The sequence below is a fragment of the Methylobacterium sp. V23 genome (genome assembly GCF_002917135.1).
Taxonomy (GTDB): domain Bacteria; phylum Pseudomonadota; class Alphaproteobacteria; order Rhizobiales; family Beijerinckiaceae; genus Methylobacterium.
In genome coordinates, this window is the sequence record NZ_PDHT01000023.1 from 1 (window position 1) to 56,773 (window position 56,773).

General features: G+C 71.0%; 48 protein-coding genes, 2 tRNA genes and 2 pseudogenes. 23 read left to right on the plus strand and 29 right to left on the minus strand.

All coding sequences use genetic code 11. The annotated features are described in order from the left end of the window. Positions 1-906 (minus strand): annotated as a pseudogene (locus CRT23_RS19495) (IS3 family transposase); the annotation flags it as partial. A gap of 218 nt (positions 907-1,124) precedes the next feature. On the opposite strand from CRT23_RS19495, the pseudogene CRT23_RS19500 reads away from it, so the two are divergent. Beyond that, a pseudogene (locus CRT23_RS19500) lies at positions 1,125-1,361 on the plus strand (IS3 family transposase); the annotation flags it as partial. Positions 1,362-1,369: 8 nt separating this feature from the next. Here the strand turns inward: CRT23_RS19500 and CRT23_RS19505 are convergent. From CRT23_RS19505 to CRT23_RS19530, 6 genes are all read right to left on the minus strand, one after another. Then, positions 1,370-2,251 (minus strand): hypothetical protein, encoded by an 882-nt coding sequence (locus tag CRT23_RS19505; RefSeq protein ID WP_103711280.1) that lies wholly within the window; start codon positions 2,249-2,251, stop codon positions 1,370-1,372. Between the two features lie 240 nt (positions 2,252-2,491). Next, the gene (locus CRT23_RS28540) at positions 2,492-2,647 is read right to left on the minus strand and encodes a hypothetical protein (RefSeq protein WP_181017390.1); all 156 of its coding nucleotides are present in this window, start codon (positions 2,645-2,647) and stop codon (positions 2,492-2,494) included. A 696-nt stretch (positions 2,648-3,343) separates the two neighbouring features. Continuing rightward, positions 3,344-3,418: transfer RNA gene (locus CRT23_RS19515), tRNA-Thr, on the minus strand. Between the two features lie 159 nt (positions 3,419-3,577). Next, complete coding sequence (locus CRT23_RS19520; protein WP_055957640.1) at positions 3,578-4,036, minus strand: NUDIX hydrolase; 459 nt, start codon at positions 4,034-4,036, stop codon at positions 3,578-3,580. Positions 4,037-4,362: 326 nt separating this feature from the next. After that, positions 4,363-4,827, minus strand: coding sequence for a MarR family transcriptional regulator (locus tag CRT23_RS19525; protein ID WP_181017394.1), 465 nt, complete (start codon positions 4,825-4,827; stop codon positions 4,363-4,365). A 211-nt stretch (positions 4,828-5,038) separates the two neighbouring features. Then, complete coding sequence (locus CRT23_RS19530) at positions 5,039-6,106, minus strand: HD domain-containing phosphohydrolase (protein WP_103711284.1); 1,068 nt, start codon at positions 6,104-6,106, stop codon at positions 5,039-5,041. Positions 6,107-6,350: 244 nt separating this feature from the next. Here CRT23_RS19530 and CRT23_RS19535 point away from each other — a divergent pair. After that, positions 6,351-6,440, plus strand: a tRNA-Ser gene (locus CRT23_RS19535). Between the two features lie 510 nt (positions 6,441-6,950). Beyond that, a complete protein-coding gene (locus CRT23_RS19540; RefSeq protein ID WP_103711286.1) occupies positions 6,951-10,961 on the plus strand; it encodes an SdrD B-like domain-containing protein in 4,011 nt (1,336 codons plus the stop codon). Positions 10,962-11,138: 177 nt separating this feature from the next. On the opposite strand, the gene CRT23_RS19545 is transcribed toward CRT23_RS19540, so the two are convergent. After that, a complete protein-coding gene (locus tag CRT23_RS19545) occupies positions 11,139-12,869 on the minus strand; it encodes a chloride channel protein (RefSeq protein WP_245436403.1) in 1,731 nt (576 codons plus the stop codon). A 209-nt stretch (positions 12,870-13,078) separates the two neighbouring features. On the opposite strand from CRT23_RS19545, the gene CRT23_RS19550 reads away from it, so the two are divergent. Then, complete coding sequence (locus tag CRT23_RS19550) at positions 13,079-13,522, plus strand: MarR family winged helix-turn-helix transcriptional regulator (protein ID WP_055957630.1); 444 nt, start codon at positions 13,079-13,081, stop codon at positions 13,520-13,522. Between the two features lie 122 nt (positions 13,523-13,644). Here CRT23_RS19550 and CRT23_RS19555 read toward each other — a convergent pair whose 3' ends face one another. The 6 genes from CRT23_RS19555 to CRT23_RS19580 are packed head-to-tail and all read right to left on the minus strand — an operon-like array spanning position 13,645 to position 20,536. After that, positions 13,645-14,328, minus strand: a complete 684-nt coding sequence (locus CRT23_RS19555; protein ID WP_103711290.1) for a class I SAM-dependent methyltransferase — start codon at positions 14,326-14,328, stop codon at positions 13,645-13,647. Positions 14,329-14,385: 57 nt separating this feature from the next. Beyond that, positions 14,386-15,462: a glycosyltransferase gene (locus CRT23_RS19560; protein ID WP_103711292.1), complete on the minus strand. Its 1,077-nt coding sequence runs from the start codon at positions 15,460-15,462 to the stop codon at positions 14,386-14,388. Then, complete coding sequence (locus CRT23_RS19565; protein WP_103711294.1) at positions 15,459-16,376, minus strand: galactosyltransferase-related protein; 918 nt, start codon at positions 16,374-16,376, stop codon at positions 15,459-15,461. The genes CRT23_RS19560 and CRT23_RS19565 overlap by 4 nt, the downstream gene beginning before the upstream one ends. A gap of 46 nt (positions 16,377-16,422) precedes the next feature. Then, positions 16,423-17,559, minus strand: coding sequence for a glycosyltransferase (locus tag CRT23_RS19570; protein WP_103711296.1), 1,137 nt, complete (start codon positions 17,557-17,559; stop codon positions 16,423-16,425). A 21-nt stretch (positions 17,560-17,580) separates the two neighbouring features. After that, positions 17,581-18,492, minus strand: a complete 912-nt coding sequence (locus CRT23_RS19575) for a galactosyltransferase-related protein (protein WP_181017391.1) — start codon at positions 18,490-18,492, stop codon at positions 17,581-17,583. Then, a complete protein-coding gene (locus tag CRT23_RS19580) occupies positions 18,482-20,536 on the minus strand; it encodes an HAD-IIB family hydrolase (protein ID WP_103711298.1) in 2,055 nt (684 codons plus the stop codon). Before CRT23_RS19580 ends, CRT23_RS19575 begins: the two co-directional genes overlap by 11 nt. Positions 20,537-20,611: 75 nt before the next feature. Between CRT23_RS19580 and CRT23_RS19585 the strand changes: the two genes are divergently transcribed. Together CRT23_RS19585 and CRT23_RS19590 are read left to right on the plus strand one after the other, a co-directional pair. Beyond that, positions 20,612-21,652: a glycosyltransferase family 4 protein gene (locus CRT23_RS19585; protein WP_103711300.1), complete on the plus strand. Its 1,041-nt coding sequence runs from the start codon at positions 20,612-20,614 to the stop codon at positions 21,650-21,652. Continuing rightward, the gene (locus CRT23_RS19590) at positions 21,652-22,869 is read left to right on the plus strand and encodes a glycosyltransferase family 4 protein (protein WP_103711302.1); all 1,218 of its coding nucleotides are present in this window, start codon (positions 21,652-21,654) and stop codon (positions 22,867-22,869) included. Before CRT23_RS19585 ends, CRT23_RS19590 begins: the two co-directional genes overlap by 1 nt. Here the strand turns inward: CRT23_RS19590 and CRT23_RS19595 are convergent. Beyond that, a complete protein-coding gene (locus CRT23_RS19595; protein WP_103711381.1) occupies positions 22,857-23,840 on the minus strand; it encodes a hypothetical protein in 984 nt (327 codons plus the stop codon). The genes CRT23_RS19590 and CRT23_RS19595 overlap by 13 nt on opposite strands. 190 nt (positions 23,841-24,030) lie before the next feature. Here CRT23_RS19595 and CRT23_RS19600 point away from each other — a divergent pair, with 190 nt between their 5' ends. From CRT23_RS19600 to CRT23_RS19615, 4 genes are all read left to right on the plus strand, one after another. Further along, a complete protein-coding gene (locus CRT23_RS19600) occupies positions 24,031-24,678 on the plus strand; it encodes a hypothetical protein (RefSeq protein WP_181017395.1) in 648 nt (215 codons plus the stop codon). Between the two features lie 60 nt (positions 24,679-24,738). Further along, positions 24,739-25,431, plus strand: a complete 693-nt coding sequence (locus CRT23_RS19605; RefSeq protein WP_103711304.1) for a hypothetical protein — start codon at positions 24,739-24,741, stop codon at positions 25,429-25,431. A gap of 190 nt (positions 25,432-25,621) precedes the next feature. Next, positions 25,622-27,982 (plus strand): EAL domain-containing protein, encoded by a 2,361-nt coding sequence (locus CRT23_RS19610; RefSeq protein ID WP_103711306.1) that lies wholly within the window; start codon positions 25,622-25,624, stop codon positions 27,980-27,982. Positions 27,983-28,265: 283 nt separating this feature from the next. Further along, positions 28,266-29,942 carry a cache domain-containing protein gene (locus CRT23_RS19615; RefSeq protein WP_055957602.1) on the plus strand — a complete coding sequence of 559 codons (1,677 nt, stop codon included), beginning with the start codon at positions 28,266-28,268 and terminating at the stop codon, positions 29,940-29,942. Between the two features lie 103 nt (positions 29,943-30,045). Here CRT23_RS19615 and CRT23_RS19620 read toward each other — a convergent pair whose 3' ends face one another. From CRT23_RS19620 to CRT23_RS19630, 3 genes are read right to left on the minus strand one after another with little or no spacing between them, the layout of a single operon-like run. Beyond that, the gene (locus CRT23_RS19620; RefSeq protein WP_103711308.1) at positions 30,046-30,939 is read right to left on the minus strand and encodes an NAD(+)/NADH kinase; all 894 of its coding nucleotides are present in this window, start codon (positions 30,937-30,939) and stop codon (positions 30,046-30,048) included. A gap of 9 nt (positions 30,940-30,948) precedes the next feature. Continuing rightward, positions 30,949-31,944, minus strand: a complete 996-nt coding sequence (locus CRT23_RS19625) for an SPFH domain-containing protein (RefSeq protein WP_103711310.1) — start codon at positions 31,942-31,944, stop codon at positions 30,949-30,951. A gap of 29 nt (positions 31,945-31,973) precedes the next feature. Next, positions 31,974-32,726, minus strand: coding sequence for an NUDIX domain-containing protein (locus tag CRT23_RS19630; RefSeq protein ID WP_103711312.1), 753 nt, complete (start codon positions 32,724-32,726; stop codon positions 31,974-31,976). A gap of 414 nt (positions 32,727-33,140) precedes the next feature. On the opposite strand from CRT23_RS19630, the gene CRT23_RS19635 reads away from it, so the two are divergent. Together CRT23_RS19635 and CRT23_RS28545 are read left to right on the plus strand one after the other, a co-directional pair. After that, complete coding sequence (locus CRT23_RS19635; RefSeq protein WP_103711385.1) at positions 33,141-34,157, plus strand: NAD(P)H-binding protein; 1,017 nt, start codon at positions 33,141-33,143, stop codon at positions 34,155-34,157. Positions 34,158-34,387: 230 nt separating this feature from the next. Beyond that, the gene (locus CRT23_RS28545; protein ID WP_181017392.1) at positions 34,388-34,552 is read left to right on the plus strand and encodes a hypothetical protein; all 165 of its coding nucleotides are present in this window, start codon (positions 34,388-34,390) and stop codon (positions 34,550-34,552) included. 63 nt (positions 34,553-34,615) lie between these two features. Here the strand turns inward: CRT23_RS28545 and CRT23_RS19640 are convergent, their stop codons facing one another. Then, positions 34,616-35,416 carry a TerC family protein gene (locus CRT23_RS19640; RefSeq protein ID WP_103711314.1) on the minus strand — a complete coding sequence of 267 codons (801 nt, stop codon included), beginning with the start codon at positions 35,414-35,416 and terminating at the stop codon, positions 34,616-34,618. A 232-nt stretch (positions 35,417-35,648) separates the two neighbouring features. Next, positions 35,649-35,798, minus strand: coding sequence for a hypothetical protein (locus tag CRT23_RS29235; protein ID WP_245436393.1), 150 nt, complete (start codon positions 35,796-35,798; stop codon positions 35,649-35,651). Between the two features lie 524 nt (positions 35,799-36,322). On the opposite strand from CRT23_RS29235, the gene CRT23_RS19645 reads away from it, so the two are divergent. Together CRT23_RS19645 and CRT23_RS19650 are read left to right on the plus strand one after the other, a co-directional pair. Then, entirely contained in the window at positions 36,323-37,117 is a 795-nt protein-coding gene (locus CRT23_RS19645) for an ABC transporter ATP-binding protein (RefSeq protein ID WP_103711316.1), read from the plus strand. Next, positions 37,110-38,009 carry an ABC transporter permease gene (locus CRT23_RS19650; RefSeq protein WP_103711318.1) on the plus strand — a complete coding sequence of 300 codons (900 nt, stop codon included), beginning with the start codon at positions 37,110-37,112 and terminating at the stop codon, positions 38,007-38,009. The genes CRT23_RS19645 and CRT23_RS19650 overlap by 8 nt, the downstream gene beginning before the upstream one ends. Before the next feature lie 188 nt (positions 38,010-38,197). Here the strand turns inward: CRT23_RS19650 and CRT23_RS19655 are convergent, their stop codons facing one another. Further along, a complete protein-coding gene (locus CRT23_RS19655; RefSeq protein ID WP_103711320.1) occupies positions 38,198-39,094 on the minus strand; it encodes a GntR family transcriptional regulator in 897 nt (298 codons plus the stop codon). 105 nt (positions 39,095-39,199) lie between these two features. On the opposite strand from CRT23_RS19655, the gene CRT23_RS19660 reads away from it, so the two are divergent. From CRT23_RS19660 to CRT23_RS19700, 9 genes are all read left to right on the plus strand, one after another. Next, positions 39,200-40,261 (plus strand): ABC transporter substrate-binding protein, encoded by a 1,062-nt coding sequence (locus tag CRT23_RS19660; RefSeq protein WP_103711322.1) that lies wholly within the window; start codon positions 39,200-39,202, stop codon positions 40,259-40,261. A gap of 3 nt (positions 40,262-40,264) precedes the next feature. Continuing rightward, entirely contained in the window at positions 40,265-41,050 is a 786-nt protein-coding gene (locus CRT23_RS19665; protein ID WP_103711324.1) for a succinate dehydrogenase/fumarate reductase iron-sulfur subunit, read from the plus strand. Then, the gene (locus CRT23_RS19670; protein WP_055957578.1) at positions 41,047-41,376 is read left to right on the plus strand and encodes a succinate dehydrogenase; all 330 of its coding nucleotides are present in this window, start codon (positions 41,047-41,049) and stop codon (positions 41,374-41,376) included. Before CRT23_RS19665 ends, CRT23_RS19670 begins: the two co-directional genes overlap by 4 nt. Beyond that, entirely contained in the window at positions 41,373-41,753 is a 381-nt protein-coding gene (gene sdhC, locus CRT23_RS19675; RefSeq protein WP_103711326.1) for a succinate dehydrogenase, cytochrome b556 subunit, read from the plus strand. The genes CRT23_RS19670 and sdhC overlap by 4 nt, the downstream gene beginning before the upstream one ends. Positions 41,754-41,778: 25 nt before the next feature. Next, the gene (locus CRT23_RS19680; protein WP_103711328.1) at positions 41,779-42,651 is read left to right on the plus strand and encodes a fumarate hydratase; all 873 of its coding nucleotides are present in this window, start codon (positions 41,779-41,781) and stop codon (positions 42,649-42,651) included. A gap of 56 nt (positions 42,652-42,707) precedes the next feature. After that, the gene (locus CRT23_RS19685; RefSeq protein WP_103711329.1) at positions 42,708-43,313 is read left to right on the plus strand and encodes a fumarate hydratase C-terminal domain-containing protein; all 606 of its coding nucleotides are present in this window, start codon (positions 42,708-42,710) and stop codon (positions 43,311-43,313) included. Next, positions 43,313-45,043 (plus strand): FAD-binding protein, encoded by a 1,731-nt coding sequence (locus CRT23_RS19690; RefSeq protein ID WP_103711331.1) that lies wholly within the window; start codon positions 43,313-43,315, stop codon positions 45,041-45,043. Before CRT23_RS19685 ends, CRT23_RS19690 begins: the two co-directional genes overlap by 1 nt. Before the next feature lie 39 nt (positions 45,044-45,082). Next, on the plus strand, positions 45,083-46,813 hold the full coding sequence (locus tag CRT23_RS19695) for a thiamine pyrophosphate-binding protein (protein WP_103711333.1): 1,731 nt from the start codon (positions 45,083-45,085) through the stop codon (positions 46,811-46,813). A gap of 132 nt (positions 46,814-46,945) precedes the next feature. Continuing rightward, positions 46,946-47,878 carry an ABC transporter substrate-binding protein gene (locus CRT23_RS19700; protein ID WP_245436395.1) on the plus strand — a complete coding sequence of 311 codons (933 nt, stop codon included), beginning with the start codon at positions 46,946-46,948 and terminating at the stop codon, positions 47,876-47,878. Positions 47,879-47,977: 99 nt separating this feature from the next. Here the strand turns inward: CRT23_RS19700 and CRT23_RS19705 are convergent, their stop codons facing one another. The 8 genes from CRT23_RS19705 to CRT23_RS19740 all read right to left on the minus strand — a co-directional run bounded on the left by CRT23_RS19705 (position 47,978) and on the right by CRT23_RS19740 (position 56,750). Beyond that, positions 47,978-48,535, minus strand: a complete 558-nt coding sequence (locus CRT23_RS19705; protein WP_210202093.1) for a cytochrome c — start codon at positions 48,533-48,535, stop codon at positions 47,978-47,980. A 16-nt stretch (positions 48,536-48,551) separates the two neighbouring features. After that, positions 48,552-49,946, minus strand: a complete 1,395-nt coding sequence (soxC, locus tag CRT23_RS19710) for a sulfite dehydrogenase (protein WP_103711337.1) — start codon at positions 49,944-49,946, stop codon at positions 48,552-48,554. 744 nt (positions 49,947-50,690) lie between these two features. Next, positions 50,691-51,032 (minus strand): monovalent cation/H(+) antiporter subunit G, encoded by a 342-nt coding sequence (gene mnhG / locus CRT23_RS19715; protein WP_055957558.1) that lies wholly within the window; start codon positions 51,030-51,032, stop codon positions 50,691-50,693. Continuing rightward, positions 51,029-51,313, minus strand: coding sequence for a K+/H+ antiporter subunit F (locus CRT23_RS19720; protein WP_055957555.1), 285 nt, complete (start codon positions 51,311-51,313; stop codon positions 51,029-51,031). Before CRT23_RS19720 ends, mnhG begins: the two co-directional genes overlap by 4 nt. Continuing rightward, positions 51,310-51,798: a Na+/H+ antiporter subunit E gene (locus tag CRT23_RS19725; RefSeq protein WP_055957552.1), complete on the minus strand. Its 489-nt coding sequence runs from the start codon at positions 51,796-51,798 to the stop codon at positions 51,310-51,312. The genes CRT23_RS19720 and CRT23_RS19725 overlap by 4 nt, the downstream gene beginning before the upstream one ends. Next, positions 51,795-53,402, minus strand: coding sequence for a monovalent cation/H+ antiporter subunit D (locus CRT23_RS19730; RefSeq protein ID WP_103711387.1), 1,608 nt, complete (start codon positions 53,400-53,402; stop codon positions 51,795-51,797). Before CRT23_RS19730 ends, CRT23_RS19725 begins: the two co-directional genes overlap by 4 nt. 46 nt (positions 53,403-53,448) lie before the next feature. Further along, positions 53,449-53,817 carry a Na+/H+ antiporter subunit C gene (locus CRT23_RS19735; RefSeq protein ID WP_103711339.1) on the minus strand — a complete coding sequence of 123 codons (369 nt, stop codon included), beginning with the start codon at positions 53,815-53,817 and terminating at the stop codon, positions 53,449-53,451. Next, positions 53,817-56,750: a monovalent cation/H+ antiporter subunit A gene (locus CRT23_RS19740; protein WP_103711341.1), complete on the minus strand. Its 2,934-nt coding sequence runs from the start codon at positions 56,748-56,750 to the stop codon at positions 53,817-53,819. The genes CRT23_RS19735 and CRT23_RS19740 overlap by 1 nt, the downstream gene beginning before the upstream one ends. Positions 56,751-56,773 lie beyond the last annotated feature (23 nt).

Genomic DNA, 56,773 nt, shown 5'->3' on the forward strand with positions numbered 1-56,773 from the left:
CGCGGACGGAGACCTGTTGCCTAGCCAGCCGTCCTTCCTCGCTACGTAGGACGTTGTCCGAGCGGATAGGGCCGGGCACCCCGCGCAGGCTGAACAGGTCCGAGAGCACGTCGATCCCATCAAGGGCCTTCAGCTTACGGGCGACCCGGATCGCTAGGCACTCGCGCGTGAACGCATCGATGACGTTCAGCATCCGGTCCTTGCGTCCGTTGTGCGTGCGGTGCTCGACGACGTCGTAGGACCAGACGTGGTCGGGGCGCTCGGGCCGCAGTCGCAGGCAGGAGCCGTCGTCGAGCCAAAGGCGTGCCCGTTTCGGCTGACGAGCGGGAACCTTGAGCCCTTCACGGCACCAGATGCGCTCGACCCGCTTCACGTTCACCGTCCAGCCGTCACGCCGGAGCAAGGCCGCAATCCGACGGCAACTGTCGCGCCCGTACTGGACGGCGAATGCGATGATCGCGGCCGTCAGAGCGGCCTCGTCCTCGACCAGGACGGCGGTCTTGCGTTGCGTCGAACGATGCTGCCCCAAGACGCGGCAGGCGAAACGTTCGGACACGCCGTGCTCGGCAACGACGTCGTCGACACAAGCACGGCGGCGAGCCGGGCTCAGAAGTTTTGCTGGCGCTGCCCTTCGGGTCCCGAAGCTGCCTCCTTCAGGATCAGCTTCTCTAAGGTCAGATCCGAGATCGCCCGACGAAGCCGTTGGTTCTCCGTCTCCAGGGACTTCAGCCGCTTGACCCGGTCACCCGTCAGGCCACCGTACTCGGAGCGCCAGCAGTCATACGTGACCTCAGTCACCTCGATGGAGCGGATTGCTTCGGCAACCTTGCGACCTTGCGAGACCAAGACATCCACCTGACGAAGCTTGGCGACAATCTCTTCAGCCGTGTGCTTCTTCCGCCCCATGATGACATCCTCCACATGGCTCGAAGCCATACCTTAGGGAGGACCACTCTTCAGGAGGCAGGCCAGGTGCCGGGATCGCGGGCGTCATCCGCCCCTCCAGGTAGTGCCGATCGTCCTGCCGATAGAGCGCTACCCAGCGCTGCCGGCCCTCCGCGTGTCCCGCACCGCGCCGGCCAAGGCCGACGAGCCCCGCCCCGGCGAGCGCGAGGCACAGATCAGAGCAGAGTCGAGCCTGTCCGGCGTTGAAGATCGCTCGGCGCATCAACAGCTTGGTGGCGATTGAAGCACGGGCCGACGTGATGTGCCTGCACGCCAGCCCTGAACACAACCGCCGCGATAACGGGCCGGAACTGATCGCGAAGGCGCTGCGCAGGTGGGTTGCCCAAACTGGCTGACAGATCCAGTCCATCGCGTCGGGCTCACCTTCGAAGAATTGCTACCGCGAGAGCTTCAATCCGAGTTGCTATGGCTCGACAGTGAAGCAGTCTGCTGTGACTTGGCACAGAAACCGTTCCGCCATCTCGCAGATTAAGATGTTGGGCTTTATTTTTTTAAAATATTCCCAGTCCACGGCCGGAGACCAAATGAAGTGTACCTCACGGAAGGTCTCCGCTAGCATGATAATGAGACTTGCTGCCGAAAAGTGCGCGTAGGAATCGCCGACGAGCATCAAGGTCCGCGGGTCGGCGTGTGTGCTTTGATTCCGATACACGTGGTGTATGCCTCTGTGCGATGAGGTCTGTTGCGACTCGAACAGCAAGGCCAGCGAATTCGCGTGGGTCCGGGTCGAATCTGACTGGAGATCGTAGAAAGTTCGTCGTTCTGAGCGTTCAGGATTTAATTTCGATCCAAGGTCGCCCGCAGAGACTTCCTCTCTGAAGGCCCTGCGATGAAAGTCATTCACCGGCTTGGCCCCGCATGACCGACAGATCTCCCGATAGGCAATCGTGCACCCGGCTAGCGTCCAATGCGTATCCGTCCGCTGATAAAGATCGCTCTTCGTCCGGTTCGCTCGAAAGTGGGAATAGAGTCGGATGTAGGATCGGCGTAGGAGAGGGTGAAACAAGAGGTTCCGATGCAGGCGCTGGCTTAGTGAAAATTTAGGATCAATTGCAAGCTCGCCGAGCTGATCGTCGTAAATGTAGATCTTTTCCGGAGCGATCATCGTAAAATATCGGCAGTTTGCTTGTTTGGCTGCAAGATATCTTTGAGTGAAGATCTTCTGCCAAGCCTGAAGTTGGATGTCGATTTCGACGCTTCTCCTAGAATGAACCAGGACCTTGTTGCTTCCCCCGACGAGGAAGAGCCATCCGTTGGTTCCTGTATGAACGTCGTGCTCAGACATGGCTCGGGTTTCGCGTTCTCAACGAGGTTGTGCGCATGAGGTTTTTTCGAGCGTTCAATGCCCTACCAGAGCTAAAAATTCCGAGAGGTCTCCAAATTTCATCGCCATAGACACGATCGCTCCACTGCGAGCTGCTCACCCCGGCTGTAAAAAGCGATAGTGAAGCTCGCCGAACGTGATCCAGCCGAATGGCGACGGATTATCTCGGTTCCTTGTTTCTTCGGCTCCTTGTCTCTCCGGCTACTTATCCCGCAAGTGCCAGGGAGCAAAAGCGATTGCCGCGATGCATCCCATCAGGATCAGGATGGCCGGATGGTCGTACTGGATTGCGAACAAGAGCAGGCCGAAAAAGGCGGCCGTGATCCCGGCCATCACAGCGATCGCGGACATATTCATTGGGACTGTCGGCCCTTTCCCGGCTTGACCGGCAGAACCGCGGTGCGCGTGGCTGCGTGCTTCACCTGCTCTGTGACATCCTGGTTCGCGACCGCGAGGGCGGCCCCCTCGTACGAGCCTCCCGCCTCGGCAAGGTGATGAGGCAGGCGTCCCCGAACGGGAATGCCCGGTTGGTTGGAGGGGCCATGTCGGCGTCGACCGCGGCCATGACGGCCGCCTCGAGGATGGCCTTCGCCTTGTCGAGCTTGCCGGTTGTTGGGTTCCTGGCCATGTCGCCGAGATAGGGCGGTGTGACGCGACGTCACCGGCCGAACGTCCGCAGCGGCCAGCGTGTCTCGCTGATAGGTCGAGTTCACGAAGCGCATGCGGGTCTCGTGGACACTGGAAGGCGGCTTGAGGCCGGGCACCATGGCGACGCTGAAGTCGGGTCGAACGGTGCCGGACGCGGAGTGGGCTCCGAATATCTCACGTGTCGTCCGATCGAGGGCGACGGCCCGATCGACCCACGATCCAGGAAGGCGACGCCCAATAGCTTGGACGAGCAGCGAGCGCGAGCCGAGGCGCCGAGATCTGCCCTGTGATCGGTTGCCACAGGTGAGCCGATCGAGGCCCCGGAAACGTGCTGCCCACTATCGTCCGGGGTCAGTCGCCAGTCTGCACCGCCGCCCCTAACTCTCTGTAATCGTCAGGGGAAAGTGGTGCTGCTGGACAGGATTGAACTGTCGACCTCCTCATTACCAATGAGGTGCTCTACCACTGAGCTACAGCAGCTAAACGTCCTGGGTTGCGGCAAGGGCCGTGCGAACCGGACGGACGGGCAATTAGCCGATCATCATCCCCTTGGCAATCGCATCGCAGCGAATTGTGTCGGTTTCTCTCAGGCCGGTGGCCGAATTCCCACGGGCGCAGTGGGCACCTGGCGCGCCTGCCTCAGGCCAGGGCGCCGGTGTCCCGCTTGCAGGCGGCCCGGATGATCGCGGCGAGCCCCGCCTCCGCCACGGCGTCGGCCGCCTCGGACGGCTTGAACCAGCGGTCCTCGCGCTGGTGACGCTCGGGCCAGTGCTTGAGCTGCTTGCGCACCTCCAGGGGGAACACCTTCACCTGGCACAGGACCGCATCGCGGCTCTTCAGGCGCTTCTCGTAGAGGTAGAAGCCGAGGGGACGCTTGCCGACGGTGCCGAGGAGGCCGGCCTCCTCGTACGCTTCCCGGGCGGCGGCGTCGTAGGGCTTGCGCCCCTTCATCGGCCAGCCTTTCGGGATCACCCAGCGTCGGCTTTCCCGCGAGGTGATGAGCATGATCATGAAGCCGCCGTCGGGCATCCGCCGGAACGGCAGAACTCCAACCTGCCGTCGCGGGGCCAGATCCGCTTCGCCCGCATGCGCGCTCATCGGTCGGAAACGCCGGACCGACCAGCAAGTTCGACCCTGATGCGTCCGCGCCCGGGCACGCAACCGATCGACGGCCACGGCACTCCGTTCGCCGGAACCCGGTGCCGGGTCGCGATGGCCTGCTGAACCGGTCGGTGGAGTTCCACGATACGCTCAATCCCGCACAGGTGTGACCGAGGGCTTGTCCGCGGCATCGCGCGCTCGACAGCCCCGCCTTAGCGGCACTGTCCCGTCCGGTTCAAGAAAAACTTATCCGGCAAAGTTCCTGCGCGTCTCCCAACGACGGCGTCTGGAGCCAGGCGCGGCCGGGCCGGCACCCTGCTCCCTCACCCGGCCGCACTGAGGTTCTCGATCAGGGCGTTCAGGTCGGCCCGCATGGCCTGCACCTCCGGCTCCGACATGTTGAGCTGGCACATCACGGATTCCCGCACGGCGGCCGCCTCGGCACGGAGCCCCTGTCCACGCGGCGTGAGCGCGATCTCGACCTCGCGCTCGTCGGAGCGCCGGCGGCTCCGAACAAGGAAGCCCGCCACCTCTAGGCGCTTCAAGACCGGGGTCAGGGTGCCGGAATCGAGACGCAGGCGCCGCCCGATCTCCGAAACCGTGATGCCGTCGGTCTCCCACAGCACCAGGAGGACAAGGTATTGCGGGTAGGTCAGGCCCATCCGCTCCAGCATCGGGCGGTAGGACTTCGTCATCCGGTGGGCGGCCGCGTAGAGGGCGTAGCAGAGCTGGTTGTCGAGGAGCAGCGGATCGGTGAGGGGCGCGGTTGTCTCGCGAGGAGCGTCCATCATGCATGCCATGCCACTGAAATCCCGAAGCCCCCGACGTCCCAGCAAGACGACGGGGAACGCCCCTGCGGACAATCGAGGATAGCGGACGTAGATGGCTCTAGTATATGCCTGTTTCGCCGCAGCGGTAACAGGATCCCGGCCTTCTGTAGCCCAATTGGATCCGGGGATGTTCGCCGGCTGAGCCGGGATCAGTGGTGTCCCGACGGGGTCAGGCCGCCGCGCTCTCCGGCGGATGCTCCGCGATCAGCACGACGATGTCGCTCCAGCGCGAGACGAAGGCGGCGACGCAGTCGGGATCGAAATGCGTCCCGGCATGCGCTTCGATGTGCTGGCGCGCTCGCTCCAGAGACCAGGCCTTCTTGTAGACCCGCTCGGAGATGAGGGCATCGAACACGTCGGCCACCGCGATGATCCGGCCGGCCAGGGGGATCTCGGTGCTTCTCAGGCCCTGGGGGTAGCCCTCGCCGTCCCAGCGCTCATGATGGGTCAGCGCGATGTCGGAGGCGAGCTGCAGCAGGTGGGAGGGGCTGTCGTGAAGCATGCGGTAACCCCGAAGGGCATGCTGCTTCATCTCCTCGCGCTCGGCCTCGGTGAGGGCGCCCGGCTTCATCAGGATATGGTCCGGGATACTGATCTTGCCGATGTCGTGCATCGTCGACGCGAAGGCGATGTCGTTCGCCTCCTGCTCCGAGAGGCCGAGGCCCTCGGCGATCGCGATGGCGCAGCCGGCGACGCGGGTCAGGTGGCCTCCCGCCTGGTCGTCGCGGAACTCCGCAGCCAGCATCAGGCGGCGGATGATCTCCCGCTCCCGGGCAGCGGCCTCGACGACGGCCCGCTCGACGGTGTGGGCCGCCACTCGGCCCTGGTGCTCGGCGGCCCGGCGGGCGAGGGCGAGCTCGATCAAGTTGCCGACCCGGGTCCGCAGAGCGAAGGGATCGACCGGATACGCCATGACATCGGTGGCCCCGGCAGCCGCGGCTTCGCGCCGGACCGGTTCCGCATCCTCGGGTGCGATCAGCAGAAGCGGCGTCCGGGCCAGCACCGCCCGGCTGCGCACCCGTGCGATCAGCGCGAGCACCGCGCGCGGATCCTGGGCACCCGCCTCGACCACGACCAGGTCGCAGGCCGGCAATGGCCCACGATCGGTCGCGAGATCCTGCGGCAGGCCGGTGACCGGACGGATGACGCAGCCGAGGGGGGACAGCACGCGGATGAGATGCAGGGGCGCGGAGCCGGCCAGGATGGCGATCACGGCAGTGGCGGCGTCCAATGCCATCCCTCGGCTTCCCGATCCTGTAAATCCCCGTACGGCGCCCAAGGCGTCGCCGACGGTTTCCCGATTCCGCGTCCCTCAGACCCTCGCACCGGTCCGGTTAAGCAACGCTGAAGGCGCCGGCGTACCTGACCTGCGCGGAGGCCGGCCACCCTGTCCGCTCCCGCCCACGCTTTCCCGCGATCCCCGCTTGTGAAAGCCGGAGCACTCGTGCTAGTGACCGCCCGTCTCATCGAGGCGCCTTCGCGGAGAGGTGGCAGAGCGGTTGAATGCACCGCACTCGAAATGCGGCATGCCTGCAAGGGCATCGGGGGTTCGAATCCCCCCCTCTCCGCCATTTTATTTCGTGGTTCAACGTCAGTCACTTAGCCTGGCACTGGCAAGGCGTTTTGTAGTTTTTTGTGGGTGCCGTGTTGTAGCAGCCGCGCCCTATCGGATCGTGTCGGTCATCGGATTCTCGGTGATCCAGACGATCCGGTCGTCCAGCCCGTAGGGACTGACAGCGCACCGGCCTAGAGCCGGATGCTCGCCCACCGTGATGTCGTGCGGCCCTTCTCCAGGCTCAAGGGCCCTACCAAAGGGCCGACCCCTCCAAAGGGGGGCCGATCACGCTCCATGACGCGACCTGGCCTGCACCATCGCCTGCGGATGCCGTCTGGAGACGGCCCAAGACAAAGCGGCCCGAGCTTGTGCGGGGCGAGACACTTATCCCGGCGCTATAGCGATATTGTTCTGCCAAATAGCCTGTTTTGTCACTATATCGTGTTGCGCCCCGGCGCTATAGAGGCCTAACTGAATTGATAAAGCGCGGTGCGGCGAAGCATCGTCAAACATCAGGGAGGTTCGTATGGCTGCTGCGATGCTGTCCGGGACGGTCTTTGCGGATCTCAACGGCAATGGCGCCCGCGAGGCGACGGAGACCGCCCTCGCCGGCTTCTCGGTCGATCTGCTCGCCGCCGACGGGAGCGGCAGCGTGCTGGCGACGGTCAAGACCGACGTGAACGGCACGTACGCCTTCGCCAGCATCGCGGGTGGCACCTACGCGGTGCGTTTCACGCCGCCGACCGCCGGATATCGGGGCAGTGCCGGGACGACGGGGACGGATGGCCGGACGCTCGTCACCAATCTGAGCGTTCCCGGAAATGCGGCGACGGTCTTCGACGAGGGATTCTCCAAGGCGGGCACGATCGCCGGGATCGTCTTCACCGACGCGAACGGGAACGGCGCCTTCAACGCGGGCGAAGTGCTGACCAACGGCGTCGATGTGAAGCTCTACAATGACATCGGCGTCCTCCTGGCCACCACGACGTCGAGCAACAAGGACGCGTTCCGGCCGGGCACGAGCGGCGTCTACAGCTTCCAGAATCTCGCCCCGGGCACTTACACGGTCAGCGTGACCGCACCGGACGGCAAGGTCACGAGCGGCGCATCCACGCTCACCGAGAGCGTCACCAGCGGTGCGGTTCTCAGTTCGCAGAACTTCGGTGTGAAGAACAATCCGCCGACGGTCAGCCTGTCCGGGACGATCTTCGGCGACGCGGATGGCAACGGACTCCAGTCGGCGAGCGAAGGGGGCATCCGCGGCGCCAGCCTGCTCCTGCGCGACGCGGTCACCGGGGACACGCTGAAGTCCACCGTCACCGACTCCGCCGGGCACTACAGTTTCGGGACGACGGCGGGCAGCTATCTGATCACCGTCGCGACCCCGGCAGGCCTGAAAGGCACCGTGCCGACCACAATCGCGACGGGGAGCGTCGCCGACGGGGCGTCGAACCCGCAGCTCAATGTGGGGTTCGCGGCGGACCCGGTCAGCGACAAGACCGACGCGATACCCGGGACCACCGTGCTCAACGTCGTGCTTCGCGGCCAGTCCAACACCTACTTCCCGACGCTGTACGGCAACCTGCCGAAACTGAAGGCCGCCATCGAGGCGCAGCTGGGATTTGACGGAGTCCAGCAGGTCGTCAACGTCATCGGCACGCATGACAATGCGAATGGGGCTAACACCGAGTGGCCCGGCACCGGGATGCTCACCGACTGGCTGACCCCGGTCAATGGCGACGACCGGAACGGATGGACGGCCAACCAGCAGGAAATCGGCCTTCTGAACACGATCGGGCAGCTTCCGGCTGCCCAGAGGGCCGCGCCAACGGCCATCGTCTGGTTGCACAACGAGAACGACAGCCAGAACACCAACCTCACGACGGCCATGTGGGAGAGCGCGGTGCGCTACGAGGCTGGCCTCGTGCGCGGCGTGCTCGGCCAGGATGCGGCCACCGTCCCCTACCTGTTCGTCAACGCCATCCCGTTCCCCGCGCAGACGGCGGGAGTCACCCGCACGCAGCCGATCCAGAACCAGGCCATCCGGGTCGGGCAGGCCGAGCTCACCGAGGACAAGGCCTTCAATGCCGGCTACGCCACCCACCAGGCGAGCGACGTCAACATGGACGTCGACGGCCACGGCATCACGCGGCAGCCGGGGAGCGTGCATTTCGACCGCGCGGACGCGGATCTGATCTTCAACCGAATCGCGCTGTCGGTGGCGGAGGAGTTCAAGGCCTCGGCCCGCCCCGGCTCGCCCATGGCGCTGGCCGGCGGCGACATCGACGACGACGGCCCCCACGTGGTGCGCGCCGACCGCGTCGCCGGCGCCGCCAACCAGCTCCTGCTCACCGTCGAGTTCGACCAGGCCACGGCGATCAAAGCCCTCGGAAGCGCCGCCGCCGCCGGGACCGGCTGGAGCCTGCGCCCCGATTGGAGCGTCGGAACCAGCCAGGTGCTCGCCACCCAGGCCGAGATCGTCGACGCCACCCACATCCGGCTGACCTTCGACCGCGACGTCCCCGCCGCCACCGAGCTGTTCTACGGATGGGGCGGCGACCGCATCGCCCTGCCCGGGCAGCCCGGCATCGGCGCCGCGATCTACGACGCCAACAACCTGCCGCTCTGGGTCGATCCCCGCGGCCTGGCGGTCACCAGCCCGAGCGTCGGCCCGGGCCCGATCGCGGTCCAGGCGATCCCAGACAGTGGCACCGGCATCGACGCCGGCGGCGACGGCCTGCTCAAGGCCGGGGCCCCCGTCACCCTGGCCGTCCAGTTCGCCGCCGCCGTCGACGTGACGGGCGCGCCCGTGCTGACCCTGAGCAACGGCGCCACCGCCGCTTACGCGGGCGGGTCCGGAACGACCACGCTGCGCTTTGCCTACGTGGTGGCCCCCGGCCAGGACGTGCCGGACCTGGCCGTCACCGGCATCGGCCTGACGAACGCCGCCCTGGTCGGCCAAGACGGCAGTCCCGTCGCCCTGGCCGGCTTCGTCACGGCGATGCCCGGCACCCTGACCATCGACACCACCGCGCCCGCCCTGACCCTGACGCAGGCCCCGTCGGCGACGATCGAGGCGACCTCCGCCGCGGGCGCGGCCGTGCGCTTCGCCGCCACGGCGACGGATGCCGCGGATGCCCACCCGAGCGTCGCCTTCACGGAAGGCGGCGCCGTGGTGACGTCGGGCCAGGTCTTCGGCCTCGGCAGCCACACGGTGACCGCGACCGCGCGCGACGCGGCCGGGAATCTCGCCGACCCGGTCGCCTTCACCTTCGCGGTGACCACCACGCCGGTTACCCGGGCGGACGCGGTCAACCTCGACGCGCACACGATCGCGAGCGGAAACGTGCTCGCCAACGACGTCGATCCCGGTGGCGGTGCCTTGCAGGTCGCGTCGGTCCAGTCGGATTCCGGAACGACCTACGCTGTTCCGACGAAGGGCAGCGTCACGGTCGCGAGCGCCCATGGCGCCCTGACGATCGAATCCGACGGGCATTACACCTATCTGGGCCGGAGCGCCGGCTCCGACACCTTCACCTACTCCGTCGCAGATGGCCGCGGGGGCAGCGCCTCGGCCGTGCTCACCGCCACCGTGGCATCGGCCGCGCCCGCAACGGACGCGACCTTCGCCTTCGCCTTCGCGCAGGCGAGCCTCACCTATCGAAGCGGCGACGCGCTGCTGACCGGGCCGGATGGCGTGGTGCACGACGTCACCGGCATCGGCCATCTCCACTTCACCGACGGCACGATCGACGAGGCCGACGGATCGCCCCTCGTCGACGACCTGTTCTATTACGCCGCCAACCCCGATGTCTGGGAGATGCAGGTCGATCCCGACCAGCACTATGCCCAGTCCGGCTGGCGCGAAGGGCGCGACCCGAATCCGCTGTTCTCGACCTCCGGCTACCTGGCGGCGAACCCGGACGTCGCCAGGGCCGGCATCGACCCCCTCGCGCATTACGATGAGTTCGGCTGGCGCGAGGGACGCAACCCGTCGCCTTCGTTCGACACGAAAGCCTACCTTGCTGGGAACCCGGATGTGGCTGCGGCGGGCGTCGATCCCCTCGCGCATTATCTCGAGTTCGGGCGGACGGAGGGTCGCACGGAAGCGCCTGTCTCAGCGACGGCACCGATTCCTCCGACCACACCGATCGTCGACCAGCTCAAGGGCGACTTCGATGCCACCTACTATCTGGACCGAAATCCGGACGTGGCCCGTGCGGCCGCCGCATCCGGCGTCGCACCGGACAGCTTCGCCTTCACGCATTACCTGCAGTTCGGGGCTGCCGAGGGGCGCGACCCGGACGCCTATTTCTCGACGAAGGGTTACCTGGCCGCCTACCCGGACGTGGCCGCAGCGGGCCTGAATCCGATGCTTCATTACGAGGATTTCGGATGGCGCGAGGGCCGCAACCCGTCGGCCCTGTTCGACACCCAGGCCTACCTCGCCGCGAACCCGGATGTCGCCGCTGCCGGTATCGATCCGCTGGCCCATTATCTCCGATACGGAATCCTCGAGCATCGCGACCTTGCCTGACGCGCGACGTGCGAGAGCCGCGGCGGTGGCCGTCTGCCCAGGCCGCTGCCGGAGGGGGGCGCCCTGGCGCCGCGATCCGGCCGCCGTCGGGCAGGGTCGGGACTGGTTGGCGGGCGCTCCGGCATCGTGGGCCAAGCTGCGAGAAGAAGCGCCGTGACCTTCGCCGGCAGGGCGCGGTCAGCGCGCGTCCGGGGTCCCGCCGGCCGAGCGGGCCTTCATGTGCTGAAGGGGGCGAGGGCCGAGAAAGGCCCGCCGCTCCCGCTCGCCCCGCACGACCGTGGCGCGAACCTGCAGCAGGTCCTTGCAGGTGAGCAGGCCCACCAGGGCACCGCTCGCCGCATCCGTCACCGGAACCCGCCCCTGGCCGGCAGCCATCATGATGTCGAGGGCGCGGGCGACGACGTCCTCCGGATGAACGACCGCCAGGGCGGCATCGGAGACCCGCGCCCCGAGGCGCTCCCCGCCATGCCCGCCCTCCGCCGTCCAGCGTAGGGCATCGCCACGGGTGACCAGCCCCACCGGGCGTCCCTGCCCGTCGACGACCGGGTAGGCGTGATGCGGCCCGGTCTCGATCGCCCGGATAGTGTCGGCGATCGACCGCTCCGCATCGAACACATCGACCGTGCGGGTCATGACCGCGCCCACGCGCGTCAGCTCGTAGGGATCGAGCCCGTACTCGCGCGTCACGTGCTGCCCGCGCCGGGCGATCTTCTCCGTCAGGATCGAGCGCTTCAGCAGCAGCACGGTCACCGCGTAGGCCGCGACGGTGGCGGCCAGCAACGGGGCCAGGATGTGGACGTCGCCGGTGAGTTCCACCGCGAAGAGCGCCCCGGTCAGGGGCGCGCGCATGGTGCCGCCCAGCATGGCGGCCATGCCCAGCAAGGCCCAGAAGCCGGGGGAACCGGGCAGGGCGAGGCCGACGACCCAGCCGAGGGCACCGCCGAGGATGAGCAGGGGCGCCAGCACGCCCCCGGAGGTGCCGGACGAGAGGGCCACCAGCCAGATCGCCGCCTTGACCACGAGGATCGTCAGGACGGCCCGGGCGGCGAGGTCGCCGGTCAGGAGATCGCCGATCACGTCGTAGCCGACGCCGAGGGCGCGGGGCTCGACCAGACCGCCCAGGCCGACGAAGAGCCCGCCGATGGCCGGCCACCACATCCAATGGATCGGCAGGCGCTCGAAGGCGTCCTCCAGGACGTAGAGGAGTTTCGTCAGGAGGCCCGACTGCAGTCCGGCGAGAATGCCCAGTCCCGCGCAGGCGATCAGGCCCCACCAGGGCAGGGCCGGATCGGCCGAGAACGGGAACAGCGGCCCGGCTCCGAAGAGCAGCGGGCGCCAGCAGGTGGCCGTGATGGCGGCGGCGGCCACCGGGATGAAGCTGCGCGGGCGCCACTCGAACAGCAGCAGCTCGACGGCCAGGAGCACGGCCGCGATCGGTGTCCCGAAGATCGCGGTCATCCCGGCCGCGGCGCCGGCCACGAGGAGCGTCTTGCGCTCCGCCGCACTCAGGTGGAAGAACTGCGCGAACAGGGAGCCGATGGCGCCGCCCGTCATGATGATCGGCCCTTCCGCGCCGAACGGCCCGCCGCTGCCGATCGAGATCGCCGAGGAGATCGGCTTGAGCACGGCGACCTTCGCCGACATGCGGCTCCCGCCGATGAGGATCGCCTCGATGGCTTCCGGGATGCCGTGACCGCGGATCTTCTCCGAGCCGAAGCGCGCCATCGCCCCGATCACGAGCCCGCCCAGGACCGGCACGAGCACCATCCAGGGCGTCCGCGCCGCGGCGGCCATGGAGACCGGCATCGTGTCGAGGCGGCCGAACCAGGCCAGGTTCGTCACGAGCGTGATCAGCTGGACGAGCAGCCAGGCCGCCAGCGCTCCGCCGGTGCCGACGACGAGCGACATCGCCACCAGGATCAGGACGCGCCGATCCGTCGTGAAATCGCCGAGGGGCCGCTTCGCATGAAGCGCGACTCCTTCGCCATCTCCGTCGGCGAGGCCTGCCTCGTCGTTTGCGCGCGTCCTGTCCTGCGGCATGATCGTTCCCCCTGAGGTCGCTGGCGATATATATCGTACCACGATATAATAAAGCCCCTGGAGCAGAGGATTTGGAGATGTCCGCTGACCCCCCGCCGCGGGAGGCCCTGTCGCGTGCCCAATACGCGGCCATCGCGGCCTTCCGCTATCAGCTGCGCCGCTTCCTGGCGTTCAGCGAGGCGGCCGCCCAGCAGGCCGGCCTTCCGCATCAGCAGCACCAGGCCCTGCTGGCCATCGCGGGCCATGTGGGCGCGGAACCCCCGACCGTCGGCCTGCTGGCGGAGCGGCTGCTGATCGCGCCGCATACGGCTGCCGAACTCGTCTCACGCATGGTCGAAGCGTCGCTGCTGACGAAGACGCGGAGCCCCCAGGACGGACGACGGATGGAGCTGGCGCTGACGCCGCGGGCGGAGGTCATCCTGGCCGCCTTGACGGTGGCCCATCTCGAGGAACTCCAGACCATGGAGCCGGCCCTCGTGCGCGCGCTGGGCGGGCTCGATCGGACATCGCGCGACGGGTGAGACGCTCATCGCGATGGGCGCTGCCCGCCGGGGGAGGGCGCTGCGACCGCCGAGCTCCGATCTGCGCACCGCGGAAGCGCCTCTCCCGGAAGCGCCCCTCCCGGGAGCGTCGTCTCAGGGGCTCAGAGCGGCTTGAGAAACTTGCACTTTCCCCCTTGGGCCCAGGGACCCTGCACCCGTGCCTCGGCGCAGAACGCGTCGACCGCGCGGGTCACCCCGGGGAAGCGGCCTCCGAGGCTGTCGTAATCATCGGCGATGAAGAGGCCGCCGGGGCGCAGGACCGGCCACCAGGCCCGGAGATCCGCCGCCACGGAGGCCTCTTCGTGACCGGCGTCGAGATGAATGACATCCGCGGTCACGCCGCGCAGGCGCAGGAGCTCGGCGGCATTCACCGAGTCCAGCGGCAGGGGCAGGACCCGGTCCGCGAGCCCCTCGCGCAGCACGTTGGCCAGGAAGGTGCGGTACAGGCTCGGGTAGCCGTGCTCGGTGGCGAGTTCGGCGAACAGGGCCGCGTCGGCCCAGTGATCGACGGCACCGAGCCAGGTATCGACCGCGATGACGGTTCCGTGGACGCCGTGCGCCGCCAGGGCCTTGGCCAGGTGCAAGGTGCTGGCGCCCTTCCAGGCGCCGATCTCCACGACCACGCCGGGGCGGAACGTCGTCACGGCCTCGTCGAGGAAGGGATGGACGCTGCGCCAGCCCTGGAGGTCGAGGGGGCGCAGATCGTCCGGCGGGTCCGCGAACGGATCGCGGCCGTGCCAGAGGGCATCGAGGAGGGTGCGGCGGGTCGTCGGGGGACGGCTCATGGTGTCGGCTCGCGATGCGGGGCGCGCCCGCCGGGGACTCGGGTGCGTCGGGGGGGATCAGCCGTGGGCGGCGCGGTGCGCACGCGCGTAGAGGTCTTCGCAGCGCGTCAGCCAGCGATCGCGGGTGAACAGGCGCAGGACCCGTGCGTGCGGGACCGTGCGCGGGATCGCGAGGGCGTCGCCGATGGCCTGCGCGAGGGCTTGCGCGAGGGCCGGCCCCGCGTCCGGCGGCACGAGATGGCCGGCCTCGCCGACGACCTCCGCGGCCGCCCCCATGGCCAGGCCCGCCACCGGTACGCCGCAAGCCATCGCCTCGATGGCCACCAGGCCGAAGGGCTCGTCCCAGCAGGGCGTGAACAGGAAGACGGAGGCGCGGCCGATCTCGCCCGCCAGGGCGTCGCCGGAGAGATGGCCGCCGTAGCGGATCGATCCACCGAGCTGCGGGGCGATCTGCGCCTCCCAGTAATCCCGGTTCTCGATCGGACCAAAGAGCGTCAGGGGAAGGCCGGCGCGCCGGGCCGCCGCGACGGCGAGATGCGTGCCCTTGATCGGCGCGATGCGCCCGGACCAGACGGCGCCACCGTCTCCCCGTTCCCGGAAGGGCCAGGCGGCGGGATCGACGCCGTTGTGGAGCACGGACACCTCCGGCGGCGCACCCTCCGGCCACCAAGTCCGGCGCTGAGCCTCCGAGGTTACGGTGATCCGGTGCCCGGGCACGAGGCTGTCCGTCACGAACCAGCGCAGGGCGTCGTAGGGCGGGACGTGCAGCGACGTGACGGTGGCCACCCCCGCGAGACGCCGCCGCTCCAGGGGCAGGCGGCTCAACGCATTGTTGTGGAGCACGTCGAAGCCCCCGGCCGCGATCCGGTCGCAGGCGGCGGCGTATCCGGCATCCACGTGGGCTTTCAGCCCGGCATCGCCCCGATGTTCGAGGTCCGGAAAGCTGCGCTCGTGATGGACCGGGATCACCGGATCGACGGGGAAGCGCGGGTCGCTGTCCCCGGCGGCGAACAGGACCACGTCGTGTCCCCGCGCCATCAACCCGTCGGCCAGCGCCCAGCACTGGGCTTCCATGCCGCCCGCGAAGGGCCGCGCCACCGGATGGCGCAGATGGGCGAGGAGCGCGATCCTCACGCCGTCGCCGCCGCGGCGGCCTGGGCCTCCAGGTGGCGGATGACGGAGGCCGAGTTGCTGTAGGGCTGGTGGCTCTGCTGCCCGGTCAGCGCGAAGTCGCCGGCCTCCGGGCGACGCAGGATGCGGATCGGCCGGTCGGGGGTGTCGTCGATCAACCCCATCACCTTGAAGGCGTAGAGCCAGTGGCCCATCGTGCGGTAGCCCCACTTGGCCTCGAACAGCTCGGCGTTGCGCACGACGCTGTCGAGGTGATGGACCGGCGGCATGTGATGGGGGTGGTACTGGTGATAGGCCAGCCCGCCCTTCATCCAGGCGATGGGGAGGCCGGCCTGGTCGAGGACCTTGCCGAAATCCGTGTCCTCGCCGCCGTAGCCGGTGTAGCGCTCGTCGAAGCCGCCCGTGGCCAGGAAGGTGGCGCGCCGGATGGCGAAGTTCAGGGACCAGAAGCAGCGGTAATCCGGGCAGATCTCGAGACCGGAGGCCGGGGGACCGCGGCGGTCGGAATGGCGCTCGGCGACCGCCGCGAAGCCCTCGCAGGTCCAATCCCCCGCGGTCGCGCGCTCGGGCAGGTGAAGGACCTCGCCCATGAGCAGGCCGTCGAGTTCCGCGAGGCCGCGCGCGTAGTCGGCCACGAGGTCGGGGGCCGGGATGCAGTCGACGTCGAGGAAGACGATTGCGTCGCCGCCGGCCGCCGCCACCCCCTGGTTCCGCGCCGCCGCCAGCGGCAGGTCGGTGCCCGGCACCAGGATCTGGCGGACCGGGAAGGCGACCTCGGGCAGATCGTAGGGCGCGTCCTGCATCACCGCCACGATGAACTCGGCGGGGGCTTGCGTCTGGCGCTCCAGGCCGCGGAGCAGGTTGCGCAGGTGCGCCGGCCGTCCCTTGGCCAGGGTCACGACGGAAACGGTGGACATGGGGCGGTCTGGCTCCGGGAGGTTCGAGCGCGGGGAAAGCGGGCGGTCAGCCGGCGGCAACGACCGTGAGGGCGGCGGGCGCCGCCGCGCCGTGCCAGAGCTCGTCGGTCAGGCCCTCGAGCCAGCCAGCGGCGCGGGCGGCGGCGTCCGGCGCGTACAGGCTGCGCAGCGGGGCGGTGTCGAGGGCGCGGGCCCGGGCGAGGAGGTCGCGCCAGCCCTGGAGATCGCCGGGCCAGACCGGGGCCTGGACGGCGGCGCCGAGGCGGACCAGGGCCTCGGCCTTGCGGGTCTGCTCGCCGAAATAGCGCCACTCCGGCATCACGATCAGGCGTCCGCCGACGCGGGCGACCTCGTGAATGGTGTTGTCGCCGGCGGAGGCCACCACGATGTCGGCGGCGGCGAGGTAGTCGGTCACCGAGGGCACCCAGCCGAGTTCGCGCAGGTTGGCGAAATCGGTCTCGTGGCCCTCGCGATGGGTCGGTCCCAGGGTCAGCCACAGGGCCTCGGGCGCGGCCCGGGCAGCCACCGTCAGGGGGGCGTAGGGCGTGCCGCTGCCCCCACCCCCGGTCACCGCGACGACGATCTCGCGGTCCGGGTCGAGGCCGAGCTTGTCCCGGGCCTCCGCCCGATCCGGCACCCGGTCGACGCTGGTGCAGAGCCCGCCGCTGTAGAAGGTCTTGGCCCGCAGGGCGGCCGGGTAATCGTCCTGCTCCATGCGCGCGTCGAAGGGGGCCAGCATGCCGACACAGGCCTCGTAGGCGCCCACATGGCCGATATCGGTGCGGTCGCCGTGCATCCGGATCTGCACCGCCGGCACGCTGGCGATGCGCGCCAGCAGCGCGATCTCCGCCGAGACGTCGACCACGAACAGGCCGACGTCGCGCTCGTCGAGATGGTCGAGGATGCGCCGCATGGTCCGGCGCATCGCGATGAGGCCGAGCGGCACGCAGTGCATGACCTGGGGCGTCGGCTCCGCGTAGAGACGCGGCGTCGGCACCTCGGCGCCGATCATGTTCGGCAGCGGCACGATCTCGATGTCGCGGGAGAACCCGTCGAAGAGCTGCGGGCCGGCGGTGAGGACGGAGACGGGCCGGTCCTGGGCGAAGGCGGCGGCCACCGCCATCGTGCGGTTGGCGTGGCCGCGTCCCTGGTGATGGACGAAGAACGCAATGGGTTTCTTCATGGCTGTCGGGTTCGCGATCCGTCAGGAGAACAGGGCGTCGGGTTTCAGGGCGGCGGCGATCTCAGGGGCCGCCGGCCGGCGCAGGACCCGGATCGCGGGGGCGTCGTCGGCCCAGTCGATCAGCCCGGCGGCCCGGAACTGGTCGAGCCAGTAGGTCATGCACCAGCGCCCGTGCGTGTGCCGGAAGCGGGCGGCGTTGGCGAGGATGGAATCGAAGTGCTGCAGCGGCGGCACGTGGACGGGATGGTGCTGGTGGTAGGCCCGGGCGCCCCCAACCCAGTAGGTCGGCAGCCCGGAGGCCGCGAGGCGCGCGGCGAGGTCGGTCTCCTCGCCGCCATAGCCGCGATAGGCCTCGTCCATGCCGCCGACGGCGCGCCAGGACCGGGCCGGGAGCGCGAAGGACAGCCCCCAGAGCTGGCCGGGATCGGCCTCCCGGTGCAGGCCCTCCGGCGGGACCGAGGGGCGCGCCGGATGGGTCCGGCCGAGCCGGGCCAGCGCCGCTTCGTCGGTGGCCGCTTCCGGGCTCAGCCCCGTGGGCAGGTACAGGACCTCGCCGAGGAACAGGCCGTCGGTCTCCCCCGCCGCACGCCGGTAGGCCTCAACCACGGTGGGGGAGGGGATGCAGTCCACGTCGAGGAAGATCAGCAGCTCGCCCGCGGCAGCCTCGGCCGCGCGGTTGCGGGCGGCGGCGAGGGGGAGCGGCTCTCCGGCCACGTGGCAGTGGCGCACGGGGCAGCCCGGGTCCGGCAGGTCGGGCGCGCGCTCCGGCTGCATCCAGGCGATCACCAGTTCGCCCGGGCGCACGGACTGGCGCGCCAGCCCCGCCATCAGGTTGCGCAGGCGGTCGGCCCGGCCGCGCACCAGGGTGAGCACGCTCACGCCCAGACCGCCGGATGCCCCGCTGGATGGTCCGGCGGACGGCTCAGCCGGCATCGGCCAGCATCCGGCGGAAATGGCCGACGCCCTCGATGATGCCGCGGGCGTGCGAGGCCCGGGCGACGTAGGAGTGCTGCAGGGCGGCGTTGCTGGCGAGATCGTCGGAGTAGTTGGCCACGATGATCGCCTGGGCCTGGGCGCGCAGCATCTCGACGTCGTTGCCCGAGTCGCCGGCCACGAACACCGCCTGCTCCGGCAGGCCGTAGAGGGCTCGGACATGGCCCACCGCCGTGCCCTTCGAGGCCGCCTCCGGCAGGACGTCGAGGTAGAGGCCGTGGCTGTGGATCACGCTCGCGGACAGTCCCGCCCGGGCGAGCCCTGCGCGGACCCTCTGGGCGGTCGCCGCATCCCCGAAATAGCTGAGCTTGTGCCCGCGCTGCTCCAGGGGCCCCTGGGGCACGAGGCCGTCGAGATCGGCGAGCGCCGCGCGCACCTCCGCCCGGTCCCAGCCGGCCGAGACGGTGGCGCGCCAGGCGGCATCGAACGTGTAGGTCACGCCGTTGGGGTCGAGGTGGTAGATCTCCGATCCCACCGAGGTGATCATCACCTGGGGGCGTGGACTGGCCTGCTGCTCCAGGATCGCCATGGCGCTGTGGAACGAGCGGCCGGTGGCGACCCCGAAGGCGAGCCCCGCCTGCCGGCTGCGCCAGCGCCGGAAGATGCCGAGCGCCGCCTCGCAGCCCACCAGGGTGTTGTCGATGTCGCAGACGAGGAGCTGACGCGCATCCGCCAGCGGTGGGATCGGGACGAGCAGCGCCCGCAGCAGGTCGTGGTAGCGCGCGGCGTGCCGGTCCCAGTCGTAGGCGGCGGCCGCGCGGGCGCCCCCCGCCACGCAGCGGGCATAGAGGGCGGGATCGTCCAGGATGCGCAGGCACGCCGCCGCGATGGCGTCGGGGGTGCGCGGATCGACGAGGAGCCCGTTGCCGCAGGTCTCCACGATGTCGTTGGGGCCGCCGCTGTCGGTGGCCACCAGCGGCAGGCCCGCGGCCGAGGCCTCCAGCAGGGTCAGGCCGAAGGGCTCGTTGAGGGCGGGATTGACGAAGAGGCCGCCGCGCGCGCGGGCATAGGCGTAGAGGGCCGGGACGTCCTCCGGCCCGTGGGTCTTGGGATAGGCCACCCGCCCGTAGAGGTCGTAGCGGTCGATCAGCACCAGGATTTCCCGCATGGTGCCGGCCATGTCGCCGTCGAGGGTATCGATGTCCTCGCGGGTCCCGGCCATCAGGACGAGGTTGGCCCGCGCCTGCAGGGCGGGGCTCTCGCCGTAGGCCCGGACCAGGGCGCCGAGGTTCTTGCGCGCCACCGGCCGGGCGAGGGCGAGCAGCACCGGCTTGCCCGGATCCTGCAGGAAGCGGTCGATGGTGGCGTCCACGCGCGGCAGAGGTTCGGCCGCCGCGAACCGGGCCAGGTCGCTGCCCGGCGGCAGGACGCGGATGCGACCCGGGTCGTAGGCCGCATACCCGGCATACTGCACCTCGGCCTCGTCGCGGGACGAGGCGACGACGAGGCTTGCGCGCGCGAGCGCGCCCTCCTCGGCGCCGATGCGGCGGGCGAGCTCGGGGCAGGCTTCGGCGCCGTGGCCGAGCATCGATGCCTTGACCCGCCCGAGGGAATGGGCCGTGAACACGAAGGGAATGCCGAGGGCATCCTCGACGATCGTCGCCACGGAGGCGGCATCGGCGTAGTGGGCGTGGATCAGGTCGGGGGGCTGCGGCTGGGCCGCGATCCAGGCCATGAGGTTGCGCGCGAAGCTGTCGACCTCCGCGTGCATCTCCTCCTTCGAGCGGTAATCCGCTGACGTGCTCGCGAGCCGCACGAGCGTGACCTTGTCGGAGATCCGCTCTTCGGGCACGGCGTAGTCCGGGCCGAGCGCGCCGCGGAACAGGCGCGTCGCGATCACGATCCGCGCGATGCGGTCATCCTGGGACGAAGCGGCCACCAGATCGAGCAGGTAGCGGATGTGGCCACCCGTATCGGCGGTCAGACCGAACACGACCCCGCCGCCGCGAAGGCAGCCCTGCAGGGCGATATGCAAGACAAACATCAGGCCGCTTGCAACTCAAGCGTCTTCTGACAAACAGAATTCAGACAAAGAAGCGTTATCGGGGAAGTACATACCGTGATTCGTGTTGCCCAAGTCGCCCCCAACATATTCCCCGTTCCCCCCAGGCACCACGGCGGCACGGAGAGGGTGATACATGACCTCAGCACAGCACTGGTTGACCTAGGGGTGGAGGTAACGCTCTTCGCGCCGTCCGACAGTGCGACAGGTTTGCCGCGCATCGGCGACCAGCCGAGCCTCGCGGCCCTGGAGCAGCGTCACGGGCGGGTGGCGCCGGGCGTCCCGGCAGCCCTGGACGCCCTGCAACTGGAAGCGCTGCGGTCCCGGCTCGACCAGTTCGACATCGTGCATTGCCACGGCGAGTTCGCCCATGCGGCGCTCCTTGGCGCGCGCCGGCGGCACAGCCTGACGACGGTGCACTGGCGGGTGGACGAACTCGACCGGGAACTGTTCTTCGCGGGCTTCCCCGACCTGCCGGTGGCGGCGATCTCGGCGGCGCAGGCGGCCGGCATCCCCCCGGCGAACCGGGCCGGGATCGTGCATCACGGCCTCGCGCGCGACCGCTACGCCCTGAGCACGCAGCCCGGCCCGCACGTCGCCTTCGTGGGCCGGATGACCGACCAGAAGCGGCCCGACACGGCGATCCGGGTCGCGCGCGCCGCCGGCCTGCCGATCCGGCTCGGGGGCACGATCGATGTCGGCAATCCCGACTATTTCGAGCACCGGGTGCGCCCGCTCCTGGGGGAGGACGCCGCCTATCTCGGGCCCGTGGACGATGCCCGGAAGGCCGACCTCCTGGGGAGCGCGCGGGCGCTCCTCTTCCCCATCGACTGGCCGGAGCCCTTCGGCCTGGTGATGATCGAGGCGATGGCCTGCGGCACGCCCGTGGTGGCCTGGAACCGCGGCTCCGTGCCGGAGATCGTCGAGGACGGCGTGACCGGCTTCATCGTCGCTTCCGAGGCGGATGCGGTGGCCGCCCTGGCCCGGATCGGTGAGCTCGACCGGACCCGGATTCGCCGGCGCTTCGAGGCGCGCTTCACCGCCGAGCGCATGGCGGCCGACTACCTCGCCCTCTACCGGCGCCTGCTGGCCGCCTGATGCGCGTCGCCCTCCTCGCCTGGGACTACCCGCCGGCCCCGAGCGGCCTCTCGACCGCGGCCCGCGAGATCGCCGAGAGCCTCGCCGGGTCCGGCGCAGACGTCACGGTCTTCAGCCTCGACCGGACCGGTGGCGAGCGCCGCGGGGGCGTCACGGTGGCGGGCCTCGCCCTTCCGCCCGGCGGCGGGCTGGCGCGCCTGCGCCGCTGGGGGGCCGCGGGGCACCTCGCCGCGCCGCTCGCCTTCCGCCGCGCCGTCCTGGCGGCGCATGCCCGCCAGCCGTTCGACGTCGCGGAAGCCACGAACTGGTACGCCCCCGCCGCCTTGCTGGCCGGGCGCCGGGACCTCCCGCTGATCACGCGAAGCTCGACGCCTGCCGCCTTCACCCGGGACGCCCCCGCCAGCCTGCGCGACCGCCTCGACGGTGCGGCCGCCGACGCCCTGGAGCGCGCCCAGGCCCGGGGCAGCGCCGGCCTCATCGCCAACACCGCCGCGCACGGGGCGGTGATCGCCCGGGCCTATGGCCTGTCGGGACGGCAGCCGGAGGCGGTGATCGGCCTTAGCCTTCCGCCGGAGATCACGGCCGCGGCGCGCGGGGCCTCCTATCCGGACGAGACCGGGCCGGTGCGCCTGCTCTTCGTGGGCCGGGCGGAGGCGCGCAAGGGCTTCGACGCGCTCCTCGGCGCGATTGCGATCCTGGCCGACGCGGCGGAGCGGGGCGCCGGTCCTCCCTTCCGCCTGGACCTGATCGGCGTGCCCCCGGAGGATCTGCCGGGCGACCTGCCCGAGGCGGCCCGTGCCCGCATCCACGCCCGCGGTCGGGTCCCGGCCGGGGCCCTGGCCCAGGCCTATGCGGAGGCCCACGCGGTGCTCGCCCCCTCCCGCTACGAGAGCTTCGGTCTCGTCTACCAGGAGGCCCTCGCCTATGGCCGGCCGGTGGTGGCCTGCGCCGCGGACGCAAGCGCCCGCGCCTTCGTGGGGGCGCCGGGTGCAGGGCCCCTGGCGCCGGAGGCCACCGGCGCGGCCCTGGCGGAGGCCCTGCGTCCGCTCCTCGCCGATCCGGCTCTGCGCGCGGCCTACCGGGGGCGGGCGCTGGCGGCATCCGGCCGCTTCACCCGGGAGGTCCTGGGGCGCGAGACCCTCGACCTCTACGCCCGCGCCGTCGCGGCGGCCCGAACCGGTCCGCGCCGGCGCGCTTCGGCGCCTCAGTCCCGGTAGGGGCGCAGCAGCGCGGCTTCCTCCTCGGGGCGCCCGTGCCCGGGCGCGAGGCGCTCGTAGCGCCGCGAGCGCGCCAGGACGTGGGCCCGGTCGAGATGATGCGCGATCGTCCCGTGCAGGGCGATGAGGCTGCGCGGCCAGCCGCCGTCGAGCACCGGCCGCTCGTGCACGCGGCCGGCATAGCGCACGGACCGGCGGTTCAGCCGGTACTGGACGTCCGGGTAGACGTCCGAGAGGCGGCCGTCGACGTGGTTCCGGCGCGCCAATCCGATGGAGACGACATCCCCCGCCTCGGCCAGGGCCGCCAGCGCCGGCAGCCGCCGGCCGGCCTCGGCGGACAGGGTCTCGTCGGCGTCGAGCTGCAGCATCCAGGGATGGCGGGCGAGGTCCTGAAGGGCGTTGCGCTGGGCTGCGAAGTCCTGCCCCAGGGGCCGGGCCCCCACCCGAACGGCGCCCCGCGGGAACGCGGTGGCCGGCACCACACCCGGCGGACGCGCCTCGGCATCGGCGAGGATCACGACGTCGTCGGTCCAGGCCGCATGGACCGCGAGCGTCGCCAGGACAGCCTCCACGGCGTCGGGGCGGCAGAGCAGGCCGAGGGAGACGGGCCGCCCCGCCGCCCGGTCGAGGGCGTAGAGCGCCGCGCATGCGGCGTGCCGGTCGTGTGGCCGGCTGAGCGCCGCGCGCCCTGCCGCGTCACGGGGCCGGACGCCGCGCCCGTGGCCGGTCGCGGCACTGCGCAGGGTGTAGAGGTCGAGGCCGTAGGGCGCATCCGGGTCGGGGTCGAAGACCGGGCCGGCGAGCTGCGCGGCCAGGTGCGCCCGGCATTCCGCCGGATCGGCCGCCACCTCCAGCAGGAGGCCGCAGGCGCCGCAGGCGATGGGAAACGTCCTGACCCGCCCGTTCGGGTAGGCGAGGGTACGGCTGCTCGGCCCGAGCATGTCGGCCGCGCAGACGAAGCATCGGCGCATCATCGGTCCCGGACCCTTCGTCTCATCGCGGACATCCCGGCGCTCACCGGAGACGGTCTGCTTTCATCAACTGACTCTGCACCAATCGACTCGGCCTGTAGCGGAAGGATCCGAACGGACCTTGCCGCGCCGGGCCGGCGCCATACGTCCGCTGCTCCGCGAACCCCTGCCGCCATCGGACTTCTACCAAGTGGACCTCCCGGTCGACTCCCCGCGCAGGCTCGACCTGTTCCCCGCCGCCTCGGGACCGCTCGCCATCGTCGGCAACGCGCCGGGCCTCGATGCCGCCGCCGCGATCGACGCGGCGTCCTGCGTCGTGCGCTTCAACAACGCGCCGGGCTTCGGCGGCCGCGCCGGCGTCCGGGTCACCCATCTCGCCCTGGTCAATCGGGGCGGGCAGATGCGCGAGTGGCTCCGCGATCCGCGCTTCCTCGACCGCCCGGTGGTCCGGTGTGCGGATGCCTTCATCCTGCCGTTCCCGATGCTGCCGGCGGAGCAGAACCGCCCCGAACAGGTGTGCTGGACCCGCGAGGTGCTGGAGCTGCTGGCCCCTCTGGGCAAACCCGTCCACATCCTACCCGAGGACCTGCATCAGGCGGCACGGCTCCGGCTCGCACCCGTCACCACCGACCCTGGACCGGCCGGGCGGCCGAACCCGAGCACCGGCTTCCTGGTGACGCTGGCCTTCCTCCTGGGCCGCCCCCTCCGGCGCGGTCCGGTCGCGGCGCATGGCTTCGGCTTCGACGGCTGGCCCGGCCATCCCTGGACGGCCGAGCGCGCCTGGTTCCGGCAGGCCGAGGCGGCCGGGCACCTCCGCCTCCATCCTTGCCATTCCTGATCGCCGACGCCCGACTTCCCAGTCCTCTCCGACCGCCCCGCCCAGGATCGTGCCCATCCGATGACGACACTCATCACCGTCCTGAAGAGCGGCGGCCGCTACGACGCCGCCTGGGTCGAGCGCCTCGCCCGGGGCGTGCGCCGCCATGCCCCGGCCTTCGACCGGATCCTCTGCCTCACGGACCTGCCCCTGGCCGTGGCCGGCGTGGAGCGCGTGCCGCTCCGGCACGACTGGCCGGCTTGGTGGGCGAAGATGGAGGCGTTCCGCCCCGGGCTCACGCGCGGACCGACGCTGCTCTGCGACCTCGACACCGTCCTCACCGGGCCGGCCGATGCCCTGGCGGAGCCGGGCCTCACCGCCATGGAGGATTACTTCCACAAGGGCCGCCTCTCCAGCGCCCTGCTGCGGTGGCAGGGCGGCGAACTGGATTTCCTCTACGCCGCCTTCGCGGCCGAGCCGGAGCGCTGGATGGCGGCCGGTTCCTGCGGACCGGTGCCGAACGCCGTGCACGGGGATCAGGTCGTCATCGACCACCTGCTGCGCCGGGAGGGCCTGACTCCGGATTTCTTCCAGCATCGGTCCCCCGCGCTGCTCGATTTCTACGACCCGCGACGGGCCGAACACGGTCCGGTGGTCATCTTCATCGGCGAGTCAAAGCCGGATACCGCGACCGGCCCGGTCCGGACCGCCTGGGACGGCGCGTCGCCCGCGCGGGGCGACGATCCCGCCGGGGCCTCGGGAGCCGAGCACTGACCCTTCATCTTTATGGCCGGCATCGGACGGGACATCTTCGACGTTCACAATGTCGCACTCTGCTCGACGTAAAACGAAGCTGCATTGAAGGTGAAAAAAGTGTTTCCGGATGTTTTCTCTGAGTAAACAGTTGGGAATTTTTTCGAAGGCTTAACCCCTGCCGGCTCAGACCCTAAGCAGTGAGGTGGCCATGCAGGCGCTTTTAACGTGTGTTACTCAAAGGCATGACCAGCAGCTCTTACTCGCTGCGGCTCTGGTCTGTTCGATTGGCATCTACGCCGCGTCCGCCATTGCCACCCACGCCGCACGGGCGGAGGGCCTGACGCGTCTCAAGTGGGGGATTTCCAGCATCGTCGCGTCCGGGTGTACCGCCTGGGCCACGCACATGATCGCCTTGCTGGCGTTCCAGCCCGGCATGGCATCCGGCTTCGAGCCGATCCTCACGGCCGTCTCCCTGCTCCTGGTGATCGGCGGCATCGGCGCCGGGGTCCAGCTGTCCCTGGGTCAGCGAAGCCGTCTCCGCCGATTTGCCGCGGGCGTGATCCTGGGCCTCGGGATCGCGGCCCTGCACTATGTCGGGCAAGCGTCGTATCGCGTGACCGGCCATGTCTCCTGGGACATGGGCCTGGTGGGCGCGTCCGTCCTGATCAGCCTCGTCCTCTCCGGCCTTGCCCTCATCGCGGCGGGCGAGCGCAATCGCCTGTGGCGCCGGGGCGCCGTCCCCCTTCTCCTCGGCTCGATCATCGTCCTGCACCTCTGCGGCATGACCGCGGCGACGCTGGTCTACGACCCCGAGGTCCAACTGCCGGCGACGGCCATCGCGCCGTCGACGATCGCGCCGATCATCGCCGCGATCTCGATCGGCCTGCTGGTGCTGGCCTTCGTCGGCCTGCGCATGACCTTGGCGGCCCGCGCGCAGCTGCGTCGCGACCGCGAGCGCCTGCGCGAGCTGGCGAGCCTGGCCCTCGAGGGGCTCGCCGTCTGCGAGGACGACACCATCACCACCGCCAATCGAAGCCTGGAACTGCTGTCCGGCCGGAGCCAGAGCGCGCTCATCGGTTCCAGCATTACCCGGATGCTGCCGGGATTGATGCTGGCCGACCTGCCCGAGCAGGAGGAGCGCGACGCCGAGCTCATCGACGCGGACGGCCAGGGCGTCCCGGTGCGGGTCCTGCGCAAGGACATCATGCTCGGGCACAAGCGCCAGACGGTCGTCGCCTTCCGCGATCAGCGCGAGCGCCTGCGCTCCGAGGCCCGGCTGCGCACGCTCGCCTTCACCGATACCGTGACGGGCCTGCCGAACCGGGCCCGCTTCGGCGATCTGCTGGCTCACCACGCCGCCGCCCTGCGCGAGCAGGAGCGTGGTTTTGCCGTCCTGATGCTCGACCTCGACCGCTTCAAGTTCGTCAACGACACGCTCGGGCACGGGATGGGCGACGAGCTCCTGCGCAAGGTCGCGGCCCGCCTGCAGGCGGCCGTCGGCGAGGCCGACGTCGTCGCGCGCCTCGGGGGCGACGAGTTCGCGATCCTCCTCCTGGACCGCGCGGGCGCGCCCGGGCCGGAGGCCATCGCCGCGCGGATCGTCGAGGCGATCGACCGCGCCTTCCTGCTGGACGGCCAGCTGGTCCATGTCGGCGTCAGCGTCGGTGTCGCGATCGCCGTCCAGGACGGCCGTGAGCCCGACGCCCTGCTGCGCAACGCCGACCTTGCCCTCTACAAGGCCAAGGCCGAGGGCAGGGCGACCTTCCGGATGTTCGAGCCGGCGCTGGCCGAGCGGATGCAGGCGCGCAGCCGCCTCGAGGCCGACATGCGCCGCGCCCTGGAGGCCGGCGAGTTCGAGGTGCACTACCAGCCCCTCGTCGACTCGCAGACGGGCGTGGTCACGGCGGCGGAGGCCCTGGTGCGCTGGCGCCATCCCGAGCAGGGGCTCGTCGCCCCGGCCGACTTCATTCCCCTCGCGGAAGAGACCGGCCTCATCATGCCCCTCGGGGCCTGGGTGCTGCGGACCGCCTGCACCCATGCGGCGGCCTGGGCCGGCACGATCAAGATCGCCGTCAATCTCTCGCCGGTTCAGTTCCGGGACGACCGGCTTCCCGAGATGGTGGCCGCCGTCCTGGAGACGACGGGACTCCCCGCGAACCGGCTCGAGCTGGAGATCACCGAGGGGGTGATGCTCGACGACGAGACCCGCACCCTCGCGATGCTGACCAAGCTCAAAGCCATCGGGGTCGGCCTCGCCATGGACGATTTCGGCACCGGCTACTCGTCCCTGAGCTACCTGCGCCGCTTTCCGTTCTCCAAGATCAAGATCGATCGTTCGTTCGTCCGCCAGCTGCCCTCGGATCCCGAGAGCGCGGCCATCGTTCGGGCCATCATCACCATGGGGGCCTGCCTCGGCATGGCGACGACGGTCGAGGGGGTCGAGACCGCCGAGCAATACGCCTTCGTGGCGGCCGAGCAGTGCGGGCAGGTGCAGGGCTATCACGTCAGCCGCCCGCTGCCCCACGGCGACTTCCTGGCCTTTCTCACCGACACGAAGATGGCGGCCTGAGGATGCCCCGTCAGTCCGTCGGCACGCCGCGTCCTCGGAACGGGGACCCCGAAACCCGAGCCTCATCATGACGCGGCGTTGCCGGGATCGGCGCACGCTCATCCGGATCAAGGACCAGACCGTCCCGCTCGCCTCCGCGTGAGGACATCGCGCCGCGCGCCGGTGGCGTGCGGCTCTCGCCCCTTCAGACATCCATCGCAACGCAGGCGGCCGGCGGGCCAAGGCCCGTCCGCCGCCTGCGGGCCCAGTCCAGAATCCAGGCATCTCCAGAGTCCAGGCATCCATGACCTTCCGCATCGGTACGCGAATCCAACTCATCACCGTCACGGCCCTCCTGTGCATGGCCGCGCTGATCGGCCTGTCGGCCTGGGATCTCTCGCAGGCGATCACGGACGCCCGTGAGATGAAGACGCGCGATCTCGTGGAGACCGCTCACGGCGTCCTGTCGTATTTCGAGGGGGAGGCGCGCGCCGGCCGGATGGACCGCGCGGCGGCGCAGGCGGCGGCCGTGGCGGCGGTGCGCGGGTTGCACTACGCCGGCAGCGAGTATTTCTGGATCCAGGACATGCAGCCCCGCATGGTGCTGCACCCCAAGGCCGAGCTCATCGGCAAGGACATCGGCGGAATCACCGATCCCACCGGCAAGCCTCTCTTCGCCGAGATGGTCGCGCGGGTCCGCCAATCCGGGGCCGGCTTCGTCCCCTACATGTGGTCGAAGCCCGGCGTCGCGGCTCCGGTCGCCAAGATCTCGTATGTCCAGGGGTTCGAGCCCTGGGGCTGGATCATCGGCTCGGGCATCTACGCCGACGACACGGCGGCCCAGCTCCGGCCGACCCTGGTGCGGCTGTTCGGCGCCGCGATCGTGGCCGCGATCCTGCTGGGGATCCTGGCGACGCTGATCGGACGCGGCGTGGCACGGCCCGTCGACACCCTGACGCGCGCGATGGAAGGGCTGGCCGCCGGCCATCTCGACCAGGCGGTCCCGGCCGCGCAAAGGGCCGACGAGGTCGGGCGCATGATCGGCGCCGTGCAGGTCTTCAAGGACAACCTGATCCGCACGCGCGTGCTGGAGGCCGAGACGGCGCAGGCGCGCCTGAGCGCCGAGGCGCAGCGCAGGGCCGGGATGTACCAGATGGCCGACGCCTTCGAGTCGGCCGTCGGTGGCGTCATCGGCCTGGTCTCCTCGGCGGCCACCGAACTCCAGGCCACCGCGCAGGCGATGACCACCACCGCGACCGAGACCGCCAGCCAGTCGACGACCGTTGCCGCCGCCGCCGAGGAAGCCACCTCGAACGTCGGCACCGTCGCCGCGGCCGCCGAGGAGCTCGGCTCGTCGGTCCAGGAAATCGGCCGGCAGGTCACCGGCTCGGCCCAGCTGGCCCGGGCCGCCGTCGGCGAGGCGGATGAGACCGCGACCCTGGTGAGGGACCTGAGCGCGGCCGTCACGCGGATCGGGGACGTGGTCGGGTTGATCGCGTCGATCGCCCGCCAGACCAACCTCCTGGCGCTGAATGCGACCATCGAGGCGGCCCGCGCCGGCGAGGCCGGCCTCGGCTTCACCGTCGTGGCCTCCGAGGTGAAGGTCCTGGCGCAGCAGACCGCGGAGGCGACGAACGAGATCTCGCAGCAGATCGGGCAGATCCAGGCGTCGACCCGGCGGGCCGTGACGTCGATCGGCGGGATCGCCGGTCGGATCCAGGAGATCAGCGGCGTGGCCGCGTCGATCGCGGCCGCCGTCGAGCAGCAGGGAGCGGCCACGCAGGAGATCGTCCGGAACGTGAACCAGGCCGCGGCGGGCGCGGGCGAGGTCACCAGCAACATCTCCGGTGTGGCCTCTGCGGCCGAGGAGACCGGCGCCGCCGCCAGCCAGGTCCTCGGCGCGGCGTCGGACCTCTCGCGCCAGGCCGAGCAGCTGAACCAGGAAGTCGGACGCTTCCTCGCGACCATCCGGGCCGCCTGAACGGGGGCGTTCGTCGCGCGGGACGGGCCTGTCCCGGCCAGGCCTCCGCCCGATCCGGCGGGGGGGCGATGGCCTGGGATTGCCCCAGGCCCGTGCCGCAGCCCTAGCCGACCACCAGGGTCAGGGCCCGCTCCGCCGGCCCGAGGTCCACCCGGCGGCCCCAGTCGAAGGCGAGGAAGTCCTGCTCGATGCCGTCGGCGAAGACCACGCCGCCCTCGTTCATCCGTGACGTGACGGCGAGGACGGCCCCGGCGAGCCGGCCCGCCCGAAGGGTCGTCCCGGTGGCGACGCTCGGGAACGGCTCGCGCACCCAGTAGCCGACCGCCGCTTCCTCCGCGCCGATCCCGACGGTGAGGTGCGTCGCCTCGCCGATCGAGCGGGCCCAGCCGGTCAGGCCGGTGCCCGAGGCCACGATGAGGCCGCTCGACGACTGGTCCTCGGCGGTGCCGTCGACCGCGATCCGGTAGCGCGCGGATTGATGGCTGCGGTGGCCGACGAAGATCTCGTTCAGGGCCACGAGCCGCTGGCCGCCGTCGAGGGCGGCCTGCACCATGGTGCGCCGCTCCACCGGGGCCGCTCCCGCGGCGCTGGCCGGGAGCAGGGTGCGCAGGCGTTCCACCGCGACCCGCGCGAGGGCGCCGTCGTAGAGGTCGGGGGCCGGATTGACGCCGATCACCGGCTGTGCGCGCAGGTACTTCGCCACGTTGGCGACGAGGCCGTCCTGGCCCACCGTGACGACGACGTCCTCGGGGGCGAACAGGAAGCGGTCGAGGTCGATGCGCCGGGCCAGCGCCTGCCGCCAGTCCCCCGGCACCGCGGCCCGCGCCTGGCCGAGCACGGCGTGGAAGCGGGCGTGCCGGTCCTCGACCTCCGCGAGGCTCTGGCCGCGGCTCTCCAGGAAGAACCGGGCCTGGCCGCGGGTGGCGTGCCGGGCGAGCAGGGCCTCGTAATCGGTCTCGCGGACGACGAACACGGCGCGCGGGGTGATGACCGCCATGGCACGTCCTCAGCGGGGCGGGGCGGGGGGTGCGACCGGCGGGGCCGCGCTGCGGAATGCCCCGAGGGCGCTCGCCAGCAGGTCCGGCGTGACGTTGACGTGCTCGATGGTCTCCAGCTTGCCCGCGAGTTCGCGGGCGGCCAGTCCGAGGAGCACGGCCGGCGGAAGGTCGCGGTAGATCGCGGCCCGGCGCTGCTCGGCCTCGGCCTGGGCGCCCTCGACGAGACGGATGCGCTCGGCCTCCGCCGCCGCCGCCAGCCCTGTCGCCTCGGCGAGGCCCGCCGCGCGGTCGCGGGCGTTCTCCGCCTCCCGCGCGATGAGCAGCGCTTCCTGCCGGGCCAGCTCCGTCCGGGTCTCCAGCTCGTTCTCCGCGATGGCCCGCTCCTTCTCCACCGCCAGGGCGCGCCGGGCGAAGGTCGCCGCATCCGCCTTCTGCTGCAGGGCCTCGAAGGTGGGCGTCTGCAGGGCGCGCTCCAGCTCGCTCGACGGCGCCAGGTTGGTGAGCCGCACCGAAACCACCGCGAGGCCGATCTCCGCCAGGGCCGGGGCCGTCCCCAGCACCGCCTCGAGGCTCAGGCGCAGGGGCTCGGGCCCGGCATCCAGGAGGGCGCCCACCGGGCTGGCGCCGATCACCTCCAGGACGGCCTGACCGGCGATGCCGCCGAGGCGCGCCTCGATCCGCTCGATCGGCTCGCCCTGCGGCCGGCCGGTGCGAAGCCCGAGCGAGAAGTCGACGCGGCTCGCCAGCAGCTCCGGGTCGACGACGCGCCAGCCGATCGTCCCCTGCACGACCACGGTCTGGAAGTCCCGGCTGCGGCCGCGCACGAACAGGGTCATCTCCCGGTCGTCCATCGGCACCTCGCTGATGCTCGCGGTTTCCGGCCGGAACCAGAAGACGAGGCCCCGCCCGCTCTGCCGGATGCGGCCGTTGCGGTAGCGGATGACGTGGCTGCTCGCCTCGCTCCTGAGCTGGGCGACCGGGCCAAGGTTGCGGATCGTAGCCATGGGACCCTCCTGTGGGGCGCGCACTGGGATCAGAGCGGTTTCTGGAAGCGGTAGAGCTCGGCGGGCCGGAACGAGGTGCCGGCCACGCGGGTGCCGGTGGGGACGAGCCAGCCGCGGTCGAGCATCCGGCGGCGGAAGGCGGGCTTGTTCAGGGCGGTGCCCAGGATCGCCTCGTGCACGTCCTGCAACTGGCGCAGGGTGAAGGCCTCGGGCAGCAGCGCGAAGGCGACGTCGGAATAGTCGAGCTTTCCCCGCATCCGCTGCACCGCCAGGGCGAGGATCGCGGCGTGGTCGAAGGCGAGGCGCAGCGGCGTCGCCCGGTCGGGGTCGCCCGGTGCGAAGGCCGCGACCGGGCCGCCCGCCTCGCCCGCCCAGGGCACGGCGAGGAGGGCGGCCGACAGCCCCGCCTCCTGTGCCAGCGACCGGGCGAAGGCGGCCTCCGGCATCAGCGCGAGATAGGCCACGGTGACGATGCGCATGCGCGGGTCGCGGTCGAGGGCGCCGAAGGTGTAGAGCTGCTCCCGGTGGGTGTCCGCCACCGCCGCCGGGGCGAACCCCGCCTTCTCGCGCAGCACGCGCTCGGCCGCGCCGTCCAGGGTCTCGTCGGGGCGCACGAAGCTGCCGGGCAGCGCCCAGCGGCCGGCATGGGGGTGCTGGGTGCGCTGGGTCAGGAGCACGGCCGGGCGGCCGGCGCGCAGCCCCATCAGGACGAGATCGACGGTGAGGGCCGGCCGCGGGAAGGCGGCGGGGTCATACGCGCGGAGAAAGTCGTCCTCGGTCACGACGGAGCCTTATATCCATCTCGCATCTAACTAAGATGCGAAATGGATATAAGTCAAGCCCGTGCTCCCGGGGGGGCGCCCGATGGGTCGGCGGCGCCGGGCGTGGCCACGACCGGACGTTCGGGGAGGGCTCTGCGCGGAGGCCAGGGCCGAGGGACGGACCCCGGCCGCGGCGCCGCTGGCCCTGATCCCGGAACCGGCGGCGGGCGCGATCGCAGCGACGGACGCGTGACGCCCGACATGCCGGCCTCTGAGAGCTACCGCCGGCGGCTCGCCCGCGTCGTCGAGGAGGGCTATGCGGTGCCGTTCGGCTAGGGTCTGTCTTGGCGTTCGTCGTTTCGGGATAAGCGGTTCCCCCGTATCCCCGACAAACGCCGGGCGCCGGGGATGTCCGAGCACCGGGAGGACGCGCGCATGAGCCTGGATCGACCGGACGGCCCGGGGCCGCGCCGCGTCCTCCTCCTGGGGGCGACCGGCACGATCGGACGGGCCACCGCGCGGGCGCTCGTGGCCCGCGGGCATGCGGTCGTCTGCCTCGTCCGGCGCCGGGACGGTCCCACGCCCCCGACCGGTGCGGCCGACCCGCCCCGAGCGCCCCCGGGTGCCTCCGAACGGATCGTGGACTTCGCGGATCCCGCGTCGTTGGCGCGCGACGGCATCCGCGGCGAACGGTTCGACGTCCTGGTCTCGTGTCTCGCGTCGCGGACCGGATTGCCCGCGGATGCCTGGGCGATCGATTACGGCGTGTCGCGGAACGCCCTGGAGGCGAGCCGGGCGGCCGGCGTGACCCATGTCGTCCTGCTGTCGGCGATCTGCGTCCAGAAGCCGATCCTCGCCTTTCAGCGGGCCAAGCTGGCCTTCGAAGCGGTCCTGGTCGCCTCGGGGCTCACCTACACCATCGTTCGGCCGACGGCCTTCTTCAAATCCCTCTCGGGCCAAGTCGAGCGCGTGAAGCGCGGCAAGCCCTTCCTGGTCTTCGGCGACGGAACCCTGACGGCCTGCAGGCCGATCAGTGACGGGGACCTGGGCCGCTACCTCGCGGATTGCCTCGATGACCCGGTGCGGCGCAATCGCGTGCTGCCGATCGGCGGACCGGGCGACGCCATCACGCCGCGGGCGCAGGGCGAGCGACTGTTCGCGCTGCTCGGGCGCGAACCGCGGTTCCGGCACGTTCCGGTCGCCCTGCTCGACGGGATCGTCGCCGTCCTGGCGACGCTCGGACGCGGGGTGCCGGCGCTGGCGGCCAAGGCCGAACTCGTCCGGATCGGCCGCTACTACGCCACCGAGTCCATGCTCGTGCGCGATCCCGCCACCGGCCGATACGATGACGCGATGACCCCCGCCACGGGGTCGGAGACGCTGTTCGACTATTACGCCCAGCTGATCCGCGGCGAGGCGGTCGCCGAGCGCGGCGACCACGCGGTGTTCTGAGGCAGTGCGGCGCGCCCGGACCAGCACGCGCCACCCGGCTATGCTGAAGAATAGTACCGTGTTGCGAGATCAGCATCGCGCAGCATAATGCAATGAAGAGAGGCTTCAGTCGCGCCGGCGCCGTCATCCATGCAAGACTGGTATATCTGGCATATCGTATCTGGCATACCAAGGAACGGCGGGACGCGTCATAAGCGCTGCAACGCCATCACCACTCGGGACCGCCCTTCATGACCGCTCTGCTTCTCGTCGCCCTCGCCGGTACCGCCAACGTGGCGCTCGTGGCCTTCGTGGCCGACCGGCTGACCCCGAAGGACGCCGCCGTCACCGCGGCGGGCGAGCTCATCGTCGTGAACGACAACGCCCCGGCTTCGGCGGTGAAGCTGGCCGCCTGACGGCCCGTCTCCCTCTCCTGACGACCGGAGCCATCGGCCCCGCCTCTCCGAGGCGGGGCTTTTTCAGGTCTGCGTTCCGCCGCGGCCGAGGCCCGACGCGGGCGCTGCGGATCGGCTGCCGCGGACGTCCGCCTCGGCCCGGCCCACGGCGGCCGACGGCGGCCGCGCGATCGCCCGCTCGGATCGGCGCTTGAGCAGCAGGCCGATGCCGACCACGAGGGCGGCCCCGAGGGCGCCCATCGCGTGCGGGACGGCGCCCTGCAGGGCCGCGGGCAGCCCCTCGCTCAGGTGCCGCTGGACCAGCCGATCGGTGCCGATCATCTCGCCGGCCACCCAGCCCAGCAATCCGCCACCGAACCAGATCAGGATCGGGAACCGGTCGATCAGCCGGGTGATCAGGCTGGCGCCGACCACCAGGAGCGGCACCGACAGGGCGAGGCCGATGATGAAGAGCGCGTCGTGCCCCTTGGCGGCCCCCGCCACCGCCACGACGTTGTCGAAGCTCATGACGGCATCCGCCACCACGATGGTCCAGATCGCCCTGGGCAGGCTGGAATGCTCCTGGATGGCGCTCTCGTCCTCCGCCTCTCCGCAGACGAGCTTGACGGCGATGTGCAGCAGGACGAGGCCGCCCACCACCTTCAAGAGCGGCACCGCCAGCAGCTGCGAGATGATGACGGCGAAGAAGATCCGCAGCAGGGCCGCCGCGAGGGCGCCCGCGAAGATGCCAATCCGCCGCTGCCGCTCGGGCAGGCCGCGGCAGGCCATGGCGATGACCACCGCGTTGTCACCCGACAGGATGATGTCGATCCAGACGATCTGCAGCAGCGACAGCAGGAAGGAGGAGGTGAAGTAGGAATCCACGCGGAAAACGCCTCTGCTGCTCCGGCTCGGCGAAGCGATGGGGAACCGGGCAACGCGCTCGGGATGCTGAAGGGACCGGCACGGCCGCGCGCGGCGGACCGGTTCCGGACACGATCGAGGGATTGGCTTCGACGACGGAGCGGAGCACGGGCGTCCGCCGCGCGACCTCGCGCGCGACGAGGGCCTGCAGGGCGAGCGGACCGGCTTCGGCCTCCCCGGGTACTGTACCACCCTATTCCAGGATGCGCTGCGTCGTGCCCGGATCCGCGCGCGCCGCGCCGCCGCGCGGCCGGTCGCTCGCGGCCCAGAGGCCGAATATCCCGAGCAGGACCAGGACGATGCGCCCCGCAGGATCGGGGTCGCTCGAAAAGGTTCTTCTCAAGTGCCTGTGTCGTAGAACGAAGTCTCGACGAGAGCCCGTGACGGCGCACTCGACCGATTGGAAGATCTCGCCACGCGAGACTTGAAGACATCGCAGAACAGGTTCTAATCCTTGGCCGATCGGGGATCGTGCGGAGGCGGACTGTGCTGCGGAGCGACCAGGTTCCGGCGCGCGCTTCGGATCAGCGGCACGCCGCGTGCGGCGCGCGCCCTGCCGGGTCGGATCGGCACCGAGGACGCCTCTGCGCCGCGGCCCCAGAGGCAGCCGGCGGCGCCGAAACCCTGTCGAACAAGAATAAAAACCTGTCTTATAATAGATAGCTATTATATTTACAGGAAGGATCCTGCTTGGTATCGAGGAGTCGGGCGAACGATGTTGCCGGGGCCGACGGTTCTGGGCTTCGGCGAACACCGGATTCCGGCGAACCCGGAACTCCGGTGGACGAACGTCCGAAGGCAAAGCGGCTCCAGACCGCTCATCAAGATCAGCACGGCCGCCCTACGCGTGGCTAACGGGAGGATGCCATGAGCTTGGTGACAGGCTTGCCCTCGACCTTCACGGTGCCGCTGCTCGAGATCGACGGCGTCACGCTGCAGTACAAGACCCCTCACCACCTCGTCACGGCGACTTACCGGGTCAGCTTCCAGGTCTTCCCGAGCGACCGCTTCGTCCTGCTCGGACCCTCGGGCTGCGGGAAATCCACCCTGCTGAAGTCGGTGGGCGGCTACATGGCGCCGACGGAGGGGCAGATCCGCCTCAAGGGCCAGGCCATCACCGAGCCCGGCCCGGACAGGATGATGGTGTTCCAGGAATTCGACCAGCTCCTGCCCTGGAAGACCGTCCGCCAGAACGTCGCCTTCGCCCTCGAGGCCTCGGGACGCCTGTCGGGCCGGGCCGCCGACGAGCGGGCCATGCACTATATCGACAAAGTCAACCTCTCGGCCTTCGCCGACAGCTATCCGCACATGCTGTCGGGCGGCATGAAGCAGCGGGTGGCCATCGCCCGCGGCATGGCGATGGAGCCCGACATCCTGCTGATGGACGAGCCCTTCGCGGCCCTGGACGCGCTCACCCGCCGGCGGATGCAGGACGAGCTCCTGGCCCTGTGGGAGGAGACCCGCTTCACGGTGCTGTTCGTCACGCACTCGATCCCGGAGGCGATCAAGATCGGCTCGCGCATCCTCCTGCTCTCGCCGCATCCCGGCGAGGTCAAGGCCGAGCTCAACACCGCCGGCTCGCCGCAGGAGACCCTGCTGCTGGAGCAGCGCATCCATCAGATGCTGTTTTCCGAAGAGATCCAGGAGGCGGAGAATGTCTAGGACTGCGAAGGCGCTCGTGTCACCCGTCCTCCTCCGGCCCGCCCGTCCCGAGATCGTCCGCGAGACCGGCGGCGCCTATGGCGGCGCCGTCGTCGAGAAGCCGCTCTCGACCGTCGAGCGCCTCTACAACCAGGGCTGGCTGCGCAAGCTCGTGATCCTGGCGGTGCTGGCCCTGATCTGGGAGGCCTACGGGCGCTTCCTCGACAACGACCTGCTGTTCCCGACCTTCACCGCCACCGTGGCGGCCTTCGGCCGGGGCGTGGCGGACGGCACCCTGGTGCTGCGGGCCTGGGGCTCGATCAAGGTCCTGCTGATCGGCTACGGCCTCGGGATCGTGCTGGCGACCCTGCTCACCGGCATCGCGATCAGCTCGCGCATCGGCACCGACTTCCTCGAGACGATGACGTCGATGTTCAATCCCCTGCCGGCGATCGCGCTGCTGCCCCTGGCGCTGATCTGGTTCGGCCTCGGCAACGGCAGCCTGATCTTCGTGCTGGTCCATTCGGTGACCTGGGCCATCGCCCTCAACACCCATTCGGGCTTCCTCTCGGTCAGCCGGACCCTGAAGATGGTCGGGCGCAACTACGGTCTGCGCGGCGGCCGGCTGATCACCAAGATCCTGATCCCGGCGGCCTTCCCCAGCATCCTCACCGGCCTCAAGGTCGGCTGGGCCTTCGCCTGGCGCACCCTGATCGCGGCGGAGCTGGTCTTCGGCGTCAGTTCGGGCTCGGGCGGCCTCGGCTGGTTCATCTTCGAGAACAAGAACATGCTCGACATCCCCAATGTCTTCGCGGGGCTGCTGACCGTGATCCTCATCGGCCTCTGCGTCGAGAACCTGATCTTCCAGACCATCGAGCGCCACACCCTGCAGCGCTGGGGCATGCAGGCGTAAGTCCGCGTCCGGTCGACCGCTGCGATCGGCGCGGGCGGACCGGGCCTCCCCGCCCGCGTGGGACCCGCGCGTGACAGGCGCCGAAGGGAGCGATCGGAGAGGGTCCGGGACCCGATCCGTTCGATCCCTCAGGGGCGCGGACGGGGGCTTCGCGCGCCGCCCAGGCGGCCCGACCGGCCTCCGCTCCGTCAGTCGAGGTCGGCGCGGTAGTCGAGCGCCGCCGTCCAGCTCTGGCGATACTCGATGGGGTCGCCCGTGAGGGCGACCGCGACCCGGCGCACCAGCAGCAGGGGCGCGCCCGGCGCACAGCCGAGGGCGTCCGCCATGGCGGGGCCCGCCCGGTCGGTGGCGATCGTGTCCCGGGCCCGCGCCACGGTCTGGCCGCAGCGTGCCTGGTAGAGCACGTAGATCTCCTCCAGCATCTCGGCGCCGGCTTCCGGCTTCAGGGCGGCGAAGGGTTCGGCCGGCAGCGCGATGCGCTCGTAGATCAGCGGCACGCCGTCCTCGCTGCGGGTCCGCAGCAGGACCAGCACCCGCGCGCCCGCCCCCAGCCCGAGGGCGGCCCGGTCCTGCGCGTCGGCCCGCGCGGTCCCGGCCGAGAGGACGCGGGCCACGGGGCGGAACGGCCGCCCGTCGCCGTGGACGAAGCGCAGGAAGCGGAAGCGCGACCGGTCGCTCGAATGGGGCACGACCTGCGTGCCGCGGCCGTGCTGGCGCTCCAGCAGCCCTTGCCCGACGAGGTCCTCCATGGCCTTGCGGATCGTCCCGATGGAGACGCCGAGGTCGAGGGCCAGCTGCGGCTCGCTCGGCAGGTAGCCGCCCGGCTTCCAGGTCCCGTCCACGATCCGGCGCAGCAGCAGGTCGCGGGCCTGCAGGTAGAGCGGGCGGCTCGCCAGGGGTTCCGTCATCAGCGACGCCATGGGTTCGAGCTTGGGCTCGATCTTGGCCTCGACCTTGGGCTCGACCCGGGCCTCGAGCTTGGGCTCGACCCGGGCCGCGTCCTTGGCCGCGTCCTTGGCCGCGTCCGGCGACGGGACGTCGGGATACGCCTCGGGATCGGCGGGGGCGCGCATGCGGTTCGACATCGACAACTCATGTATATGACATATGACCGTTGACAGGGGTCGGCACGAGGCTATCGTGGCGCTCGGCACCGGACCAGAGAATTCGGGCCTGCGCAGGAGGAACCCATGGCACTTGGCCGTCTCGTGGCTTTTGGCCGTCTCGTCCGGCTCTGCGGCGCCGCGGCCGTGCTCTCGGCCGGTCTCGCGGCGGGTCTTTCCGCGAGCCTCCTGGCCGGCGCGGGATCCGCCCGGGCGGAGGCCTCCGTGGTGCGCCTCGCCAAGCAGTTCGGCATCTCCTACCTGCCGCTCACCGTGATGGAGGAAGAGAAGCTCCTCGAGAAGCAGGCCCGCCAGCAGGGGCTGGAGCTCAAGACCGAGTGGCTGCGCTTCACCGGCGGCTCGGGCATGAACGAGGCCCTGCTCTCGGGGAACCTCGACTTCGCCGCCGGCGGGGTCGGGCCGATGCTCACGATCTGGGGGCGCACGCGGGGCAACCTGCAGGTCAGGGGCGTGGCGGCCCTGAACGCCATGCCGCTCTGGCTGGTGAGCGTGAACCCGGCGGTCACGTCGATCAAGGACTTCACCGAGAAGGACAAGATCGCCCTGCCCACGGTGAAGAGCTCGATCCAGGCCATCACCCTCCAGATGGCCGCCGAGAAGGCCTTCGGGCCGGGCCAGCAGGGCAAGCTCGACCCCCTCACGGTCTCGATGGGCCATCCCGACGCCCAGACGGCGATGCTCGGCGGCCGCTCCGAGATCACCGCGCATTTCGGGTCGCCGCCGTTCCAGGAGATGGAGCTGAAGGACCCCAAGGCCCGCAAGGTGCTCGACAGCTACGACGTCCTCGGGGGGCCGCACACCTTCAACCTCGTCTGGGCCAGCAGCCGCTTCGTCACCGCCAACCCGAAGATCGTGGCCGCCTTCCGGGCCGCCCTGGAGGAGAGCCTGGCGCTGATCAAGGCCGAGCCGGCCCGGGTCGCCGCCCTCTGGATCAAGGCGGAGAACGCCCGGCTCACCGAGGCGGAGGCGGTGGAGATCATCCGCGCGCCGCAGACCCAGTGGACCAGCGCGCCCCTGAACATGCTGGCCTATCTCGACTACATGAACCGCGCCGGCCTCGTGGCCGCCAAGGCCACCGACCAGGGCGAGCTGTTCTTTCCCGGTGCCGTCGCCAAGGCGGAGCGCTGAGGCATGAACGCTCCGGTCCCCACCCCCTCCCGGGCCGACCCCACGGTCGAGGCCGTGCCGGGCGAAGCGCTGACGGTGCGCATCCGGCGGGACGACGGCTTCCAGACCTTCACCGTGGCGCGGCGCCCGGCCCAGACCATCCTCGACGTGGTCACGGAGATCCAGCGCGCGCAGGACCCGACGCTCGCCTACCGCTTCGCCTGCCGGGTCGGCATGTGCGGCTCCTGCGCCATGACGGTGAACGGCCGCCCGCGCTGGACCTGCCGCACTCGGGTCGCGGCGGTGGCGGACGACGACGGCCTGACCCTCGAGCCCCTGCGCAACCTGCCGGTGATCAAGGACCTGGCCGTCGACATGGAGCCGTTCTTCGCGAAGTGGACGGCCGCCCACGGCGCCTTCGAGCCCGGCGACGCGCCGCCCGCGGACTTCGCCCGGGTGGCGCCGGACTCGCCGGCGCGCCGGGCGGTGGATGCCGGCATCGAGTGCATCAATTGCGGCGTCTGCTACGCCGCCTGCGACGTGGTCACCTGGAACCCGGACTATCTCGGCCCGGCCGCCCTCAACCGGGCCTGGACCCTGGTGAACGACGTCCGCGACCGGGGCCAGGAGGCGCGGCTGGAGGCCGTGTCCGGGGATGCGGGCTGCCAGTCCTGCCACACCCACATGAGCTGCACCGAGCATTGCCCGAAGGCCCTGGCGCCGACCTTCGCCATCGCGGGCCTGAAGCGCTCCACCGCCCGGTCCGCCCTGAAGCGGCTCGGTGTCCGGCACTTCCGGAGGTCGGCATGAGCCCGCTCCTCTACGTGGCGCAGCGCGGCACCGCCGTGATCCTGGCGGTGGCGGTGGCGGTCCATCTCGGCACGATCCTGTACGCCGTGCGCGGCGGCCTCACCGCCGGGGAGATCCTCGGCCGGACGCAGGGCAACCACGCTTTCCTGCTGTTCTACGGCCTCTTCGTGGTGGCGGCGGCGATCCACGCGCCCATCGGCCTGCGCAGCATCCTGCGGGAGTGGACGTCCTGGCGCGGACGCTCCCTCGACGGGGCGATGCTCGCCGTCGCGGCGCTCCTCCTCGTCCTCGGCCTGCGGGCGGCGCTGGCGGTCTACGTCGCATGAGCGCCGGGACGCAGACCGCCGGCCCGCGGCGCGGCGCCCTCCGGGCGGCCCGTCCGCGTGCGGGCTTCGCCGCCGCCCTGCTGCATCGCCTCTCGGGGATCGCCCTGGCGCTGTTCCTGCCGATGCACTTCATCGCCCTCGGCACCGCGCTGCAGGGGGCCGACCGCCTCGAGAGCTTCCTCGGGCTGACCCATAACGGCTTCGTGCGCACGGCCGAATGGGGCCTCGTCAGCGCGCTCGCCCTGCACATGGTCCTGGGCCTGCGCGTGCTGGCCCTGGAGTGGTTCGTCGCCCGGGAGCGGACGGCGCTCGTCGTCTCCGCCTGCGTGGCGGCGGGCCTCGCGGTGGGGCTCCTGTTCCTGCTCGGCGGCGCCTGAGCCCAACCCCTGAAAGGAGACCGGCATGGACCTCGACCTCACCGAAGTCGAAGCGGTGTGCAAGGACCTCTACGTCCGCGCCCTGAAGCTGCTGCCGCCGGACATCAAGGCGGGCTTCGCGGATCTCGCCCGCGACGAGACCAGCGCCACCGGCCGGGCGATCCTCGGCACCATGGTGGAGAACATCGCGGTGGCCGAGCGCACCAGGAACATCCTCTGCCAGGACACCGGCATCCCGATCTACAACGTGGTGATCGGGCGCGACGTGCGCGTCGAGGGCATCGACCTCAAGGCCGCCATCCGGCGCGGCTGCGCCCGGGCCACCACCGAGCACTCCCTGCGCTCCTCCGTGGTCCACCCGATCACCCGCGTGAACGAGCAGACCTCCTGCGGTATCCGCGTGCCGATCATCCACGTGGATTTCGACGACCGGCCCGAGACCGTGTCGGTGGAGATGATCCCCAAGGGCTCGGGCTCGGAGAACGGCTCGTTCCTGCAGATGCTCCTGCCCTCGGACGGCATCAACGCGGTCAAGCGCTTCGTCATCGACCGGGTGATTGAGCTCGGCGGCCGCGTCTGCCCGCCGACCATCGTGGGCGTCGGCATCGGCGGCACCTCGGACCTGTGCATGCACCTCGCCAAGGTGGCGGCCACCCGCAAGCTGCGCACCGCCTGCTCCGATCCCGAGGGCGCCCGGATCGAGGCGGAGCTGTCGCGCGCCGTCAACGAGCTCGGCATCGGCCCGCAAGGGCTCGGCGGCCGCTCCACCAGCTTCGCGGTCCATGTCGAGGTCGCCGCGACCCACATCACCCAGAACCCGGTGGCGGTGAACATCCAGTGCCACTCGGCCCGCCGGGCCCGGGCGACCTTCACGCCCGGCGGCATCGCCTTCGACTGAGCCCGGCGCACGCCGCCAGACGCCTTCACAGACGCGGCCGCCGGGAGGGCAGCGCCATGCACCACGTTCTCGACATGCCGATCGACGCGGCGCAGGCCCGCGCCCTGAAGATCGGCGACACCGTCACCCTGCGCAAGACCCTGTTCGGCATCCGCGACGCCACCCTGATCCACATGTTCGACCGGGAGCGCCGGACCCATCTCGACCTGTCCGGCCACGCGGTCATCCACACCGCGCCCAACGTCCACCGCGTGCCGGTCTCGCCCGAGGCGCCCGTGGGCTACGCGCCGTTCTGCATCGGCACCACCACCTCCATGCGGATGGAGCGCTTCACCGACGCCCTGATGCGGCGCGAGGGCGTCCGCCTCATCGTCGGCAAGGGCGGCATGGGGCCGAAGACCCTGGAGGCCTTCGCCGCGCAGGGCGGCGCCTACCTCGCCATCGTGGGCGGCGCCGCCGCCCTGGAGACGACCTGGATCGAGCGGATCGACGACATCGACCTCGACGACCTCCACCCCGAGAGCCTGTGGAAGTTCGCGATCCGCGACTTCGGACCCCTCCTGGTCGGCATGGATTCCCATGGCGGCTCGCTCTTCGCCGAGGTCCAGCGCGACGTCGCCAGCCGGCGGGATGCCATCATCGAGAGCCTGGGAGCCGCCTGATGCGCACCGTGCCGACGACCATCGAGACCGACATCCTCATCCTGGGCTCCGGGGGCGCCGGCCTGTTCGCCGCCCTCCACGCCAAGAAGGCCGCCCCCGACCTCGAGGTCACCGTCGCGGTCAAGGGGCTGCTCGGCAAGTGCGGCTGCACCCGCATGGTCCAGGGCGGCTACAACGTCGCCCTCGCCCCGGGCGATTCGGTCGAGCGCCACTTCATGGACACGATCGAGGGCGGCAAGTGGCTCAACAACCAGGAGCTGGCCTGGACCCTGGTCACGGAGGCGCAGGTCCGCATCCGCGAGCTGGAGACCGAGCTCGGCTGCTTCTTCGACCGCAACCCCGACGGCAGCGTCCACCAGAAGGCCTTCGCCGGGCAGACCTTCGACCGCACGGTGCACAAGGGCGACCTCACCGGCATCGAGATCATCAACCGCCTCTCCGAGCAGGTCTGGCGCCGCGACGTCCGGCGCCTGGAGGATCACCGCGCCCTCGAGCTGATCCCGGCCGCCGACGGCTCCGGCCTCGCCGGCGTCCTGATGCTCGACATGCGGACCGGCGCCCCGGTCCTGGTCCGCGCCCGGGCGACCCTGCTCGCCACCGGCGGCGGCCCGACCATGTACAAGTTCCACACGCCCTCCGGCGACAAGACCTGCGACGGGCTCGCCATGGCGCTCCGCGCGGGCCTGCCCCTGCGCGACATGGAGATGGTCCAGTTCCATCCCACCGGCCTGCTGGCGGGCGCGGGCACCCGGATGACCGGCACGGTGCTGGAGGAGGGGCTCCGGGGCGCGGGCGGCTACCTGCTCGATGCGTCGCAGGAGCGCTTCATGCAGCACTACGATCCCCGCGCCGAGCGGGCGACCCGCGACGTCGTCAGCCGCTCGATCATGCGGCGGATCCGCGACGGCCATGCCACGCCGCATGGCGGCGTCTACATCCAGATGAGCCATCTCGGCCCCGCGGACGTGGCCGCCAAGTTCAAGGGCATGGTCGAGCGCTGCGCCGATTGCGGCTTCGACCTCGCCGGGGGCCTGGTCGAGGTCATCCCCACCGCCCACTACATGATGGGCGGGGTCGCCTTCCGTCCCGGCTGCGGCACCGCGCTGCCGCGCCTCTACGCGGCCGGCGAGGATACCGGCGGGGTGCACGGGGCCAACCGCCTCGGCGGCAACGGCGTCGCCAACTCGACGGTGTTCGGCGGGCTGGCCGGCTCCGCCATGGCCCGCGCGGTGCGCGGCGCGCGGACCCTGGCCGAGCCCGATCCCCACGTGGTCGAGGCCGGGCTCGCCCGCGCCTACGGTCCCCTCGGCCGCCCGGCCGGAGACCTGGAGGCGATCCGGGAGGCCCTCTACGCCACCATGTGGGACGATGTCGGCATCCTGCGCGACGCGGCCGGGCTGGCCCGGGCCGGCGAGCGCCTCGACGGCCTCGCGGCCGCGGTGGCGGAGGCCGGCATCCCCGACGGCGACCGCCGCTACAACCTGACCTGGATGGACCGGCTCAACCTCGAGAACCTCGTCCTCGTCAGCCAGGCGATCCGGGCCGCGGCCCTGGCCCGCACCGACAGCCGCGGGGCGCATTTCCGCGAGGACTTCCCCGAGACCTCGGATCTCGCCACCTCGCACTACACCGTGGTGCGCCGGGCCGGGGACGGACTCGACGTCACCCTGGAGCCCGTCGCCTTCACCCATGTGCGCCCGGGCGCCTCCCTCCTCGACGCGGCCGCCTGAGGCCGCACCCCCATCCGACGGAGCGCGGAGAGAGACGTCATGGACCAGTCCCCGGGCCGGCCGCGCGGCGCCGACATCGTCGTCGAGACGCTGGAGCGCCTCGGCGTCCGCCGCATCTTCACCCTGTCGGGCAACCACATCATGCCGATCTTCGACGCCCTGCTGGGCACGGACATCGCGGTGGTGCATGTCCGCCAGGAGGCGGCCTGCGTGCACATGGCCGATGCCTGGGGGCGCCTCACCGGGGAGGTCGGCGTCGCACTGGTCACCGGCGGCCAGGGGCAGACCAACGGTGCCGCCGCCCTGTTCACCGCGCTGGCGGCGGAGAGCCCGGTCCTGCTGCTCTCGGGGCATGCCGGCCTGTCGGAGATCGGGCGCGGCGCCTTCCAGGAACTCGCCCAGGCCGACATCGCCCGGCCGATGACCAAGGCCTCGTGGACCGCCGCCTCCGTCGACACCCTGGCGGACGACATCGCCCGGGCCCTGCGGATCGCCCGCGAGGGCCGGCCGGGGCCCGTGCATCTCAGCCTGCCGGTCGACCTCCTGGAGGCACCGGCCCAGGCCGTCCCTCCTTCCTCGGCCCCAGCCGAGGCCGCCCCCCCTTCCTCGGCCCCCGCCGCGGCCGCCCCTCCTTCCTCGGCCCCGGCCGAGGCCGCGATCCGGGCCGGCGAGCCCGGAGCCGACCTCGTCGCGGCGGTGATGGCGGAGCTCGGCCGGGCGCAGCGCCCGCTGATCCTGTGCGGCCCGGTCGCCTGCGGCGCCGCGGGGCGCGCCCGGATGGCGGCGCTGGAGGCGGCCTCGGGCCTGCCCGTTCTCGGCATGGAGAGCGCGCGCGGCCTCAACGATCCGAGCCTGGGCGCCTTCGCCGAGGTGCTGGCCCAGGCCGACTGCCTCGTGCTCGTCGGCAAGCCCCTCGACTTCACTTTGAAGTTCGGCGAGGCGCCCGCGGTGGCGCCGGCCTGCCGCTTCGTCGTCATCGACCCCGATCCCGCCCTCGTCGCGCGGGTCGATCCGGGCCGCCTCGCCGTCGCGGGCGCGGGCGATGCGCTGGCGACCCTCGCGGCCCTGGCCCGATCCTGCCGCGCACGCCCCTCCGACGCGGCGCGCCGCCCCGGCGAGGGGACGGACTGGCCGGCCGCCGTGCGGGCGGCGGTGGCGTACCGGCCCGCGGACTGGGACGACCGGCGCGGTCCCGAGGGCCGCCTCCATCCGGTGGAGCTGTGCCGCGGGGTCGCCGCCTTCCTCGACCGGCATCCCGGCGGCACGCTGATCTGCGACGGGGGCGAGATCGGGCAATGGCCCCAGGCCCTGGTGCAGGCCCCCCGGCGCCTCATCAACGGGGTCTCGGGCACCATCGGGGCCTCGCTGCCCTTCGCCCTGGCGGCCCGGCTCCACGACCCGGCGGGGCCCGTGGTGGCGGTCCTGGGGGACGGCACCTTCGGCTTCCACATGGCCGAGTTCGACACCGCCGTGCGCTACGGCCTGCCCTTCATCGCCGTGGTGGGCAACGATGCGCGCTGGAACGCCGAGTACCAGATCCAGCTGCGCCAGTACGGCGCGGCGCGGGCCCGCCACTGTGACCTCCTCAGCTCCCGCTACGACCGCGTCGTCACGGCGCTCGGCGGCCACGGCGCCCTCGTGACCCGGGCCGAGGACCTGCCCGGGGCGCTGGAGGAGGCCCATGCCAGCGGCCTGCCGGCCTGCCTCAACGTGCTGATCGAGAGCGTGCCCGCCCCGGTGATCCGCCGGCCGAAGGTCTCCGCTCCGTAAGGCGGGCCGACCGCCCCCACCCTCGCGAGTCCGGTCCAGGGAGGTTCACATGCGCCGACGCGACGTCCTGGCCCGGGGGCTGCTCGGCGCGGGACTGCCCCTCCTCGCGGGCCTGCGCCCGGCCTGGGCCAGGTGCAGGCGGTCAGCATCGCGCGCCAGCCGAGCCTGGGGCACCTGCCGCTGATGCTGATGGAGGACCAGGGCCTGCTCCAGAAGCACGCCGCGGCCCGGGGCCTGACGGGGCTCGCCGCCCGCTACGTCACCCTGGCGGGCGGGGCCGCGATGAACGATGCGCTCCTGTCCGGCTCGATCCAGTTCGTGGCCGGCGGCGTGCCGCCCCTCGTCCTGCTCTGGTCCAAGACCGAGGGCACCGGCCTGGCGGTGAAGGGCGTGGCGGCGATGAACGCCATGCCGCTCCTCATGAACACCAACGCGGAGCGCATCCGGTCGCTGGCCGACTTCACCGACCGGGACAAGATCGCGCTGCCGGCCGTGAAGGTCTCGGTCCAGGCCATGTTCCTGCAGATGGCGGCCGAGAGGGAACTCGGCGCGGCGCGGCGGAACGACCTCGACCGCCTGACCGTGACCCTGTCGCACCCGGACGGCATGGCCGCGCTCCTGGCCGGCCAGGAGGTGACCGCGCATTTCACCGCCGCGCCGATCCAGGAGCTGGAGCTGCGCAGGCCCGGCATCCGGACGATCCTCAACAGCTTCGACGTGCTCGGCGGGCCCTCGACCTTCAACGTGGTCTGGGCTTCCGCCGCCTTCGTGGAGGCCAACCCCACCGTCCATGCCGCCTTCACGGCCGCCCTCGAGGAGGCGGTGGCGTCCATCGCGGGCGACCCCCGGGCCGCCGCCGCGGCCTATGCGCGCCTCGCCCGCGACGGCTCCGATGTCGGCCTGATCGCGTCGATCCTGGCCTCGCCCCAGGTCACCTTCACGACCACGCCCCAGGCGATCCTCCCCGTGGTGACCTTCATGGCCCGCACCAAGGTGATCCGCCGCGGCGCCCAGGACTGGCGAGAGCTGTTCTTCGCCAACGTCCACGCCAAGCCGGGCAGCTGAGTCGAGCCGCGCAGCCGAGCCAAGCCGCGCAGCCGAGCCAAGCCGCGCAGCCCAGCCAAGCCGCGCAGCCGAGCCAAGCCGCGCAGCCGAGGCCGCGCCTCAGGGCACGTCGGGGCGCGGATCCGGCACGAAGCCGTCGCGGTTGGGCATCCGCACGGCGGCGAGCGTCCTGGCCTCCAGGACGGCGTCGTCCGGCACCAGGCCGTTCAGGTTCAGCAGGTAGCCGACCACGGCGTAGACCTCGTCGTCCGTGAGCGATTGCGGCGCGTTCATCGGCATGGCGCGGCGGACGTAGTCGAACAGCGTCGGGGCATAGGGCCAGAAACTGCCGACCGTCTTCACCGGCGTGGCCGAGGCGAGCGTGCCCTGGCCGCCCACGAGCCGGTCGCCGAGGCCGCCTTCGGCCTTCTCGCCGTGGCAGGCGGCGCAGCGCTCCGCGAAGAGCGTGCCGCCCTGGGCGACGCTGCCCCGGCCCGGCGGAAGCTTGCGGCCGTCCCGGTCGATGTCGATGTTCCAGGCGGCAATCTCCGCCGCGGTGGCGGGGCGCCCGATCCCGTAGCGGGTCTCGGCCGAGGCCGGGCCGGCCAGGGTGAGCGCGGCCAGGGTGATGGCGGAAAAGCCGATGGCGGCCGGGGTGGTCGCGGGACTCGCGCCCATCGGGCGCGCGGCGCCGTCACGCCTTGGGATAGCCATTCGAGACCTCTCCGCTCTCCGCGATGCGCCAGGGGATGACGGCGTTGTTGTGATAGAACGAGTTCAGGCCCCGGGCCCCGGCCAGCGCGGAGAAGAGCGGCTGCACGTAGCCGGTCTCGTCGGTGGCCCGGCTCTGGATCACGGCGGCCTCTCCGCCCCAGCTCCAGGCCAGGCGGAACCGGGTCAGCGCCTTGTCGAGGACGGGTGCCTGGAGCTGCGCCTCCTGCCAGCTCCGGCCGTCGTCGACCGAGACCTCGACCCGGGCGATCCTGCCCCGCCCGCTCCAGGCGATCCCGGTGATCTCGTTGAAGCCGGGCACGATCCGCTGCGTCCCCGAGGGGCGCGTGATCACCGACTTCGCCTCCATGGTGAAGGTGAACTGCCGCGCGGTCCCGTCCGGCATCAGGTCGGTGTACTTCGCCGTCTCCTCGCGGGAATAGGCCGGCTCGTCCGTCACGTTGAGCCGGCGCAGCCACTTCACGCTCATGTTGCCCTCGTAGCCGGGCAGCAGCACGCGCAGGGGGTAGCCCTGCTGCGGGCGCAGACGCTCGCCGTTCTGGCTGTAGACCAGCAGCGCGTCGTCGAGGCACTTCGCGATCGGCAGGCTGCGGGTCAGCGCGGCCGAATCCGCGCCCTCGGCGATCACCCACCTGGCGCCCGGCTTGAGCCCGGCCTCCTCCAGCACCGTCCTCAGGCGCACGCCCGTCCATTCGGCGCAGCTCACCAGCCCCACCAGGTCGGACGCGGTGCGGCCCGCCCGGATCGCCTTGAAGTCGGGATTGCCCGAGCACTCGATGAAATGGATCTGCGACACGCTCGGGAAGCGCCGGACGTCCGCCATGGTGAGGACCAGGGGCCGTTCGACCAGGCCGTGGATCATCAGCCGGTGCTGGGCCGGGTCGATCTCGGGGACCCCGCCATGGTGTCGCTCGTAGAACAGCCCGTTGGGCGTGATGATGCCGTCGAGCTCCTGCAGCGGCGTGCGCACCGAGGCCGAGGTATACTGCTTGAGGGTCTTCGGAATGTTCTTGACGACGTTCTTCTCGAACGGCGACGGCGTCCCGTAGGGCTGCGCCCCGGTATCCGCGCCGGGGGTCGTCATCCACGGCGGCACGCCGGGCGGACCGTCGGCCGATTCCTGCGCTGCGGCCGATTCCCGCGCCGCGGCCGGATCCACCGCGCGTTCGGCCACCAGGCCGCCGCCGACGAGGGCGGTACCCTGCGCCAGGAAGGACCGGCGCGACCTCGACACGACCCGCGTGGTATTCCGGAGGCGGTCTTCGTCGGATTCTGTTCCGCTCACCCTGCACTCCTTCACCGGATCGGGGCCGTCGTCGGGGGCGAGAGTGTAGAACCGCTCCCCCGACCCCGTCATCCCCTCTCGGGCCTTCGAAGGTCCGGCATCGCGGCAGACCAGGCGCGCCGGCGGAATTTTGCATGTCATACCAAATGGTATGCATTAAGGTTCTGGACAGCAATCGGGTCCGCGCCCCATGATCTCGCTCCCGGATCTCAGGCGGAGGTGCGTGCAATGGGTGGTTATTGGCTCTGTGACACGCCTCAAGGAGCGCTCCGCATCCAGCGAACGCTCCTGGCGCAGAAGGATTGTTACGTGGTTCTGCTGGACCATGACGTTCTCGGAACCTGCGAGTCGGCGGAGCAGGGGCTCAAGATGCTGACCGAGGAACACGCCTAGAAAGCCTCGTGTGGGCTGGACCTTGCGCGCTTGCCGATTCCCCGCTCCCTGAACGGCTGGACCTTCGCGCCGGCCGCGTCGGATCGGACGGCCAACTGAGCGATTTGTCCGGGGCGGCCCGATTCCGTCGCCCCCCGAAACCCATGCCTCGACGCCCGCCATCCCGAGCGCCCGGCCCGGATCGCGTCGTGTCCGACCCGCTCCCGCACCGCGCCGTCACGATCCAGGACCGGAGCGCCGCTGGCCTCGAACCCGCGGCAGAGGCCGTCCGCGCCCAGGACCCGGTCGTCGGTGTTGCAGGGCGCCGTGCGCGCGATCGCCTCCGGCAGGTCGGCGATCGCGAGCTAGATCAACCTCTTAGCCCTGAACGCGACCATCGCGGCGGCCCGCTCCGGCGATGCCGGGCGCTGGTCGGAGCGAGCCTCAGACCTCCGGCGGCGCGCCGGGCGTGCCCTCGTGGCGGTCGCGATGTGCCGCGGCCCGCGCGAGGAGCAGGAGCGTGACGGGCGTCGACACGGTGAGGAATACGCCGATCAGGGCGTCGCGCAGGACGAGCCGGCCCTCGATGAGCGACAGGAGCAGCATGGAACTGATCAGGATCAGGGCCATGCCCAGCGTCGCCCCGAGGGTCGGCGCGTGGACGCGCTCGTAGAAGGTCCGCAGGCGGATGAGGCCGAGGGCGCCGGTCAGCGCGAAGGCGGCTCCGACGACCGCCAGGGCGACCACCAGCCAGGCCGCCCAGAGCGGCAGCTCCGCGCCGCTCATTGGATCACCTCACCCTGCATCAGGAACTTGGCCAGCGCCACGGTGGCGGTGAAGCCGATCATGCCGAGGATCAGCGCGGCCTCGAAGTAGAGGCCGCTGCCGGTGCGCATGCCATGGACCACGATCGCCAGCATGCCGTTGAGGTAGAGGGTGTCGAGCCCGAGGATGCGGTCCTGCGCGCGCGGACCGCGTAGCATCCGCCACGCGGCGAGCGCCATGGCCAGCACCAGCATGCCCTGGGCGAGGCCGAGCCCCCAGTCGAGAACGGTGGTGGCGCTCATGCGAAGACCTCCATCAGGGGGCGCTCGTAGCGATCCTTCACGCGCCGCACCCATTCGTCCCCGCCCGTATAGTCGAGCACGTGCAGGAGCAGGCAGCCGGTCTGCGAATCGTACTGCACCCAGAGCGTGCCGGGGGTGCCGGTGAGGATGATCGACAGGACCGTGATGCCGAAGGGCTCGCGCAGGTCGAGGGGGATCGTCACGAACCCGGTGCGCCGCTCGCCGCGGCGCAACCCCAGGATGATCCGGGCGACGTCGATGTTCGACCGGACCATGTCGTAGAGGACGACGACGGCGAGGCGCGCGAGGGTACCCGGCGCGCGCAGGGGCACGGCCTGGGGCTTCAGGGCCCGCATCACGGCGGGAACCGACAACCCGACCAGGAGCGCCAGCGCGGCGCTTCCGGGTGTGACCGGTGCGTTCAGCAGGAGCCAGGTCAGGGCGAGGCCGACCGTCAGCAGCGGGTAGGGCAGGAACCGTCTCAAGTGCCCGCGCCTCCCTGGGCCGCGCCGAGAACGGCCCGGACGTAATCCTGCGGTTGCGCCAGCCAACGGACGGTGGCGTCCGCATAGGCGAGGGCCGGGCCGCCCCAGAGGGCGAGGGCCAGACAGGCGGCGAGCAGTCCGGACAGGGCCAGGAACTCGGACGTTCGGAGGACCGGGGGCGGGTCGACGCTCGGAACCCAGAGGTTCTGGATGCCGAGGCGCACCAGCGGCGCCAGGGTGCCGAAGCTGGAGAGCGTCAGGGCGGCGATCAGCCACCAGGCCGCGGCCGTGATCGGGCCTGTGGCCAGTCCGGTGAACATCGCGAGCTTGCCGACGAACCCGGAAAGGGGTGGAATACCGGCGAGCATCAGCGTGCAGAGGAGAAAGCCGCTGCCCAGCAGTGCGACCGCCGCCGGAAACGTCCGGCCGATCTCGATGGCGTCGGCGTCGTCGAAGGGGTCGCGGTACTCGTCCGCAAAGACCGCTTGCTGGGCCTGCCCCGGCGCACGGCCGCGCTGCAGGATCTCGGCGAGGAGGAACAGGGCGCCGGCCGCCAACGTCGATCCGACGAGGTAGTACAGGGCGCCCGCGAGCGCCGCGGCGCTGCCAGTGCCCAGGACAGCCAGCATCGTGCCGGACGAGATCATCACGGCGTAGCCCGCGGCCCGGGTGAGTTCCCGCGCGGCGAGAATCCCGATGGTCCCGTAGGCCATGGTCGCAAGCCCGGCCGCGAGGATCCAGGTCTGGCCGAAGCCGGCGGACAGACCCGAACCGAACAGGAGCAGGCTCAGCCGGATCACCACGTAGATGCCGACCTTGCTCAGGATGGCGAGGATCGCGGCCGCGGGCGCGCTCGCCGCCGCGTATGTCGTCGGCAGCCAGAAGCCGAGGGGCCAGGCGCTGCACTTGATCAGGAAGGCGATGCCCAGCACGGCGCAGCCGATCTCGAACAGGGCCGGTTCGGCGGCCGCCGGCGCCGCGAGCCGCCGCGCGAGGTCCGCCATGTTGAGCGTCCCCATGGTTCCGTAGATCAGGCTGACGCCGACGAGGAAGAACAGCGAGGCGACCAGGTTCACGGCGATGTAGCCGAGGCCGGCCCGGATCCGCGTCTCGCCCGAGCCGTGCAGGACGAGGCCGTAGGAGGCGGCCAGCATCACCTCGAAGAAGACGAACAGGTTGAACAGGTCGCCGGTGAGGAAGGCCCCGTTCACGCCCATCAGGAGCAGCAGGAACAGGCCGTGGAAGCGAGGCCCGGCCCGGCCCCAGCGGGCGAAGGAGAAGACGAGGGCGCACAGGCCGAGGACGCTGGCCAGCACCAGCATCATCGCCGAGAGCCGGTCGGCCACCAGGACGATGCCGTAGGGCGCGTCCCAGTTGCCGAGGCGGTAGACCTGGGCCGCTGCATCGGCGCGCAGGGCCAGCATCAAGGCGATGCCGAGGAGCAGAAGCACGGTGACGAGGCTGAGCCCCGATTTCAGCCGGCGCCGTCGCTCGTCCAACAGGAGCATCACCCCCGCCACGGCGATCGGCAGCACGATCGGCAGCACCACGAGGTGGTCCGACCAGGCGGTCTCCGCGGTGGCCGTCAGGAGGGACGGGGTCATCGGCAACGGGCCATCGCGGAGGGAGGCCTCCTGCTGGGGGAGCGTCTCATGGGTGCGGATTCCCGGGCTGCGGTTCGGCCTGGGCGGGCTCGCGACCATCCACGTGATCGCTGCGGGTGATGCCGCGGGCGGCCAGAAGGACGACGAGGAAGAGCGCGGTCAGCGCGAAGCCGATCACCAGGGCGGTGAGGACCAGGGCCTGGGGCACCGGATCGTCGACGGAGACCACCTCGGCGCCGGCCCCGAGTACCGGCGGCGCCCCGACCGTGAGCCGTCCCATGGCGAAGATGAAGAGGTTCACGGCGTAGCTCAGCAGCGAAATACCGAGGGCGACCTGGAAGGTGCGCGGGCGCAGCATCAGCCAGATGCCCGAGGCAGCGAAGACGCCGATGCCCAGCGACAGGACGAGTTCCATCAGGCCGGCTCCCTCTCGGCGATCCGCTCCGCCTCGGCTTCGGCCGCCCGCGTCCGACGCACCGATTGGTGCGCCAAGGCAACGAGCATCAGCGCGCTCGCCCCCACCACCAGGACCATGATCCCGAGGTCGAACACCAGCGCGCTCGCAACCGGCACCTTTCCGAGCAGCGGCGGCTCCCAGTAGGCGAAGTAGGCGGTGAGGAACGGCCGCCCGAACAGCCAGGATCCCGCGCCCGCCAGGACGGCGATCAGCAGGCCGACGCCGATCCAGGCGATGGGTCGGATGCGCAGGCGCTCCTCCACCCACTCGGCCCCCTGGGCCATGTATTGCAGCACGAAAGCGATGGTCAGCGCGATGCCGCCCGCGAAGCCCCCGCCGGGCAGGTCATGTCCCCGCAGGAACAGGTGCAGGGCGAGCAGGACGATGAAGGGGAACAGCCAGGTCGTGACCACCCGGGGAACCAGCAGGGCATCGGCGGCAGTGTCGCCGGGGCTGCGGTCGGCCCGCGCCGCGTCGTAGGCATCGTGGCTGACCTGCTGCTTGGGACGCTGCAGACTGTCCGACCCCGGGCGGAAGCGGCGCAGCAGCGCGAACACCGTGAGGCCGACGATGCCGAGCACGCAGATCTCGCCCAGGGTGTCGAACGCGCGGAAATCGACCAGCAGGACGTTGACGACGTTGCGCCCGCCAGCGCGCGGGTAGGCCTCCTCCACGAACCAGCGCGCGATGCCGTCGACCGCCGGCCGCGTCATCACCGCGTAGGCGAGCCCGGCGAGACCGAGGCCGGCGAAGGCCGCGATGCAGAAATCGATCATGCGCCGGCGCCGGGCGCGCGCGGTCTCGGAGGCCGACGCCGAAATCGCGGCGTCGCGCTTGGGCAGCCAGCGCAAGCCCAACAGCAGCATCACCGTGGTGACGATCTCCACCAGGATCTGCGTGACCGCGAGGTCGGGCGCCGAGAGCCAGAGGAAGGTCAGGCTGCTCACGAGCCCGGCGCCGCCGACGAAGATGGCGGCCGAGAGGCGATGGTACTTCGCCCGCTCCGCCGCCCCGATCGCGCAAGCCGCGCCCACCAGCCACATCAGCGCGAAGGCCGGGTCGAACGCCGTTGTTTTTCCCGCTGCGAAGAGATCGAGCCCCCGGACGGCTCCGGCCATCATGGCGGCCAGGAGCACGGTCAGGAAGAGGATGCGTAGCTGCACCTGGAGGCGCTCGCTGCCCAGGTGCCCCTCCAGCCGCCGGGCGCCGGTCACGAGACCCGTCATCGCCCGCTCGAACAGCCAGCCGCCGTCGATCCGGTCCATCAGCCAGGGGCCGCCGCGGGGATTGCGGTTGATCCGCCGCCCGAACGCGACGTAGAGCGCGACGCCTCCGACGAGCGCCACGACGCTCAGGGCCAGCGGCGCGTTGAAGCCGTGCCAGATCGCGAGGTCGTAGTCCGGCGTCCGTGCGCCGAGGACCGACCGGACCGCGCCCGCCAGGGCAGGCCCGATGGTGAGGTTCGGCACGAGGCCGATCGCGATGCAGACCAGGACGAGGAGTTCGATCGGGATGCGCATCCACCGGACCGGCTCGTGGGGTGCGTGCGGCAGGTCGTGGGGGGCGGGCCCGAAGAAGGTCTGGCGGATGAAGCGCACCGAGTAGAGCATGGTGAAGGCGCTCGCGAGCGTCGCCAGCACCGGCAGGGCGAGGTTCAGCCAGTGCTCGCCCGCATTGTCGACGGCTTCAGCCAGGAACATCTCCTTCGAGAGGAAGCCGTTGAGGAGGGGCACGCCCGCCATCGCGGCGGCAGCCACCATCGCCAGCGTCGCCGTGTAGGGCATCGCCCGCCACAGCCCGCTGAGGCGGCGCATGTCCCGCGTGCCCGTCTCGTGGTCGATGATCCCGGCCGCCATGAAGAGCGAGGCCTTGAAGGTCGCGTGGTTCACGGTGTGGAAGATCGCCGCCACGACGGCGAGGGGCGAATCCAGGCCGAGCAGGAGGGTGATGAGCCCGAGATGGCTGATCGTGGAGTAGGCGAGCAGGCCCTTGAGGTCGTGCTGGAAGATCGCGCTCCAGGCCCCCACCAGCATCGTCGCCATGCCGGCGGTGCCGACGATCCAGTACCAGCTCTCGGTGCCGGCCAGCACGGGCCAGAAGCGGATCATCAGGAAGATGCCGGCCTTCACCATCGTGGCGGAGTGCAGGTACGCGCTGATCGGCGTCGGGGCCGCCATCGCGCGCGGCAGCCAGATATGGAAGGGGAACTGCGCCGATTTGGTCAGGGCGCCCGCCAGCACCAGCACCAGGGCCGGCAGGTAGAGCGGACTGGAGCGGATCGCGTCGCCCGAGGCCAGGACCACCCCGAGGTCGTAGCTCCCGACGATCTGCCCGATCAGCACCATGCCGACGAACAGGCAGAGCCCGCCGGCCGCCGTGATGGTGAGGGCCATCCGGGCCCCATCGCGGGCGGAGGCGTTGTCGGTCCAGTAGCCGATCAGCAGGAAGGACACGATGCTCGTCAGTTCCCAGAACACGACGAGCTGGATCAGATTGCCCGAGAGCACGATTCCCAGCATCGCGCCGACGAAGGCGAGGAGATAGCTGAAGAGGCGCGGGACCGGATCTTCGGCGGCCATGTAGTAGCGGGCGTACAGGACCACGAGCGCGCCGATCCCCAGCACGAGGATCGCGAACAGCCAGGCCAGGCCATCGAGCCGCAGGACGAACTGGACGCCGAGCGTCGGCAACCAATCCACCGCCCAGACGAGGCTGCTGCCGGATGCGGAGACCGCCGGGTAGAGGAGCCCGATGCAGGCCAGGCACGCCACCAGGATCGACCCGGCCAGGATCGCGGCGGCGTTGCGCGCATGTCCGGGCAGGCTGATCACGGCCGCGCTGCCCAGAAAGGGAAGGATCGCGGCAATGGCAAGGAGGAGTTGAGGCGGCATCAGCTCGAGCGATGAGAGGAACG

Excerpts from the sequence above, each read along its gene's own strand:
- CRT23_RS19740 (WP_103711341.1), bottom strand. The coding sequence starts at position 56,750 with ATGCCGCCTCAACTCCTCCTTGCCATTGCCGCGATCCTTCCCTTTCTG.
- CRT23_RS19570 (WP_103711296.1), bottom strand. The coding sequence starts at position 17,559 with ATGAAGAAACCCATTGCGTTCTTCGTCCATCACCAGGGACGCGGCCAC.
- CRT23_RS19645 (WP_103711316.1), top strand. The coding sequence starts at position 36,323 with ATGAGCTTGGTGACAGGCTTGCCCTCGACCTTCACGGTGCCGCTGCTC.
- CRT23_RS19665 (WP_103711324.1), top strand. The coding sequence starts at position 40,265 with ATGAACGCTCCGGTCCCCACCCCCTCCCGGGCCGACCCCACGGTCGAG.
- CRT23_RS19720 (WP_055957555.1), bottom strand. The coding sequence starts at position 51,313 with ATGAGCGCCACCACCGTTCTCGACTGGGGGCTCGGCCTCGCCCAGGGC.
- CRT23_RS19690 (WP_103711331.1), top strand. The coding sequence starts at position 43,313 with ATGCGCACCGTGCCGACGACCATCGAGACCGACATCCTCATCCTGGGC.
- CRT23_RS28545 (WP_181017392.1), top strand. The coding sequence starts at position 34,388 with ATGACCGCTCTGCTTCTCGTCGCCCTCGCCGGTACCGCCAACGTGGCG.
- CRT23_RS19595 (WP_103711381.1), bottom strand. The coding sequence starts at position 23,840 with ATGCGCCGATGCTTCGTCTGCGCGGCCGACATGCTCGGGCCGAGCAGC.
- mnhG (WP_055957558.1), bottom strand. The coding sequence starts at position 51,032 with ATGAGCGGCGCGGAGCTGCCGCTCTGGGCGGCCTGGCTGGTGGTCGCC.
- CRT23_RS19575 (WP_181017391.1), bottom strand. The coding sequence starts at position 18,492 with ATGCCGGCTGAGCCGTCCGCCGGACCATCCAGCGGGGCATCCGGCGGT.
- CRT23_RS19685 (WP_103711329.1), top strand. The coding sequence starts at position 42,708 with ATGCACCACGTTCTCGACATGCCGATCGACGCGGCGCAGGCCCGCGCC.
- CRT23_RS19680 (WP_103711328.1), top strand. The coding sequence starts at position 41,779 with ATGGACCTCGACCTCACCGAAGTCGAAGCGGTGTGCAAGGACCTCTAC.
- CRT23_RS19670 (WP_055957578.1), top strand. The coding sequence starts at position 41,047 with ATGAGCCCGCTCCTCTACGTGGCGCAGCGCGGCACCGCCGTGATCCTG.
- CRT23_RS19655 (WP_103711320.1), bottom strand. The coding sequence starts at position 39,094 with ATGTCGAACCGCATGCGCGCCCCCGCCGATCCCGAGGCGTATCCCGAC.
- CRT23_RS19695 (WP_103711333.1), top strand. The coding sequence starts at position 45,083 with ATGGACCAGTCCCCGGGCCGGCCGCGCGGCGCCGACATCGTCGTCGAG.
- CRT23_RS19520 (WP_055957640.1), bottom strand. The coding sequence starts at position 4,036 with ATGAGCGCGCATGCGGGCGAAGCGGATCTGGCCCCGCGACGGCAGGTT.
- sdhC (WP_103711326.1), top strand. The coding sequence starts at position 41,373 with ATGAGCGCCGGGACGCAGACCGCCGGCCCGCGGCGCGGCGCCCTCCGG.
- CRT23_RS19540 (WP_103711286.1), top strand. The coding sequence starts at position 6,951 with ATGGCTGCTGCGATGCTGTCCGGGACGGTCTTTGCGGATCTCAACGGC.
- CRT23_RS19590 (WP_103711302.1), top strand. The coding sequence starts at position 21,652 with ATGCGCGTCGCCCTCCTCGCCTGGGACTACCCGCCGGCCCCGAGCGGC.
- CRT23_RS19620 (WP_103711308.1), bottom strand. The coding sequence starts at position 30,939 with ATGGCGGTCATCACCCCGCGCGCCGTGTTCGTCGTCCGCGAGACCGAT.
- CRT23_RS19565 (WP_103711294.1), bottom strand. The coding sequence starts at position 16,376 with ATGTCCACCGTTTCCGTCGTGACCCTGGCCAAGGGACGGCCGGCGCAC.
- CRT23_RS19505 (WP_103711280.1), bottom strand. The coding sequence starts at position 2,251 with ATGTCTGAGCACGACGTTCATACAGGAACCAACGGATGGCTCTTCCTC.
- CRT23_RS19635 (WP_103711385.1), top strand. The coding sequence starts at position 33,141 with ATGAGCCTGGATCGACCGGACGGCCCGGGGCCGCGCCGCGTCCTCCTC.
- CRT23_RS19555 (WP_103711290.1), bottom strand. The coding sequence starts at position 14,328 with ATGAGCCGTCCCCCGACGACCCGCCGCACCCTCCTCGATGCCCTCTGG.
- CRT23_RS19705 (WP_210202093.1), bottom strand. The coding sequence starts at position 48,535 with ATGGGCGCGAGTCCCGCGACCACCCCGGCCGCCATCGGCTTTTCCGCC.
- CRT23_RS19625 (WP_103711310.1), bottom strand. The coding sequence starts at position 31,944 with ATGGCTACGATCCGCAACCTTGGCCCGGTCGCCCAGCTCAGGAGCGAG.
- CRT23_RS19545 (WP_245436403.1), bottom strand. The coding sequence starts at position 12,869 with ATGTCGCTCGTCGTCGGCACCGGCGGAGCGCTGGCGGCCTGGCTGCTC.
- CRT23_RS19615 (WP_055957602.1), top strand. The coding sequence starts at position 28,266 with ATGACCTTCCGCATCGGTACGCGAATCCAACTCATCACCGTCACGGCC.
- CRT23_RS19525 (WP_181017394.1), bottom strand. The coding sequence starts at position 4,827 with ATGGACGCTCCTCGCGAGACAACCGCGCCCCTCACCGATCCGCTGCTC.
- CRT23_RS19530 (WP_103711284.1), bottom strand. The coding sequence starts at position 6,106 with ATGGCATTGGACGCCGCCACTGCCGTGATCGCCATCCTGGCCGGCTCC.
- CRT23_RS19660 (WP_103711322.1), top strand. The coding sequence starts at position 39,200 with ATGGCACTTGGCCGTCTCGTGGCTTTTGGCCGTCTCGTCCGGCTCTGC.
- CRT23_RS19580 (WP_103711298.1), bottom strand. The coding sequence starts at position 20,536 with ATGTTTGTCTTGCATATCGCCCTGCAGGGCTGCCTTCGCGGCGGCGGG.
- CRT23_RS19610 (WP_103711306.1), top strand. The coding sequence starts at position 25,622 with ATGCAGGCGCTTTTAACGTGTGTTACTCAAAGGCATGACCAGCAGCTC.
- CRT23_RS19735 (WP_103711339.1), bottom strand. The coding sequence starts at position 53,817 with ATGGAACTCGTCCTGTCGCTGGGCATCGGCGTCTTCGCTGCCTCGGGC.
- CRT23_RS28540 (WP_181017390.1), bottom strand. The coding sequence starts at position 2,647 with ATGAATATGTCCGCGATCGCTGTGATGGCCGGGATCACGGCCGCCTTT.
- CRT23_RS19605 (WP_103711304.1), top strand. The coding sequence starts at position 24,739 with ATGACGACACTCATCACCGTCCTGAAGAGCGGCGGCCGCTACGACGCC.
- CRT23_RS19650 (WP_103711318.1), top strand. The coding sequence starts at position 37,110 with ATGTCTAGGACTGCGAAGGCGCTCGTGTCACCCGTCCTCCTCCGGCCC.
- CRT23_RS19550 (WP_055957630.1), top strand. The coding sequence starts at position 13,079 with ATGTCCGCTGACCCCCCGCCGCGGGAGGCCCTGTCGCGTGCCCAATAC.
- CRT23_RS19730 (WP_103711387.1), bottom strand. The coding sequence starts at position 53,402 with ATGACCCCGTCCCTCCTGACGGCCACCGCGGAGACCGCCTGGTCGGAC.
- soxC (WP_103711337.1), bottom strand. The coding sequence starts at position 49,946 with ATGACGGGGTCGGGGGAGCGGTTCTACACTCTCGCCCCCGACGACGGC.